The organism is Nocardioides panzhihuensis (assembly GCF_013408335.1).
Classification (GTDB): Bacteria; Actinomycetota; Actinomycetes; order Propionibacteriales; family Nocardioidaceae; genus Nocardioides; species Nocardioides panzhihuensis.
In genome coordinates this window covers 5271588-5329057 of record NZ_JACBZR010000001.1, presented here as the reverse complement: position 1 = coordinate 5329057, position 57470 = coordinate 5271588, and the positions used below count along the sequence as shown (strand labels likewise).

The window sequence follows — 57470 nt, the reverse complement described above, 5'->3', positions numbered from 1 at the left end:
ACATGGCGCTCAGCCTGCTCACCGCCGTCGGCGTCGCGGTCGCCGCCACCTCCGGGATCCCCGGGGTCCTGCAGGTGTGGGGCGTCTGGGCGATCACCGCAGGTCTGGTCCAGCTGATCGTCGCGGTTCGGCGCTACCGGCTCGGCGGCCAGTGGGCGATGATCCTGAGCGGTGGGATCTCGACCTTCGCCGGGACCGGCTTCATCCTGATGGCCGCCGGCCCGAACGCGTCGCTCACCAGCCTCGCCGGCTACGCGACGCTCGGCGGCATCTTCTTCCTCGTTTCCGCCCTCCGACTGCGCCAGCGCGCGAGTAAGGTCGACTGACATGAGCAGCAGCAGCCAAGACCGCACCGTGGACGTCATCATCATCGGCGCCGGACCGACCGGGGAGAACGTCGCCGACCGCGCGGTGCAGGGCGGTCTGACCGCGGCCATCGTCGAACGCGAGCTGGTGGGTGGTGAGTGCTCCTACTGGGCATGCATGCCGACGAAGGCGCTGCTCCGGGACGCGGCGGCGCTACGTGCCGCCAAGGCGCTGCCGGCCGCCGGAAAGGCGATCACGGGCACCCTCGACGCCGAGGCCGTCTTCGCCCGACGTGACCAGTTCACCTCGGGCTGGAAGGACGCCGGCCAGGTCGAGTGGTTGACCGGTGCCGGGATCACGCTGGTCCGCGGACACGGCCGCATCACCGGCACCCGCACGGTCACCGTCACCGACTCGGACGGCACGACCACGAACCTTCAGGCGCGTCAGGCCGTGGTGATCGCCACCGGCACCTCCGCCCTCACCCCGCCGGTCCCCGGCTTGGACGAGGCCGACCCCTGGACGAACCGTGAGGCTGCCGCTGCCACGTCCGTCCCGGATCGCCTGGCGATCATCGGCGGCGGGGTGGTCGGTGTCGAGATGGCGACCGCCTTCAGCGCCCTCGGGTCGCAGGTGACCCTGATCTCGCGCAGCCGGCTCCTTGCAGGGGTCGAGGAGTTCGCGGGTGAGCATGTGGCCGATGCGCTCCGGACGTACGGGGTCTCGGTGCTCTTGGACCGCGACGCGAGCGAGGTCCGTCGCGACGACACCGGCGAGGTGCACCTGACGCTCTCCGACGGCGCCGAGGTGACCGCGGACGAGGTCCTCGTCGCCACCGGCCGGGTGCCCAACACCAAGGACCTCGGCCTGGAGCACGTCGGCCTGACGCCCGGTAAGTGGCTGGCGGTCGACGACGCCCTGGCCGTGGTCGACGACAGCGGCCGGCTCGAGGACGGCTGGCTCTACGCCGCCGGTGACATCAACCACCGAGCGCTGCTGACCCATCACGGGAAGTACCAGGCCCGCGCCCTGGGCGACCTGATCGCGGCCCGGGCGCGCGGCGAGGAGCCCGACCTGAGCACGTGGGGCCGTCACGCCGCCACCGCCGACGAGCGCGCCGTCACCCAGGTGATCTTCACCGACCCCGAGGTCGTCGCCGTCGGCCACACCGCCGCGTCGGCCGAGGCCGCCGGCATCGAGGTCGGCGTCGTCGACTACGACCTCGGCTCGATCGCCGGCGCATCGCTGCACGCCGACGGCTACCGCGGCCAGGCGCGGATGGTCATCGACGAGCAGCGCAAGGTCCTGGTCGGCTTCACCGCGGTCGGCCCCGACATCTCCGAACTCCTGCACGCGGCCACGATCGCGATCGTCGGCGAGGTCCCCCTCGACCGCCTCTGGCACGCCGTCCCCGCCTACCCGACCATCAGCGAGATCTGGCTCCGCCTCCTCGAGACCGCCGGTCGCGATCGCTAGATCGTCGTTAACGGCTGCCGAAAGACGATCGGCGTACGTATCGCCGAGATCGCTCGCCAGGATCGGCCGGAGGGCGACTGGTCCTGGATGTAGGAGTCAAGGGTCTTGGTCTGCTCGAGGTGCCAGTGTTTGAGCGCTCAGGCGTGCGCTAGCAGCAGGTTGTAGGCAACCAGGTGCTGCTGTGCGTTCCTTGGCATCCCTCTAGACAAGGGTCCATCCTCCGTCGACGTAAATCGTCTGGCCCGTGACGAAGGAGGCCGCCTCGGACGCGAGGAAGAGCACCGCATGGGCGATGTCGGCTGGCTGTCCCATACGCCCCACGACGTTCTGCTTCGCCAAGGACTCGTTGAACTGTTCCTCACTCATACCAAGTCGTCGCGCCACGGCTGCGGTCATCTCTGTGTCGATGAAGCCCGGAGCCACCGCGTTACTCGTAACGCCGAAGCCGCCCAGCTCGATCGCAACAGTGCGGGTGAAGGCCTGGATTCCTGCCTTGGCCGCGGCGTAGTTGGCCTGGCCGCGGTTGCCGAGCGCGATGACGGAGGAGGTGTTGACGATGCGTCCGTAGCGCTGGGCGACCATCGTTGCCTGCACGGCGCGGGTTATCAGGAAGGTCCCCTTGAGGTGCACGTCGAGAACAGCGTCCCAATCGTCCTCGCTCATCTTGTGCAGCAGGTTGTCGCGGGTGATCCCCGCGTTGTTGACTGCGATGTGAAGGTCACCGAAGGCGTCGAGCACCCGATCCACCGCTGCGGTGACAGACGAAGCCTGTGCGACGTCCACGCCTACACCGACATGGCCCTCGCCCGGCAGTTGCTGCGCGGCTGTGGCCGCTGCGCGCTCGTCGAGATCGAGCACCGCTACGCGTGCCCCCTTCTCGGCAAGCCGCTTGGCGGTCTCGAGCCCGAGTCCTCGGGCGGCACCGGTGATCAGGGCCGAACGCCCTGCGAAGTCGTTCATGCTCGCTCCATTTAGATTCGCTCGAGAATGAGAGCCATGCCTTGGCCACCGCCGACGCACAGCGTGATCAGCCCCGTGGTCTTGTCATGGAAGTCGAGCGAGTTGAGCATCGTGCCCTGAAGACGCGCCCCGGTCATCCCGTAGGGGTGACCAAGAGCGATCGCGCCACCGTTGACGTTGAGCCGGTCGAGGTCGATGCCGAGCTCCTCGTACGACGCGATCACCTGAGCAGCAAACGCCTCATTGATCTCCACGAGATCGATGTCTGCGATCGTCATTCCCGCGCGATCAAGGGCGCGGTTCGTCGCCTCCACGGGTCCCAGTCCCATGAGTTCCGGCGACAGTGCGGATACTCCCGTCGAGACGATGCGTGCCAGTGGTCTCACCCCAAGCTGCTCGGCTTTGGTGTCAGACATGATCACGACCGCTGCAGCACCGTCGTTCAGGGGACAACAGTTCGCTGCGGTGACCACACCACCTTCACGGAAGGCGGGTTTGAGCTGAGAGACCGTCTCGTATGTGGTGCCTGGCCTGGGACAGTCGTCGGCAACGACGACCGTTCCGTCCGGGCTCGTGATCGGTGTGATCTCACGCGCCCAGAAACCTTCGCGGATCGACTTCTCCGTGAGGTTCTGAGACCTGACGGAGAAGTGGTCGAGATCCTCCCGTCTCAGGCCACGCAACGTCGCGACGTTCTCTGCGGTCTGCCCCATCTGGATGTAGATGTCGGGCGCCAGCCCGTCCTCCCGCGGGTCGTGCCAGGTCTCGTTGGTCTCGGCGGTGCGGGTCGTGCGGGCCATCGCTTCATCGAACCGGGGATTCTTGGTGTCTGGAAGCTCGTCCGAGCTGCCTTTGAAGTGGCGCGAGACCGCCTCCACGCCGGCGGAGACGAAGACATCGCCTTCGCCGGATTTGATCGCATGGAAGGCCATCCGGGTGGTCTGGATGGACGAGGCGCAGTAGCGCGTGACAGTGGTACCCGGCACTTCGTCCCAGCCGTTCATGACTGCTACAACCCTCCCTAGGTTGTAGCCTGCTTCGCCACCAGGCATCGCGCAGCCGAGCATCAGGTCGTCGATCTCGCTTGGCTGGAGCCCCGGCACCTTCTCAACGGTCGCTCTGACCGCGGCCGCGGCCAGCTCGTCGGGTCGCATCTCCCTGAGCGACCCTTTGACCGCCCTGCCGATGGGCGTCCGCGCGGCCGCGACAATCACTGCTTCTGGCATGTTCTCTTCCTTCCGAACCGGATCCAATCCGGAGACGCACATGGGCCAGGCGATGCCTGGCCCATGTGACTGCGGGGGTGTGTCAGACGGCCATGTAGCGGTCGAGGTCCAGGATGTGATCGACGTGCGCTGCCGGCACGACCCCGGAATAGATCGCCGTGTAGCAGCTCGGGCAGCTGAGCTGACGGAAGACGACCTCATCGTCGACGTACTGCTCGGGATGTGCCGTGACCTGCGGGCCGGCCAGGGAGGTGGGTCCTTCGAAGAAGGCGACGTTAAGTGCCTTGTCCCGACGCGGGTCGCCGAGCTCGTGACCACAGTGGGCACAGGCCACCGCCACGACCCCTTCAGTTTCGATCGCGACGAGGTTGTCGTCGATCCGCTTGCCGACATTCGGGTCGTGACTCTTGCCCGAGTTCGTGGCAGGTGCCGTGGAACGTACTTTCCGCTCCTCCCTGTGCCGTGAGCGCAGAGCCTCGGTGCCATCGAGGTTGACCTCGCCGTCGACCAGTACGACGCCGTAGGACTGCTCCGCTCCTTCCGCGGTGATCTTGCCCTCGGCCAGGTCGTGGACCACCAGGTGCGGCTCGCGCAGCAGCGGGTCGCCGTAGCCGCCGCCACTCTGCCAGTTCAGGTAGAGCAGGTCGCCGGGAGCGATGGACGTCTCGCCGTAGCAGGGCTGGAGCTCATGGTCCCCTTGGAGGGTCTGGAGGTCGAACGGCACCTCGCCTGTGGCCATCTTGTCCTTGACACCGGTGTTCCGAGCCACCATGCCAACGGCCGTGTTGCCCGGGTAGCCGCCCGCGAGGCCACCGTTCTGCGAAACACTCTTGCCAGCCGATGCGATGACCAGGCCCACCGGCACCTCGGTGCCGTATGGGATGAAGGCCGCGGAGCCGCTCAGCCCTCCGCGGTGACGGCCGGGGCCACCCGAGTCCGGCTCCTCGCGACGCCACAGCGTCATCAGCGGGTAGAGGTACTCGGTCATCTCGACATCAGGAAGGCGCCCCATCGGGATGCAGAAGACGCCGCCGGTGTCCATGCCGTCGACCTGCGGGCGAGCACCATAGCCCGCCGCCACGACGTCCATCACCACATTGAGGAACGGGACCGGCGTCTCGCCGCGCTGGTCGAGGCCGGCCATGACGGCAGTGTCGTGGGTGCCACAGCACGATGCCTGGACACGGTCACGGAACTCGACGGTCCGGTCCATCATCTGGCTCAGGCACTCGGCCACCAAGGCCCCGAGCGCCCATGCCGGCCCAATCGGGGCGCGGCTCACCGCTGCAGGGAAGGTGGCGTTGACGATGCTCCCCTCCTCCGCGATGAGGTCGAAGCAGCGCATCAGGCCGCCTGCAGACCAGGGGATGTCGTCGGCAAGCATCGGCATGATCGCAAGCATCGCGCCACCACGCATGCCGGCATAGGTGCAGTTGATGACGCCTCTCTGCTCGTCCGTTCCGGTGAAGTCCAGGGTGAGGTGGTCGTCCTTCTTGGTCATGGTGAGCGAGATCTTGTGGACGCCCCGATCACCCGCGTGGGACTGATCTTGGTAGCCGGAGGTGCTCCAGCTGCCATCGGGCAGGCTCTTGAGCTTGCCCCGGAGACGCCCCTCCGCGTCGTTCATCATCCGCTTCATGACGGCCTTCACCGTGTCGGCACCATACTGCTCGATCACCTCGAGCAGCCGCGCACGACCGACCGTGTTCGCGCCGACCTTCGCGCGCAGGTCGAGGCTGACCAGCAGGGGTACGCGGGACCGACGCACCCATGCATCGGCAACGTCCTCCTGGACCTCGAAGTCGCGGACCACCTTGATCGGCGGGGTCGGCAGCGCCTCGGAGAAGACGTCCGTGGCCGACGGGCTGAACGACCCCAGTCCCACGCCGCCGAGGTCCGGCTCGTGACAGATCGCCGAGGTCCATCCGAAGAGCTTCCCGTCATGGAAGATCGGCTGGTAGACGATCACGTCGTTCTGGTGGAGGCCCCCGCCGACCCACGGGTCGTTGGCGAGGAACATGTCCCCCTCCTTGACCCCTGGGTTCTTCACTCGGTGCTGAAGGGTCCAATAGATGGCAAGATCGATCGCGCCGGCGAGCATGCAGTTGTAGAGGCCCACCTGGACCTCCTGGCCAACCTCGTCGCAGATCGCGAAGTCGAAGTCGTTGGCATCGGTCACGATGGGGGACCCCGACATCCGCTTGAGCGTCTCACCCATCTCGTTGGTCACCGACCAGAGGCGATGCCGTACCACCTCGTAGGTCAACGGATCGAGCTCATCGATCTGCTCTTGAGTGACCGTGTGCATGGGCAGCACGCCCTCAAGGCTCTGGGTCAAGACCTCAGGATCGATGGGTCGGCTGGAAAAGCGGTCGGCCCCGGGAATCGTCATGGTGGACATATGTTTCCTCGGTTTCTGATTCAGTCTCGGGTGATGATGTTGAGATTGCCCAGGTGATCGACGGTGCCTGTCATCTTCGGGGGCACGACAACCGTCGTGGTCTCGACTTCGATGACGGCCGGCCCGGCGACGACATGCCCGGCCCGCAACTTGCGGTAGTCGTAGATGGGCGTGTCGACGTAGCCAATCTGGGCGTCGAGGCACACCTGCCGGGTCGTCGACTGCGCGTTCGACGGGTCGGGGCTCGACGCCGACTCCAGGCCGGGCATCTGCGGGTCGAAGGGAAGCACGCCAGTGGCCTGCACGCGCAGCGTGATCGATTGGATTCCGGCCGCCGAGAACCCAGTCCCCTCGCCGAAGAGGTGAGCGTACTTCGCCTCGAAGTCATTCATTGCTGCGATCATTTCGCCCTCGGCTAGATCGCCTGAGGGCACTGTGACGCTCACCTCGGCCAGTTGCGCCGTATAGCGCAGATCCATCTCGCGGACAAACTGGATCTCCTTGAAGGAGAGGTTCTGGCGCGCCAAGGCCTCCCCTAGGCGAGCCTCGAGCTCCTCGAAGTGCCGCTGAGTCGCCGTAGCGGACACCGGCATCTGGCCCGGGTCGGAGAGTTCCTGGGCGAGGACGACATCGGAGGCCGCAAGCCCGAAGGCAGAGAAGCCCGAGGCCACCGGCCCGAGTGGGACGACCACCTCGCGGACGCCCACCTCGGCGGAGTAAGCCGCACAGTAGGAGGGGCCGGCACCCCCGAACGCATAGAGCACGAAGTTACGCGGATCGTGGCCGGCCTCGACCACTGTCTTCCTGAGCAAGTCACCGGTCTGAGCGTTTTGGATCGCGTAGATCGCCGCAGCCGCATTCTCGACGGAGATGCCGAGCGGCTCGGCGATGTGGGTCCGGATAGCCTCTCGGGCCGCCTGGACGTCGAGCTTCTTGCGGCCACCGACCAGGCCGGTCTCGGGCAGAATGCCCAGGACCAGGTTCGCGTCGGTGTTCGTCGGCTCGACACCCCCGGCGCCGTAGCACGCGGGGCCGGGCACTGACTGCGCCGAACGGGGACCCACCTGGAGATTCCCACCACGGTCGATCCAGGCGACGGCGCCACCGCCAGAACCGATCGCGTGCACCTCCAACGTGGGCACGTTGATCGGGTGGTGATTGATGATCGTCTGGCTGGTGCGGACCGGCTCGCCGTCGACGACGAGGCCGACCAGGAAGGTCGTTCCTCCGACATCAGTCGAGATGATGTTCTTGTGGCCGAGTTGCTGGCCGAGGTTCACCGCACCAACGACTCCACCGGTGAGGACCGACCCGATGGTGCTGATGGCAGTGGCCGGTGCCTCGGAGGCAGCAATAGCTCCACCGTTGCTCTGCATGACCAACAGCGGGCCCTTCAGCCCAGAGGCCGTCAGACGGGACTCCAGTTCACCGAGGTAGTCCCGGAGACCAGGGCCGATCTGGGCGCTCATGATCGTCGTCGACGAACGTGAGAACTCGCGGATGCGTGGGCTGACCTCGTGCGAGAGCGCCACAAAGACCTCTGGGTCGATCTCCTGGATGATCTCGCGAACGCGCTGCTCATGCGCCGGGTTGCGGAACGACCAAAGCAGGGAGACGGCGATGGATCGGATGCCCTTGGCCAGGAGCGCGGCGACGGACTCACGGACGGAGTCCTCGTTGAGCTTGACCACAACGTTGCCGGCGTGGTCGACCCGCTCGATGACCTCATAGGCCTGGCTCTTCGGGATCAGGTGGGTCTTGCGCTGACCCATGACGCTCTGTAGCTCGTGGGGTGCGCTGCCGAGATAGCGGCCCTCGACGTTCATGATGTAGATCGAGTCACGGTGGCCCGCGGTGGTCAGGAAACCCACGGCTGGCACTGTGCCCATCACCAGCGCGTTGAGCGACGACGTGGTGCCGTGTGCGATGTGGTGGGTCTTGTCGAGCATTACCTCGACGGGCTCGCCCAGATTCTCGGCGAGCTGATGGATGACATCCATGACGCCTTGCGAGTAGTTCGGCGGCGTCGTGGGTGACTTCGCCGCGACGACCGTGCCGTTGCCGTCATCCAGAATCGCATCAGTGAACGTCCCGCCGACGTCCACACCAATGACATAGGCCATGTTGAAGGCTCCCTAAAGTTAGCGTGAGGCGTGTCACAACTTAAGGGAGTCTTACGGATTCGTCAATAGGTAGACACTGTCGTCAATCTTCACCCTGGAGAAGATTCTCAAGCCGATCGATCTCCCGGCGCATGCTTCGGAGAATGCCGACAGGCCCAGCGGACGTAGGCCGCCCCAGCTCAGCAGCGAGACCATGGACCGCGAAGTCAGCCAACTCCTCACTGACAGCGTCGAGGTCGAACGACGAGCCCGGGTGATACCACCAGGCAACCCAGTTCGTGATCCCAAGGATCCCCAGCGCGGCAACCTGGGGCATCTGCGCGCGGAAGACGCCAGCGTCAATGCCCTGCTCGATCACCCGACTCAGGGAATGCAGCACAGACTTCCGGTTGGCCTCATAGGCCTCACGCACCCCTTCCGGCAGATCCGCCTCCGAGCGGATCAGGAGCCGGAAGCGCTCGGCGTGGAGACCATTGCTGCGCACCGTATGCCGGACGATCTCACGAACCTTCTCCTCAGCGCTCAGAGCCTTGCGTCGGGCGATCTTGCTGATGTCCGTCGCAGCTTCGACCGTGACCTCCGCAACCAGCTTGGCGAGCAGCTCCTCCTTGTTCCGGAAATAGTGATACAGCGCCGGCCTGGTGAGACCCACAGCATCAGCGATGTCCTGCAGGGACGTCCCCGCGTAGCCGCGCTGCGCGAACAGGCTCGTGGCCTGATCGAAGATCTCTTGCTGCACCAAACCCCGCCGGCCGCGCGGCCGAGCCTCAGCAGTATCAACGACTTCATTCTCCGGAGTAGCCATATGCGGAGACTAGCGAAACGCCATACCCTTGACACTTGTGTTGACTTTTTGTCGTCTATGTCGAAGCATGGAAGGGTTGTCAGTCACAGCAGGAGAGGCATCCGCATGACCCACATACGAGTCGGACTCGTAGTCCCGAGCTCCAACGTCACCGTCGAGACGGAGCTGCCAAAGATCCTGTCCCGGCACCCGGAGGCAACGTTCTCCTTCCACGGCAGCCGCATGCGCATGCACCAGGTCTCCCCCGAGGGGCTTGCCCGAATGAACGCTCAGCGGGAGCGCTGCGTGATCGAGATCGCCGACGCGGCGCCTGATGTGATCCTCTACGCGTGCTTGGTGGCGATCATGGTCGGCGGCCCTGACGAGCACCGACGGGTGGAGGGCCTGGTCGCCGAGCAGTTGGCGACCGGCAAATCCCAGGCTGGGGTTCGCTCCAGCGCGGGGGCCCTTGTCGAGGGGCTGCACGCTCTCGGCGCCAAGCGAGTCGGACTGGTCATGCCGTACATGAGGCCGCTCGCTCAGCAGGTCGTCGAGTACATCGAGTCAGAAGGCTTCGATGTTCTCGCTTGGCGCGCCCTTGAGGTCGAGGACAACCACGCGGTGGGTTGCATCCCGAACGAGCAGGTTATGGAGGCGGCGCGCTCCATCGACACCGCAGAGCTCGATGCCCTGGTCATCTCCTGCTGCGTTCAGATGCCCTCGCTCGACCTCGTCGACCTCGCAGAAAAGGAGCTCGGCATTCCCGTGATCTCGGCCGCCACCGCCGGCGCCTACAGCATCCTGGCGGCCCGGGGACTGCCTCTGACCATCCCCGGAGCGGGATCGCTCCTCAGCCGGGACCTGGCCGTCGCGTCGGCGTGACGCGCACCGAACAAAGGAGATCCACCATGACCGACGACCTCACCGGCCAGCACTTGGTGCGTGGCGTGGACCACGCCGCCTGGCCGACGTTCGACCCCGCGGAGACGGTTCACTTCTATCGGGATGTCCTCGGCTTCCCGGTCGTCCACTCGATCTGCGCCGCCGGATGGGGTGGCGAGGAGCACCCAGACTTCATCCACTTCTTCTTCGACATCGGCGGTGACGACAGGATCGCCTTCTTCTATTACTTCGGACTGCCCAAGCCGGACCTGTCCGAGGGCCTCGGAGACGTCTACGCCCGTTTCCCGAAGGAGACTCCCACCTGGTTCATCCGTTCTCGCCACGTCGCACTGCATGTCGAGTCCTACGAGGCGATGATGGAGTACCGCCGCCGGCTCGACGCCAGCGAGTGGCCCGTGGAGATGCAGATCCAGCACGAGACCATCGAGTCGATCTACACCCACGACCCGAACGGTTACATGGTCGAGATCACCCGAGCGATGCGCCCGGTGACGCCTCAGGAGGATCTGGACGCGAACATCACGATCGACGCCCTGGTCGACATCGCCAAGGTCCCCGGACACACGATGGACGACCTCTTGGTCCGCAAGGCCGAGCTCATCGTCGAGCGGGCCGAAAACTGGCAGAAGCAGCAGGTGCGCTGACATGACCCAGCGACTCTTCATACTCGATGTCCCCGAGCATCAGGACATCGTGCAGACCGCCCGCGGCCTGACCAACGTCACGGTGTCCACCGTTGGGCCATACTTCGTCCTCGAGGCCGCCGAACGTCTCTCGATCGATCGCCGCAGCACTGGTGTGCGCCATGCCGTTTGGTACAGCTGCATCGCAGGGCTCGAGGGCTATGGGATCGTCCAATGGGACAAGGACGCTCTCGTCCTGGAGGCACGTTGAGCGAGACGACGCGAGGACTCGGAACGGGTCGCTACACCGAGCTGACAGCCGAGCCGCCGGGTGTGGCGACCACGGTCCATCAGCTCCGGACCTCGGACAAAGCACAGGTAGCAGGCGTGCTACGTCGCCCTGCTGGAGCCAACACCGTGGTCACGATCATGCACCCGCGTCAGGACGTGACCTTTCACGCCTTGGTTCCCTACCTTCTTCACGCGGGCCTGGCGGTGTGGACCCAGGGATCGCGGATGCCGAACAACGATCTGAACCTGCTCCACGAGCAGGCGATCATCGACTTCGCGGCAGGTCACGTCTTTCTGCGCGAGCAGGGCTTCGACCACGTGGTCGTGCTTGGCCACTCCGGTGGCGGAACCCTGGGTGCGTTCTATGTCCAGCAAGCCTCCCTCTCGGCTGGGAAGCGGCTGACGCACACACCCTCGGGACGCCCCGTGCCGCTCGCGGACACAGAGATGCCAGTGCCGGACGGGTTCATCCCGTTGGCTCCCCATCCTGGTCAGGGAGCACTGCTGGCGCGGGTGATCGATCCGTCGGTCATCAACGAATCCGATCCGCTGTCGATCGACGCCGACCTCAGCGCCTTCAACCCGGCCAACGGATTCCGCGAGGCACCCGAGCCCTCGGAGTTCGACGATGAATTCGTCGCGGCCTACCGAGTGGCACAGCGCGCCCGGATCACACGGATCGACACCATCGCCGCGGAGCTCGCGGAACAGCGCAGCTCCGCCAACTCCCTCAGCCGGGCGAGCGGCGATGTCGATGCACGCCGTTCCGGCCTCGCCCCGGCGCTGCTCCCGGTCTACCGGACCGACGCAGACCTGCGGAACATCGATCTTCGCCTCGACCCGAACGCGCGGCCCTACGGATCGCTCTTCGGGCGACGTCCCGATCTGACCAATCACGGCCTGGTCGGCTTCGGTCGGCTCTCGACGGCCGAAGCCTGGATGTCGACCTGGAGCACCACCACCACTAACGCCGACTTCGAGGCGTGCATCGCGGGTTGTCCTGTGCCGACGCTGCTAGTCGAGTTCACGGGCGACCAGGCATCGTTCCCTGCCGACATCGAACGCTTCCGGCGGGCGTGCCCGGCCGAGGACCTCACCGTTACAGCGGTCGACGGCACGCACTTCGGCGACCGACTCGCTCCTGGTCTGCCAACCGGAAACGAGCTCGCGGCAGAAGTCATCACCGCGTGGGTCGCGGAGCGCTTCTAACATCCCGCAGGTCACGTCCTGCGATACATGTAGAACTCATGGACAGCGGTGAGGATCAACACCTCACCGCTGACCAGTCTCTTGGACACAGTGACCAACGCCTTCTGCGCGTCACGCATCTCCACAGCGTCAACGACGAACGATCCGTGCAGTGTCATACCGGCGCGCGTCGGAGCCAGGAAGCGAACGTCGGCGATGCGCCGACCCGCGATGATCGCCCACCCGCTGTAGGCGCCCAGGACGGAGAGGCGCTGCAGGATCGCCATTGAGTGAAGTCCACTGGCGATCGTCCCGCCGAAGTATCCCGTGGCCGATTGTTCGACATGGAACCCCTGCGGGTCCCACTGCCGCGAGAATTCAAGGATCTCCTCAAGGCTGACCGTGTAGTCCCCGAGGTCGACCTCCGTGCCAGGCAGTACGTCCTCGGCGAAGAGAAGCTCACTCATCGATCTCGATCAGGTCCACCCGTCCGCTGGCCAGGGCAGCCGCGGCCAGCGCTCGATGGTCGGAGCTGATCCGGGCACCCACCAGGTCGCCCTCCCACCGCTTCTTCTCGGAGGCCTCGAACGCGGAGAGCGCCTCTTCCCATGAGCGCGTTGCGTCGACCACAGCGAGGCCAGCCCCGGCCAGCGCACCGGCTTGGACGGTCCGAGTGGGCCATGAGCGTGCGCCGGAGAACAGGGGGCGACTCAGCACCCAGTCCGTCAAGTTCGCGCTGGGCACCTCGCTCTCGGCCACGCCGGCATACTGGGCCAAGCCGCGACGAAGTACCGCGGGGGCGGTGTCGGCGAAACCGTCCAGCGAGACCTTCCCTGCGCGCGTCATGTATCCGAGCAGCAGCTGTTCAAGGGGCAGGTGCAGGCGATTCGGGAAGTCGTCCCACCAGAGCATGCTGCGTGTCGCGACCGCCTGGAGATGCTCCACCGCGGGCCGGCGGGCGGCATCGAAGGAGCTGAGCGCGGTCGCGAGGTCATCAGCGTCATCTAGGGCTGCGACAAGCGCGATGGCCGTCTCCATGGCGAGCTTCGTGCCCGACCCGATCGAGTAGTGCGCCGTAGCAGCGGCATCGCCGAGCAGGACGACGTTGCCAGCATGCCACCGCTCGCAGCGCACGGTTCGGAAACGAAGCCACCGGGTCTGGTTACCGATCAGCCGCCTGCCGCGGAGAGTCCCGGCGAATGTCTGGGACAGATAGTCCAACGCCACCTCGTCGTTTCCACCGGAGACAACCTGCTCTCCGCTTCGGTCGAAACCGGCACGGCTCCAAGTTTCGGCGTCAGTCTCGATCAGGAAGGTACTGCGATCCGGGGCATAGGGGTACGCGTGTGCAACAAATGCGCCGTGCTCCGTCGTCTCGGGTCGGAACAGGGCCCTGTGGAGCGCAAAGTCCGCACCGCACCACAGGTAGAGGCTGTTGTGCCAGTCGATGGTCGCTCCGAACTGGTCAGCCCTGCTCTCCCGAGTGGCACTGTTGACGCCATCGGCGGCGATCACCAAGTCAGCCAGCACGTCACCGGCGGAGACCTGCTGGCCATAACGCAGCTCGACACCAGCTCTGACGGCTTGGTCCCGCAGGACCTCCAGCAAGGTGCCGCGACCGATAGCGATCAGGTCCCGGATCGGCATCGCGACAGTCTCGTCTCCGATCGACATCGACATCTCATGTGGCAGCGCTCGGGCGAGAATGGCGTCGAGCAGCTCCGGGTCCGCACGCCGCAGGTTGTGCTGGGTCGCGGTCTGGAGCCCGACCCCGAAGCCGAAGGTCCGCTCCGGCTCGGAGCGCTCGTATACGACGACACGACAGCCAGGCTGGTGCAGCTTCAGAAGCCGCGCCGCGAAGAGACCACCTGGACCACCGCCGAGAACCGCGACCTGCTTGAGCTCCATTGAGTCCCCTTTCGTGGAGCCCAACGACCCCATGTGACGTTCATGTCGAATCTTTGACTACAACGTATATCTACCCTATCGTGACTGCAGTCACAACATCTGTGCTGCGAGACACATCGAGGGAGTTGCCGTGATCGATTGGGCAGGCCGCCTGACCCCCTACCCCACTGAGCTGATCGAGCGCTTCCGAGCCCTCGGCCTGTGGGGCGACCGCCCCCTGGCCAGCGAATTCCACGAGGTCGCCCTGAGGCAGCCCGACCACGTTGCCCTCGCAACAGCAGAGCGATCGGTCACGTACGCCGAGCTCGACGAGGTCACCGACCGGCTCGCCCTAGGGCTTCATGGCCTTGGACTCGAGCCGGGCGACCGGGTGATTGTGCAGTTGAGCAACCAGTGCATGACCGTCATTGCTTGGTACGGCATGCTCAAGGCCGGACTCATTCCGGTCTGCACGCTGGCGGCCCATCGTGGCCACGAGATTGGGTCGATCAGCCGGAAGGTAGAGGCCGTCGCACACCTGGTTGAGCACACTCCGAGCGGCTTCGACCTCGTTCGCTTCGCTGCTGAACAGGCCGCGGGACATCCCACGATGCACCAGATCCTCACCATCGACGCCGACGAGGGCGCGCCCGGCGCCCGCCTCGAAGACCTGATCGCCGCGGCAGATCCCGCTGCAGCACGCGCGCTCGTCGACGACCTGCAGAAGGCGATCGAGCCCGAGGAGATCGCAGTCTTCCAGCTCTCCGGCGGCACCACCGGCGTTCCGAAGATCATCCCCCGCCTGCACGCGGAGTACTGGTACAACGCCAAGGTCTACGCCGAGGCCCGAGGATGGGACGAGACCTCGCGCGTCGCCCACCTGATTCCGATCATCCACAACGCCGGAATCGTGTGCGGCGTCCACGCGGCTCATGCCGTGGGCGGCACTCTGGTCCTTTCCAGCGCAAACCTCGACCAGGCACTCCCGGTCCTGATCCAGGAGCGGGCTACCGCGATCTTGATCGGCCATGCCCACTACGGAATCGTCAACCACCCTCTCTTCGACGAGGTCAGCACGACGATGAAGCAGGTCCTGCTCTCCGGCGCCAAGGTTCCGGAGAAGCTCTTCGAGGCTTTCGAACGGCGCGGTGTGGCCGTCGGGCAGAAGTTCGGCATGGGAGAGGGTCTCTTCACCTCGACGGGATTCGACTCGCCGCGGACTCTGCGTCTGACCTCGGTCGGACTGCCGATCTCGCCCGAGGACGAGTTCAAGGTGATTGATCCAGACACGGCGCAAGAGCTTCCGGACGGCGAGCCGGGTGAGCTCATCTGCCGCGGTCCGTACACGATTCGCGGCTACTTCGACGCACCCGAGATCAACCAGTCTGCCTTCATCGAGGACGGCTTCTACCGGAGCGGCGATCTGGTGAAGGTGATCAACATCGACGGGATGCGCTCCATCTCTATGGAAGGGCGGATCAAGGATCTGATCAACCGCGGAGGCGAGAAGATCAGCGCCGAAGAGGTCGAGGGACTCTTGGTGAAGCACCCCCGGATCACCGCGGCGGCCGTGGTGGCCATGCCCGATGAGCGACTCGGCGAGAAGGCCTGCGCCTACCTCGTCTCCAACGGCGAGCCGTTGACCATGGCCGAGGTCCAGGCCCACCTCCAGAGCCTTGGCGTGGCGAAGTTCAAGTGGCCGGAGCGACTTGAGCGGATTGACCAGATGCCCAAGACGCCCGTCGGGAAGCTCAACAAGAAGGAGCTTCATCAGGACCTCCTGGCGCGCCTCGCTCGCGCTATGTCCTGAGACAGAGCAAGTCGCTCAAGGCCGAGCGCCGCGCATGACCGCGTCGATCAGGCGCTCCGTTCTTCCAGCCGAGAGCGGCTCGCCTGTGACCAGGAGCCGGAAGTAGAGCGAGCCCGTCAGCATGTCGATGAGCGTGTCCGGGTCGACGTCGGGGCGCACGTCTCCCTCCTCCACAGCCTGAGCCAGCAGTCTCCGCGTGAGGTCGAAGAGCGGCCCCAGGAAGCGCTGGCGGAAGGCCGCTGCAATCTGCGGGTCGTGCTGCGCGTCCCCTACCAGGCCGGCAACCATGCGGCCTGTCGGTCCGCCCAGGAACTCGGTCGCCACGAGCAGTTGTGTCCGAAGATTCTCCAGGGCGGGACCTTCCTGGACGAACCATCCGATGGGCGCTCGCTCCTCGAGGAGCGCATCCATCGCGACGTCGGCACGATTACTCCACCAGCGATAGACGGTGGCCTTGCCCACGCCGCTGCGCTCGGCGATGGCGTCGACCGTCAGGCGAGCGAACCCGACTTCCTTCAGCAGCTCCTTTGTGGCGCCCATGACGGCTTGGCGCACGCGCTCACGCGGACCCTTGCCAACCCCGTCTCTAGCGGCTGCCCCGGCCGAACTCTCCATGAGAGAAGAATAGAGCAAAGTTAACTAGACGAAACGTTTCGTTCTGTTTAAAGTGGTGGGTGTCTTGAAAACAGGATTGGAGTCCTCTATGACAACCGCAGCCACATGCCCGTTCGATCACCATGCGATCACCGACGCCACCTCGGCGCCCGGGATCTACGCCGATCTCCGAGACAACGGGGTCGTCTACTCAACGGAGCACGGCGGGTTCTACGTGCTCACGCGTCATGCCGATGTGTTGGCTGCACTCCGCGACCCCGACACGTTCGCCTCGGGCTTCGGAACTCGGATTCCAACGGTCGGCGAGGGCCGTGTCATCCCGCTGGACACCGACCCGCCCTCTCATACGGCGTATCGATCCCTCGTCACTGACTGGATCACTCCGCAGACGGTGCGGGGCATGACCGAGGATCTGCGCGCTCTGATCGATCGGCTCATCGACGACTATCTCGCGAAGGGTGGCGGCGACTGGGTCAACGAGGTCGGGCTGCCACTCCCGCTGAACGTCCTCACCCACGTAGTGGGCTTCTCCCCTGAGACCGTCGTCCAGTTCCGCGATCTCACCGAGGAGTCGTGGCGGGTCATCTCCGAAACGGATCTGCTCGATGCACGCGCCGGCCTACGCGAGCTCGTCCGCGCCGAGGTCGCCCGCTACCGTGCCAGCGGCGAGCCCGGCTACATCAACACCCTGCTCGCGCGCGAGATCGACGAACGTCCCATCACCGACGACGAGGCAGAGCGCATCCTCCTCGCCTTCGCTGTGGCAGGGCACGAGACCACCATGCACGCCTCCAGCGCCATGGTCAGCTACCTGGCCGACGACCCGACCCGGCAGGAACTTCTTCGTGAGCGGCCGGATCTGATTCCTGCCTTCGTCGAGGAGACTCTTCGCTTCAGCTCCCCGGTCCAGACGATGGCCCGCTATGTCACCCGCGACGCCGAGATCGCCGGCGTCCGTATCCCAGCCGGATCACGCGTCCTGCTGGTCCATGGCGGCGCCAACCGCGATCCCGAAAAGTTCGACCACGCCGAGGAGTTCGACCCCCTGCGGAATGCCGCTGGGCACCTCGCCTTCGGCTTCGGCCGGCATCAGTGCGCCGGCGCGCTCCTTGCCCGCACGGAACTCCGGCTCGTCCTGGAGAAGCTGATCACGCTGCCGCAACTCGAGTACGCCGGACCGGTCGAGTACGGGCCTCTCAGCGGCGGAGCCATGGCCGGGCCCGCATCCGTTCCCCTGCGTTTCACCGATGCCTTTCGCACGACCCACCAGACCCCCGAGACCACCAACGAAAGTGGAGTTGCCTGAGATGACGAATCCAATCACCGTGTCATCCGCGACCGAGGTTCTGGAACTCGACCTGGACAAGTGCAACGGCTATGGCAATTGCGTCTTCGCCGCGCCCGAGCTCTTCGAGCTCGATCTCGCGTCGAACCTCCCCCTATTCCTCAAGCAGGAGTGGACGGAGGCCGAGCACGCCACCGTCGCTGGCGCGGTCGCGGACTGCCCAGCCAACGCTCTTCGCATGTACAAGCGCGGGGACTGAGATGACCACCTCCCGCCAAGCGGTCCTCATCGTCGGCGCCTCGGTCGGCGGCGTACGGTGCGCTCTCGGCTTGAGGGATGCCGGGTTCAGCGGGCCGATCACGCTCTTGGATGTGGAGAGCTCTGCTCCGTACGACAAGCCCCAGCTCTCCAAGCACCTCGGCAAGGACGACGCATTGGAACTCTTGGCGACACCCGAACTCCTGCACGAGCGAGACATTGAGTTCCAGCCCGGCACGACTGCTGTCGGGCTAGACCTGGCAGGAAGGGTTGAGACGACATCCGGCCTGCGAAGCTACGACCACCTGGTGATCGCCAGCGGCTGCCGGCCTCGCGAGCTCCTCACTCCTCTCCCTCTGCATGCCAGCTACGTCCGCACACAGAGCAACTGGGAACGACTGAAGAGCGCTGCCGAGCGCGGCGGTCGGCTTCTCGTGGTCGGCGCCGGCTTCCTGGGGCTCGAGGCCGCCGCAGCCGGCACAGGAGCCGGCATGAGCGCAACCGTCATCGACGTCGCACCGAAGGTGCTGCAGCGTGGCATTCCCGGGGTCGCCGCCGATCTGATCGCGGCACGCCACAGCGCCGAGGGTGTCGACCTCCGAATGGGCGTCGGAGACGCGACGCTGGGGGGCGATCGCGACCATGTGTGGGTCGACGGCGTGAAGGGTGACTTCGCCGTCGTTTCGATCGGTGCTGTGCCGAACGTCGAATGGCTAGAGGGATCTGGGCTCATACTGGAGAATGGCGTCGTCTGCGATGAGACCCTCTCCGCGGCGCAGGGCGTCTGGGCGGTGGGCGACTGTGCCCGTTGGCACAACTCTCGCTACGACCGTATGGAGCGGGTCGAACACTGGACGACTGCGGTAAAGCAGGCCCAACACGTGGCATCGAGCATCGCCACCGGAGAAGCCCGCGCGTTTGGCGATGTTCCCTACGTGTGGTCCGATCAGTTCAACTGGAAGATCCAGACCGTTGGCAAAACTGCTGTTGGGGCCATGCACTACGTCTCCGACAACGGCGCGCACGTGGTGCTCTCGACCGACGGTGACCGGGTCACCGGCGTGACCACGATCAATGCGCAGGCTATCTGCCTGAGGGCACGACAGTTGCTACAGGGCGGAGACCCGTCACTCGATGATGTCGCGGCCGGGCTTCACCTGGACAAGCTGACCTTGGTCGCCTGAATGCTCTAACGGGTCGACGCCTGCCCTTGGGGCGGGCGTCGACCCGTTTCTCCTACTTGCTTGCAACGGTTCCTTTGTCGTAACCCGCGACCCGCTGGTAGCCCTTGCTGATGGTCTCGATCTCCTCAGCCGAGATGACATCTTCGACGTTCTCGAAGCGCTTCCCACCGGTTCGCTCTTCGACCAGGTCGATCAACGTGTCAGGCGGCATTGACCGGTTGGCGAGCACGACCCGGTTTGTGATCGGCAGACGCTCACCTTCGTAGGCCGTCAAGGCCACCGCTGCGTCGTCCGTCACGGTGAGGTGCTTCGCAAGTGCCTCTGCGTCCAGGATCGCCTGCGCCGCTCCGTTCCCACCTCGGGGGTACATCGGGTGAGCGGCGTCGCCGAGCAGCGTCGTACGACCGAATGTCCAGCGATCCACCGGATCACGGTCGGCCATGGGATAGGAAAGGATCGAGTCAGAGTTCCGGATCAGAGCCTCACAGTCGAGCCACTCGAACCTCCACCCCTCGAAGTGATGGATGAAGTCCTCCAACTGCCCCGGCGCGCTCCAGTCCGTCGGCGAAGCCTCGTCGGTGAGGACCTCCGCTACCCAGTTGATGAGCTGGGTGCCCTCTCCATCGATGTCGTCGCACATCGGGTAGACCACCAGCTTGCCGGTGCGATTGAGCGCGCCGATCCGGGTCGCACTCGCACCGGACAGGAAGGGCTTGCCCCTCGTCACCCCGCGCCACATATTGATGCCGTGGAAGACGGGGTCGCCCTGGTTCGGATAGAGCTGCTTCCGCACGGCGGAGTGGAGTCCGTCGGCGCCGACCAAGACATCGCCGGTCACGCGGGCGACCTCTACACCCTCAGGACCAACGAAAGTTGCGGTGACCGTCGTGTCGTCCTGCGCGAACTCCGTCAGACGGTGTCCCACGTGGATTCGGTCGGCGCCGATCCGCTCGAGGAACGCGGCGTACAGAATGCTGTGGAATTCGCCGCGATGAATCGAGAAGTGCGGATACGCATGGCCGGCGCGAAGCCCCGTCGGCTCGCTGTAGATGTGCTGGCCGTTCGAGGTGAAGAAGGCGAACTCCTTCGCCTCGACAGCTACCTCGGCGAGCCCCTCGCTGAGGCCGAGCTCTGCGAGGACTCGGATCGCATGGGGCATCAGGTTGATGCCCAGGCCGAGCGGCTTGAACTCCGCAGCCGCCTCGTAGACATGGATGTCGAAATCAGGCGAGCGCGCCTGCAACGAGAGGGCCAAGGTAAGCCCTCCGATGCCACCACCGTTGATGAGAGTCTTCATGACAGATTCTCCGTCGCCCTCTCAGGCCGGAGCCGTGCTCGGCCGGATCACGATGCTCTTGGTCTCGACGTAGTCCTTGATCGCGTCTTGCCCGTTCTCTCGGCCGATGCCGGAGTCCTTGAACCCCCCGAAGGGCGCCATTACGGACACCGTGCGGTAAGTGTTGACCCAGACCGTGCCGGCCTCGAGACGGCGTGGGATGTCGAGAGCCCGCTGCAGGCTGGATGTCCACAGACCTGCGGCAAGCCCAAAGCTGGAGTCGTTGGCGATCGCCACTGCCTCGTCATCAGTGTCGAACGGGATGGCGACGAGAACCGGCCCGAAGACCTCTTCGCGAGCGATCCGCATGTCATTGGTGACGTTCATGAAGATGGTCGGCTCCACGAAGAGACCGTTCTCGCCTCCCGCCGGTAGACCTCGGCCGCCTCCGAGAACTGCCTTCGCCCCGTCCTTCTTTGCGGCCGCGAGGTGCTCAAGAACAGTGTTGAACTGAGGCCGCATGGCGATAGGACCGATGTCGGTCGCCAGATCCGTCGGATCGCCGAGCTTGGCGTCGCGCATGAGATCCGCCAACCGGGCGACGAACTCATCGGCAATCGAGCGCTGGACGAGCAGGCGTGAACCCGCGAGGCAGGCTTGGCCCGAGGTGTTGAAGATCGCCATGCTGACTCCTTCAAGAGCCGCATCTAGGTCCGCGTCATCGAAGACGATGTTCGGAGACTTGCCACCAAGCTCCAGCGTGAGGTGTTTGAAGCCGTGAGCAGCCGACTGTGCCACAGCCCGCCCTCCGACGTGACCTCCGGTGAAGGCCACCTTCCGCACCAGAGGGTGAGCCGTCAGCGTGTTGCCGATCTCATTCCCGTATCCGGTGACGACATTGAAGACTCCCGGGGGAAAGCCGGCTTCCTCGGCCAATTCAGCCAGGTGGATGATCGAGGCAGAGGCATACTCCGATGGCTTGACCACCACGGTGCATCCGGCTGCCAGGGCCGGGGCGATCTTCATGCTCGCCAGCAAGAGCGGGCCGTTCCACGGCACGATGCAGACCACGACGCCCATGGGCTCATGGACCGTGTAGTGCAGGAAACCAGGCTTGTCGAAGGGCGTCACCGCTCCCTCGAGTTTGTCCGCGAGTCCCGCGTAATACTCGTAGTAGCCAGCCAGATGGTCGACTACTCCGAGGGCTTCCTTCCGTCGCCGTCCAACATCGGTGACCTCTAGGTCCGCCAGGCGCTGTCCCTTCTCCCGGATCAGCTGAGCGAACTTGTACATCAAGCGGCCACGCTGGGTCGCGGTCAGCGAGCGCCATTCACCCTGACCTGCAGCATGCGCTGCCTCGACCGCAGCAATCGCGTCGGCCTCGCCTCCGCGCGGGATGCGGGCCCACTTTTCGCCCGTGTAAGGGTTCTCCGTTGCGATCCACTCGCCCAAGGCCGCTTCGCGCCATTCGGCGCCGATCCTCATCTTGAAAGTCTCCATGACCTTTTCCACTCTGCTTTCTCTACGGTTGATCAAGGCAGGTAAAGCCCGCCGTTGACGTGGAGGGTCTGGCCTGTGATGTAGCGCGCTCCGGGCCCGAGGAGGAAGAGCGTCGGCGCGACTATGTCGTCGGGGTTGGCCAGCCGACGCTGAAGGATCATCGCCAGCCGGCGCTGGTAGGCCTCCTCGCCGAACCAGCTCTCGCCGGAGATCTCCTGTGGTCCCTGACCCTGGCCGGAACCCCCGGCCAGGAAGGCCGTCTCGGTGATGCCAGGTGAGACGACGTTGACCCGGACGTCGGGAGCGAGCTCCTTGGCGACCGACTTAGCGAAGGCGACCACGCCCGCCTTCGAGGCGCTGTAGGCGCTCAGGCCCGGTGGCGGCTGGACCGCCACGGTGGAGCCGATGAAGATCAGCGACCCGGTGCCCTTCTTACTCACCAGCGGCACGAATGCCTGCGTCGCGAGGAACGCTCCGCGCAGGTTGACGGCGTGCACCTTGTCCCAGCGCTCGACGGGGTAGTCGAGCGTCGGGGTGTCCGGGTCACCGACCCCGCTGACGTAGACCATGGCGTCGATCTCGCCCCATCGCTCTCTGACCGTCGCTGCGGCCGCGGCGATCGAAGCCTCGTCGAGGACGTCGATCTCTGCGTTGACCACGCCAGCGATCTCGCCGTTCTCCTCGATCGCGCGCCGGGTATCGAGTGCGACGACCTCCGCGCCCGCCTCGGCGGCGCGGCTGCTCAGCGCAGCGCCGATTCCGCCGTGTCCCCCAATGACGACGACCTTGGTGCCCTTGGCCGGCCCGAGGCGGGCGAAGTCGATCTCTTCCATCCGAACTGTCCTCCATGCGTTGTGGGCCACTTGTGAGTCACACGACACGCTATGACCCGTCTAGCGGGATGCACAACCCGCTCAGCGGAATGAACAATGGACGAGGAGGCCCTCACCACATAGGCACGAGTGCATATCTGGTGAGGGTGCTGTCGTTGCAGCTAGGTCAGTACGGGCGCGGAATTGCCGCCGAGCGCCGTCGTGATCTCACGGGCGTGACGCCTCATCGACTCACAGGAACTTTCCATGGACTCGCGAGTGAATCGCGCGGAGGGACCCGCAACGACCAGCGCGGCGGCAACCCTCCCATCCTCGCCGAAGATCGGGGCGCTGATGGTGGCCACGTCGGACTGCCGCATCCCCCCGTGACGGCCATCCAGCATGACGATGCCGGACCGTCGGACCTCCGCGACGTCCTTCAGGATGTCGGCTTCAAGCTCCGGCTCGGGGCCTCCCAGCACACGGCGCGCCCACATCAGCAGTGCATGAGGGTCCTCGTCGGCCATCAGGACTCGGCCACCCGCGGTCAGTTCTAGGGTGGCCAGACTGCCGACCCTCACCGACTGGCGGATCTCATGAGACCCCTCACGCACCGCGACGCAGACCATCGCCTCTTCGGAGCGGGTCCACACAGTCACCGTCTCGCCCGTCTCGGCCTTCAACTCGTCCAGATGAGGCTGCACGATGCTGGGAAGGTCCAGTTGAGTCGCCCTGCTCTGCGCCAGACGCGCGATGCCCACCCCCAAGCTGTAGCGCTTGGTCACCGGATTGAACTCAAGCAGGTCGCTGCGCGCCAGAGTGACCACGATTCGGTGCGCGGTACTCGGGGAACAGTGCAGCGCGTCGGCGAGGCTCTGCATCGTCTGCGGGGTGTCGGCGGCCGCGAGGACCTCCAGAAGTCGAATCGCGCGCTCTACCGCCTGCACGCCCGACTTGTCGATCCTCGTCGAATAGTCCTCGCCTTCCACAACAGCCAATCTATCGTCGGCTATTCAGGCCCTATGGCCTAGAGGCCCAGAATGTCGCCCTCGCGGCACTCGGTGCGTGCCACGCATTCGTTGTCCAGGACACCGCGGACAGCTATCCCTGCTGGCGCAGGTAGCGCCCGAAGTGAGGGACGGTGAACGCGATCGGGCCGCGTTCGCCGGAGTAGATGAGGCCCTTCTTCATCAGCGCGTCACGCGCCGGGGAGAGCGACCGCGGCTTCTTGTTGAGGAACGCTGCGACGTCCGCGGTGGCGACGGTCCTGCTCGAGACCGCGGGACGCGATCGCTAGCGACGCGATCAGCAGTTGATACGTCACCCAGTCAGGATCGGATACGAGGTCCGCTGAGAGCCTGCGCTGTCTCCCGGTACCGGTCCATTTGCGACGGCTCCATCCCCGATTCCATCAACGGCTGCCGTCTAGCGCCACGAACCCGAGCGCACCGAGCGCAAAGCTCCACACGAGTTGAAGAGCAAGAATCGGGCCCGCAAAAGCGTGCCCGACCAGGACACTGGCGATGAGCGCGAAGATGCAGACGGCACCGCTGACAAAAGCAGCCACCAAGGAAAGGGCCGCCAGTGGAACTACTCGGCGGCCCCGGAAGCCCACCGAGTACGAAACACCATCAGCATCAGCCACCCTTTGCCCCGCATGACTTTGTCATCCCAAGGCGCGCCACACCGGCCACCTCCTAGAACAGCTGACGGAGGTTGGCTCGGCTGAGGTCGATCAGCTCGTCACCTCGACCGGACATGACCGACCGGATGGCGTAAAGGGTGAAGCCCTTGAGCTGCTCGGCGGTGATGTTGGGCGGGATGGAGAGCTCCTGGCGCTCCGTGACAACGTCGAGGAGGGCGGGGCCGTCGTGACCGAGGACGTCGGCGACCGCCTCCGGAAGATCCTCGGAGCGTTCGACGCGACGAGCGTAGATGCCCATCGCGTTGGCGACGTCGGCGAAGCTCGGGTTCACCAGGTCGGTGCCGTACGTGACGAAGCCGGCTGCCTTCATCTCCAGCTCGACGAAGTTCAACGAGGAGTTGTTGAACACGACGAGTTTCACCGGGAGCCGGTTCTGGACGAGGGTGAGCAGCTCGCCGAGGAGCATGGTGAGCCCACCGTCACCGGCGAGCGCGACGACCTGACGGTCCGGGTGGGCGATCTGGGCGCCGACCGCCTGCGGCAGCGCGTTGGCCATCGAGCCGTGGGCGAAGGAGCCGATCAGCCGGCGGCGACCGTTCATGGTCAGATAGCGCGCCGCCCACACCACCGGCGATCCGACGTCGGGGATGAAGACGGCATCGTCGGAGGCGGCCTGGTCGACCAACCGAGCAAGATACTGCGGGTGGATCGGCGTCTTCGACCGGGACGGGGTGGCCAGCTCGTCGAGCTTGGTCCGGGTGCGGCGGTAGTGGTCCAGGGAGTCGTCCAGGTGCTGCCTGTCTCCACTGCGGTCGAGCAGTGGCAGCAACGCCGCGGCCGTGTCCTTGACCGTTCCCACCATGCCGAGGTCGATCGGGTGGCGACGACCGAGCTGCTCGCCGCGTACGTCGACCTGGATGGTCTTGGCGCTCTTGGGGAAGAACTGCCGGTAGGGGAAGTCGGTGCCGAGCATGAGCAGCGTGTCGGCCCGCTCCATCGCGCGATAGCCGGAGGCGAAGCCCAGCAGGCCGGTCATCCCCACGTCGTAGGGGTTGTCGTACTCCAAGAACTCCTTTCCGCGTAGCGCGTGCACCACCGGGGCGCCGAGAGCCTCGGCCAGGGCCACCACCTCGTCGTGCGCACCTGCACAGCCCGCGCCGGCGAGGATCGTGACCCGCTCACCGGCGTTCAGCAGGTCGGCCGCCTGCCTGATCTCGTCCTCGTCGGGAATGACCCGGGAGCGCGTCGGGCGGATCGCCACGGCCCGGTCGACCATCGCCTCGGCGAGCGCGACGTCCCCGGGGATCACCAGCACCGCGACGCCCTGCTTCTCGACCGCCGCACGCATCGCGATCTCCAGAACATGCGGCATCTGGCTCGGCTGCGCGACGTACTCGGTGTAGACCGAACACTCTCGGAACAGGTCCCGCGGGTGCGTCTCCTGGAAGTAGTTGGTGCCGATCTCGGCGGTCGGGATCTGGGCGGCGATCGCGAGCACCGGAACCCGTGAACGGTTGGCGTCGAAGAGCCCGTTGATCAGGTGGAGGTTGCCCGGTCCACAGCTCCCGGCGACCACCGCGAGCTCACCCGTAACCGCCGCGTCGGCGGCCGCCGCGAACGCGGCAGACTCCTCGTGACGTACTTGGATCCAGCTCATGTCTCCGTCCTTGCGGAGCGCGTCGGTGAACCCGTTGAGGGAGTCACCCGGGATCCCGTAGACGCGGCGGACGCCGCTGGCGGACAAGGTGGACACGATCTGTTCGGCGATGGTCGACATGCGGTCTCCTTCTCGGCGCGTACGTCATCCACCGTAGAACAACGCCGGTACGGGCGAGCGTCCTCCTGCAGCAGCTGGCCGTTGCCGGCTCCGCGATGACTGCTCAGCCCTGCTGACGCAGATATCGACCGAAGTGAGGGACGGTGAACGCGATCCGGCCGCGTTCGCCGGAGTAGATGAGGCCCTTCTTCATCAGCGCGTCACGGGCAGGCGAGAGCGACTGCGGCTTCTTGTTGAGGAATGCTGCGACGTCCGCGGTGGCGACGGTGCCGATGTCGTCGGCGCCGAGCTCGACGGCGGCATCGGCCATCGCCCGGAGGTAGTCCCGCTCGGCGGGGGTGGCGCGCTCGTAGCGTGAGCCGAAGAAGCCGACCGCCAGCTCGCGCTCGGCCTCGGGAGCGGCGACCTTCACGTCCGCCACGGTGATCGGCGAGCGGGGCGCCTGGTCCCACACGGTCTTGCCGTAGGCCTGGATGAAGTAGGGGTAGCCGCCGGTGGCGGCGTACATCTCCTCCAGCGCGGCGGTCTCGAACTCGGCCTCTTCTTCTCCCGCGGGAGCGGCGAGGGCACGGTCGGCGGCGTCGCGCTCGAGGCGGTCGATGCGCTGGTAGGAGAAGAGCCGCTCCGAGTAGGACTTGCTCGCCGAGAGCACGGCCGGGAGATGTGGCAGTCCTGCGCCGACGACGATCACCGGGAGCCCCGACTGGCTGATCTCGTGGCAGGCCGCGCACATCGCGGAGACGTCGTCGGGGCCGAGGTCCTGCATCTCGTCGATGAAGACCCCGACGCCCTTGCCGACATCCGCCGCGAGCCCGCCGACATCGGTGAGCAGCTCGACCAGGTCGATCTCTATGTCACCGGAGTCAGCGCGCCCCCGGACCGCCGGAGCCTCGATGCCCGGCGACCACTGCTCGCGCAGCTTGGCGTTGGGGCCGGCCTCCCGCTGAGCGAACGAGCGGATCACACCGAGCACATGGTCGACGTCGTCGGCGCTCGGATGTCCCAGCTCGCGCACCGCCTGGTGCAACGCACTCGACAGCGGCCGGCGCAACGACTGATCGGGGCGCGCCTCCATCTTCCCTGTGCCCCAGCCCTTGCGGACCGCCGCGGAGCGCAGGGTGTTGAGCAGGACCGTCTTGCCGACGCCGCGGAGCCCGGTGAGCACCAGCGACCGCTCCGGACGACCCCTCGCCACCCGCTCCAACACCACGTCGAACTGCCCGAGCTGCTCGTTCCGACCGGCGAGCTCAGGGGGCCGCTGGCCCGCGCCCGGAGCGTACGGATTGCGGATGGGGTCCATGATCAGACGATATCCAGATCTATAGGACGCGTCTTAGATTTCGCTAGCGAGCCACATCTTTCACGAGCGTAGGTCTCTATCCGGCTTTCTAGAATAAACGCTAGAAAGCCGCAGACTCCCACATCGACCGCTAGGGTCGAACATGTGTTCGATGCTAGCCGGATCCTCCCCCGCTACGCAAGCCTGAGGATCTAGACTCGCGGGCATGCCGGAACTACCCGAGGTGGAAGCGCTCGCCGAGGACCTGCGCGGCCGCCTCGACGGCCGGGCGATCACGAAGGTGCACGTCGCGCAGTTCAGCGCCCTGAAGACGTACGACCCGTCGCTGACCGCAGTCGAGGGCACGCTGGTCGACAACGTGACCCGCCACGGCAAGTTCATCGACATCGAGGCCAGCGGGGTCCATCTGGTGCTGCACCTGGCCCGCGGCGGCTGGATCCGGTGGCGCAACGAGCTCCCGGCGACACCGCCTCGCCCGGGATCCAAGAGCGGTCTCGCGATCCGGATCGTGCTCGACGACGACACCGGGCTGGACATCACCGAGGGCGGCACCAAGAAGCGCCTGGCTCTCTACGTCGTTCACGATCCGCAGGACGTCCCGGGTGTCGCCTCACTGGGACCCGACCCACTCGCCGACGACTTCACCCTGGACCGCTTCCGCGAGATCCTCGCCGGTCAGGGCCGTAAGCAGATCAAGGGTGTGCTGCGGATGCAGTCGATCATCGCGGGCATCGGCAACGCCTACTCCGACGAGATCCTGTGGGCGGCGAAGATGTCGCCGTTCAAGCCCGCCGAGATGACCGACGAGGAGTCGGAGAGCCTCTACACAGCCCTTCGCGCCACCCTGAAGGACGCAGTCGAGCGCGACTCCGGCTTGGCGATGAGCGAGCTCAAGGGCGAGAAGAAGTCCAACCTCGCCGTGCACGGCAAGGCGGGCAAGAAGTGCCCGGTCTGCGCCGACACGGTCCTCGAGGTCAGTTTCGCCGATTCCAGCCTGCAGTACTGCCCCACGTGTCAGACCGGCGGGAAGCCGCTCGCCGATCGCCGGATGTCTCGGCTGCTCAAGTAGGCTTTACGGGTGAGCATCCCCACCGTCGAGATCACCGGAGTTCCCGATCCCCTGCCCGTGGCAGTCCTCGATGTCCGCGAGGACGACGAGTGGGCCGCGGGTCACATCGAGGGTGCGACCCACATCCCGCTCCAAGAGCTCCCGGCGCGCCTCGGTGACCTTCCCGACGGCCAGACGCTGGTGGTCTGCAAGGTCGGCGGACGCAGTGCCCAGGCGGTCAACTACCTCGCCCAGCAGGGCTTCGAGGTCGTCAACCTCGCCGGCGGGATGCTCGACTGGGCCGCCGCCGGGCGGCCGATGGTCAGCGAGACCGGCTCCGAGGCGTACGTTCTCTAGGACTCGGCCTCTAGGACGTCTGCGTCGAAGGACCGCCGAAGACCTCCGGGAGCGGCAGTCTGAGCGCCTTCTCCAGGCGGTCGAGGTAGTCGTTGCGATCCACCTCCATCACGCCGAGCGAGGCGAGATGGTCGGTGCGCCACTGCACGTCCAGGATCCGCTGGTCGGTCGACCCCGCCTCGCGCAGCGCGGAGACCAGCCCGACGAGAGCGACCTTGGACGCGTCGCGGACACGATGGAACATCGACTCCCCGGCGAAGAGCCCGCCGATGGCCACCCCATAGAGCCCGCCGACCAGGCGGTCGTCCTGCCAGGCCTCGACCGAGTGGGCCCAGCCCAGCCGGTGCAGGTCGCCGTACGCCCGACGGATCCGCTTGTCGATCCAGCCGTGCGGCCGGCGCGGATCGGCACACGAGGCCATCACCTCGTCGAAGCTGGTGTCGACCCTGATCTCGAAGTCCCGCACCGACCGGCGCAAGGACCGCGAGACCACGAGCCCGTCCAGAGGAAGCACGCCACGCCTGACCGGTGAGAACCACATCATCGGATCCCGTGGAGACTCGCCGGGCATGGGGAAGATCCCGTGACGGTACGCGGCCAGCAGCGTCCCGGGCGCGACGTCCGCACCCATCCCCACCAGATCGTCCAGCTCCGCCCCTCCATGAGCGTCCGTTCCTGGGTCCCGAAGGTCCGCGAAAGCCCACGGCGACGGCTCCGGTTCGACAGGACCCCGAAGATTCGCCACGACGAAACGTTATCGCCCTGCACCAGGCTCAACCACCACACGCTTAAGATTTGCTCATGATCGGTCCCAAGTCGGTGCTCACCAGTGCGGCTGGCCGGCTCGCACCCAAAGTCATCCAGTCCGCCCCCGGCGTGACCACCACCGTGGTCAGGCAGGCGCTGCACCACGCCATCGTCGGCGTCGGCCCACTCCCGGGCGCAGCCAAGGCCGCCGAGAAGCACCTCAAGGACCACGACGGCGACGTCGAGCTCGCGGTGAAGCACATCATCGACAACCACGTGCGGCTCGCCGGCGTGGGCGGCTTCGCGACCAACATCGGCGGTGTGGTCACCACGGCCATCACCCTCCCCGCCAACATCACCGGGATGGCGATCATCCAGTGCCGGATGGTGGCCGCGATCGCGCATCTGCGTGGCTACGACCTGACCGACCCGCGCGTACGCAACGGCATCCTGCTCACCCTCCTGAGCGAGGAGAAGGTCGGCAAGCAGATCCAGGAGAAGCGGATTCCCGCGCCGCCGATGGCGATCGCGACCGCGCCCAGCTACGACCGCGCGGTTGATGCCATCGTCGCCGCGGAGGTGGCCCAGGAGCTGCTCAGCCGGGTCACCGGCCGGGGCATGATCTCGATGGCGGCCAAGCGGATCCCGCTGGTCGGCGGTGTCGTCGGCGCCGGGGCTGACGGGTGGATGACCTACCAGATCGGCCGCTACGCCTCGCGCGAGCTGCTACCGCGTCGCGCCGAAGAAGCCTGAGGCCTCACAGGAACCACACAGGTTCCTCACACGTTCCTCCGAATACCGGATTCCACACTGATGTAGTCCGCTCAGGAGGAGCAGCAGATGACCCCCGACGCGAGCCTCACCCCGGTCAGCCCCGCCTGCCCCCCAGCAGAGATCGGGGAAAGGCCCCACCTGCTCCTCCTGGGCGGCGTACCCGGCGCCGGCAAGAGCACGCTGATCCGACAGGTGGCTGAGCGGAACCCCGCCGTACGGACCCTCGATCCCGAGACCTCGGCACGCTGGCTCGCGGCTCGGGTGCCACGGATTCCCTACCGTCTCTACCGGCCGGCGGTGCACCTGTGGCATGCGTTCGTGACCTTGGTGCTCGTGCTCGGCCCGACCCGCGATCGGCGGACGGTCCTCGTCCACGACCCCGCCACCCGGCCCCGGCGCCGCGCACTGCTCGGGCGGATCGCCCGGGCCCGCGGCTGGCGTACGTCGCTGGTCATGATCGACGTGCCTCGCGCGGTGGCGATCGACGGCCAGCAGGCACGCGGGCGGATGGTGCGCTCGACGTCGTTCGAGCGCCATTGGCACCGTTGGACCGACGATCAGCCGCGACTGCTGTGCGCGGCGACCTTCGGAGGCGCCGACGGCTCCTGGGATCGGGTCCACGTCGTCGATCGCGCCCGCGCCGGCGGACGGCTCGAGACGCTCCTGGTGGCCTAGGAGGCTAGCGCCGAACCAGGCGGTAGAGCCTGAGCACCGCTCGGCCCCACCAGCGCCGCTCGAGCCCCTCGCGGGCACGCTGCTTCGGCACCAGCGACCGGGTGTGGTCGAGCTCGGCGTGAAGCTCGGCGACCTCGTCCTCCAGCCGGGCCTCCGACTTACGCAGCCTGATGGCCTCTTGGAGCAGCGCGTCGATGGTGGCGACGCCGGCGTCGAGCACCTCGCGCGAGGAGATCGCGTCCGGGTCGATGAACGGCTTGCCTGCGAGGTCAGCGGGGACCAGCAGCTCCTCCAGCCCCCCGACCACGTCGTAGCCACGTCCCGCCAGCGCATCGACCCAGCTCTGGGACAGCGCCTCGACCCACGGCAGGATCGAGGGAGAGAGCGCCAGGCGCGCCGAGTCGCGGCGCTTGGCCAGGGTGCGGTGGGCCAGGAACTCACGTACGAACGGCCGGTAGTCGGCCGGCTCGATGACGGGCACGACCGCCAGGTTGATCTCGCGCAGCAGAGCTGCCTCGGGCACGCCGAGGGACGGGTTGCCGCGGTCGATCCCCTCGAAGTCGATGGTCAGGTCGTCGAGACCGAAGGCAGCCGAGAACCGCTCCCACAGCAGCGAGGAGGACGAGCCCGGCGGCGGGACGGTGATCAGGTGGACGCGCTCGGGCGCGATGCCCTGGGTCCACCGGTCGAGGATGTCGGGCAGCTCCTGGACACCCCAGAACCACGACCCGATCCGCCCCTCGCGATCTGGGTCGCGGATCTCCTCGAGGAACTCGGAGTAGGTGACCACGGAGCGGTGCTTGACGTTCTCCTGCCACTCCGCCGGGATCTGCCGGGCCAGGTCGCGCGCGGAGAGCATGATGTGGATCTCGGAGTCACCCATCGAGTCCAGCGCGTGCTTGGCCTGCTGCCAGGACGCGCTCGCCAGGATCTCGTGGGAGATGATCACGGTGCCGTTCTCGACGGCGCGCACCTTCTCGGCGAGCGCGTCCCAGGCACCGGTCGCCTCCTCCTCGATGCCGCCCCAGGGCAGGTCCATCAGGTCGAGGGCCGCCAGGAAATGAGCGTCGAAGCGGTCGGCGAAGTAGTGGACTCCCTGCTCAGCGAGGGATTCCCGGTTGTGGAACAGAACATCCTGAAGATAGGACGTGCCCGTCTTCGGGGTGCCGACGTGAAGCAGCACGCGCCGCCCAGTCTCCAACGTTCTACTCCTCTAAGGACGCCCCGCCAGCAATGACAACGCGAGCGCCAGCGCCCGGCGCTCGTCGGGACCCTGCGTCGCCGTCCCGGAGGGGAGCAGCCGGTCAGGGTCTCCGTGGAGAGCGTATCCGGCTTGCACCAGCGCATCACGTTGGGCCCGCGCCTGTGTTTCGACCCAATCAAAACTTTCTGCCGGGACCCCGACCTCCCGGGCTCCCGGGATGTGCGGTTCGAGCTTCTCCAACCGCGGTCGCAGCTCGTCGATGAGCAGCTTCCGCTGGGCCTCGAGATCGGTTCGTACGCAGAGGACCTGCCCGATCACCCGAGCGACCTCGTTCGCCTCGGCCGAGATCTCCCAAGGCCCCGGAACGCTGTCGACGCCGAGGAGGCCAGGGAGCAGAGCAGGGTCGGTGACGATCTCGACGCGGTCCTTCCCGACCCGATCGGCCCACCAACGGGCGATCCGGGGCAGGTCGGCACGGGGACCGAACCAGCCACGCCACTGGGCGTCGCGGATCCAGATGCTCCAGGGGTTGACCCGATTGGTGAAGGTGCGGAACTTCCACGCACCGGCGGCGACCTCGTCCAGCGGGCCACCGAGGACGTAGACGGTGTAGCCGTCGCCGTTGGGCAGCCTGCCCTGCCGCTCCAGCTCCTCGCGGATGGGCAGCGTGAGCCACGGCGAACCGACCAGACGGTAGGGAAACCTCTGCCGGTCGTCCGCTGACTCCTTGGGACGACGCGACCACCACCGCCGGCGCCGCACCGGGACGGCCTCCACGGTGTCGAGCAGGTCCTCGGCGAGCAGCACGCTCGCTGCCCGCAGCAGCTCCCGCGACGACAGCGTCGCCGGATCGACCGGCGGCGGGCCGTACGTCCTGGTCTCGGTGTCCCCGAGCAGAGGGAGGTCTCTGCGGCCACGGCCGGGAGGGCTCGTACGCAGCAGGGCATCGGCCCGCGAGGGCTCCACCGGGCCGGTCGCGTTGAGCCGACGCAGCAGCTCGAGCACCTCGGCACCCGGAAGGTGGGCGGCCATGAAGGGTGCGGCGGGCTCGGACCAGGATGTCCACGGCGTCGTACCGCCCTCGCGCAGGTGCGCGGCCCATCCCCAACCGCGGGACGCTGGCATCAGGTGCGTCGCCCCTTGACCCGCCTCATGACACCGGCAGCGCGGGACGCGACCGTACGCGGGGGCGGGGCGGTGCGGGCAGCCTCGACGACGACCGCGACCAGGGCGTCGATCGCCGCGTCGGCGACATCCTTGGTGCGCGGCGTGTCCGGGTCGACCCACGCGGCGTCGGCCGCGGGCCGGCGCGGGCGGAGGTCTTCGAGGTCGCCGGAGATGTCGACCTTGGCCAGCTCGGCCCACTCGATCCAGGACTCGGCGACCTGGTCGGCCCAGTCGAGGGCGGAGGGCGGGATGGTGACCCGCTCGCGACCGTCGCGGTGGGCGAGGGTGCGCTTGGCGATCACCTCGGTGACCATGTGGCGGTAGTCCTCACGCGGAAGCTCCTGCGACTCGAGCCGCGCGTTGAGCCGGCGCAGCAAAGTTGCCTCTGCGCGGCCGAGCGATTGGTTGTGTCGGTCGCTGTCGATCGGGGTCCAGGACTCCTCGATCCCGACGACCTCGCAGAACCGGCGCCAGAGCACCTCGCTCGGCGCCCCGTCGGGCGGCACGGTCACCAGGTGCACTCGCTCCGGCGGCAGGTTGCGACCCCACCGGCTGAGGACGTCGGGCAGGCCGTGCGTACGCCAGAACCAGGCTGCCGAGCGCGACTGCTTCGCCATCTGCATCCGCTCGAGGTAGCGCGCGAAGGTGACCTTGCGCTCGCGCTGCACCTGGTCCTGCCACTCCGCCGCCAGCACCCGGGCGATGTCGCGGGCGGTGTAGACGATGTGCACCTCGGTGCGTCCGCCCTCACCGAGGTCGGTCATCGCCTTCTCGACCCGGTCGGGCCGCGCCCCTGCGAAGAGGTGGTGACTGATGAGGATCGTCTCGGACTCGCTGCGGCGCACGCGCCTGACCAGCGTGTCCCACTCGCCGTGGACGGTCTTCCGCATCCCGCCCCACGGACGGTCGATCAGATCGAGCGCCGGCCGGAAGAAGTCGGGCTGACCGCCGACGGGGTAGAAGACGCCATGCTTCTCCAGGGACACCCGGTTGTGGAACAACCTGTCCTGGAGGTACGTCGTGCCCGTCTTCGGAGCGCCGACGTGGAGGAAGACTTTGCGCGCCATGATCCCGCTATTCTGCACCAAGTTAGTAGAGATTGTCGCGGCGGTCCGTCGATTGTCACCGGGCCGTCACTCTTGGGTGCAGTCTAGGGCTTGTGATCACCTTCTACGGCAGGGCACGTACGACGGCCGAAGGGCTCGGCCTGCCGAGGTGCTCAGCGAGCCAGCGGCTCGTGTCGACGACCTTGTCGAGATCGACGCCGTGCTCGATCCCGAGGCCGTCGAGCATCCAGAGCAGGTCCTCGGTCGCCAGGTTGCCGGTCGCGCTCTTGGCGTAGGGACAACCGCCCAGGCCGCCGGCACTGGCGTCGTAGGTGGTCACGCCGGACTGCAGTCCGGCCAGGGTGTTGGCCAGCGCCTGACCGTACGTGTCGTGGAAGTGCAGCGCGAGGCGGTCGGTCGTGACGCCGGCGTCTCCGAACGCCTGGATCAGTGCCTTCACGTGGCCTGCGGTCGCGACGCCGATCGTGTCCCCGAGGCTGAGCTCGTCGGCACCGAGATCGAAGAGCCGCTTGCCCGCCTCGACCACCTTCGCAATCTCGACCTGACCCTCCCAGGGGTCACCGAAGCACATCGACAGGTAGCCGCGGACGGTCATGCCTGCTGTCTTCGCGCGGTTCATCGTCGGCTCGAACATCGCCCACTGGCCGTCGAAGGTCTGGTTGAGGTTCTTGTTGGCGAACGTCTCGGTCGCGCTGCCGAAGATCGCGATGTGACGAAGCTCCAGTTCGAGGGCACGATCGAGCCCTTTCTCGTTAGGCACCAGCACCGGGAGCTCTCGCGCCCGGTCCCCCAGCCTGTCGACCAGCTCGGTCATCAGCTCCTTGGCGTCGGCCAGCTGCGGCACCCACTTCGGGTGCACGAAGCTAGTCGCCTCCACCGGACTCAGTCCGGCATCGAGCAGCCGGGTGATCAGGTCTGCCTTGACGCCGGTGTCGATCGCCGTCTTCTCGTTCTGGAGGCCGTCACGTGCACCGACCTCGTAGATCGTCACCTTCTGCGGCAGATCGGGCTGGGGCACGACGGCGGGGAGAGCACTCACCACTCAACCCTAGTCGAGCCGTAGCGGGTTGGGCAGGCCTCGACCCGGCGCCGACACGGCCGAGCACGACACGAGGCAAATGCGCTCGATCCGGGGGCTGCGGCAACAGACTGGCCAGACGGCAGAGCATGGACATCGACCGTTTTCAACGGTAGAACGTCGTGACAAGCATCACAGATCGGGGAGCGTGTTTTGAAGTACGCGAAGCGAGGGCGTGGCTCTACGAACCCGCCAGATCCAAGACGCCGACCTCCGGGCCGACGAATGATTGCGCAGGTCGCGGTGGCCGCATTGGCCGCCGGCGGACTCGCCGCATGCGGTGGGTCCAGCGATGCCGTCCTCAACTGGTACGTCAACCCCGACGGAGTCGCTGTCTTCGAGAAGTACGCCGACCAGTGCAGCACGGGCGACTACGACATCGAGGTCCAGCTGCTGCCGACGGGTGCCACCGATCAGCGCACCCAGCTCGCCCGACGGCTGGCCGCCGAGGACTCATCCACGGATCTGATGAACCTCGACCCGGTCTTCGTGCCCGAGTTCGCCAACGCCGGCTGGCTGAAGGAGGTCGAGGGCGACCTCGGCGACCGGATCATCGGCAGCACCGAGGGCGAGGGCGACTACCTCTCCGGCGCCGCCGAGACGGTGGTCTGGGAGGACAAGGCGTACGCGATCCCGTTGTGGGCGAACACGCAGATCCTCTGGTACCGAGAGTCGCTCGCGAAGGCCGCCGGACTGGACATGACCCAGCCGGTCACCTGGGAGCAGGTGATCAAGGCGGCCGCCGACAATGGCGGGTCGGTCGGCGTCCAGGCCGACAAGTACGAGGCGTACGTCGTCTGGATCAACGCTCTCGTCCAGGGCGCCGGGGGCGCGATCGTCTCCGACACCGAGGCGGGCCGGGACGCCAAGGTCGAGATCGACTCCGACGCAGGTCGCGAGGCCGCGACCGTCATCGAGATGCTCGCCGACTCGAGCGCGGCCCAACCCGATCTCAGCGTCTCGCGCGAAGGGACCAGCCTGGGCCAGATGTTCCCGAAGAACGGCCCGGGTGAGTTCATGACCAACTGGACCTTCGTCTACAAGAACTACGAGGGCGTGATCGACCAGCCGGGTGGCCCGACCAAGGAGCAGTTCGACGACCTGCGCTGGGCGCGCTATCCCGCGACGGTGGAGGGCGAGGTGTCCAAGCCGCCGGTCGGCGGCATCGACATCGGCGTCGGCGCGTTCTCGAAGCACCCGGAATGGGCCGCCGAGGCAGCCGAGTGCATCACCTCCGAGCAGGCGCAGGTCGACCTGGCGCTCGAGGCGGGGCTGATGCCCTCGACCAACGCTGCGTACGACGAGGTCGCCGCCAGCGGTGACTACCCCAAGGAGCTGATCGAGCTCTACCGGACCAGCGTCGACGAGGGTGGCCCTCGACCCAAGAGCGCCTACTACTCGATGATCTCCGGCGCGATCCAGTCGACCTGGCACTCGCCGGAGTCGGTCGATCCCGACACGACGCCCGAGGAGTCCGCGGCCTATCTGGAGGACGTGCTGGAAGGGAAGTCCCTCCTATGAGCGCCGTTGCCGCCCCCAAGAGCAAGCCGGTGATGAGCGACCGGGCCCGCGCCGAGAACCGGCTCGGCCAGAAGCTGGTCGCCCCGGCCATCGTGCTGATGCTGCTCGTGACGGCCTTCCCGATGCTGCGAGCCATCTACCTGTCGACCTTCGACTACGCGCTGACCGCGCCCGAAGAGCGTGCGTTCATCGGGCTGAGCAACTACCTCACCGCGCTCACCGACCCACTGTTCTGGCAGACCACCGGTGTCACCGTGCTCTACATGGTGGTCACGGTGGCGGTCGAGCTGGTCATCGGGTTCATCTTCGCCATGGTGATGCATCGGGTGATCTTCGCCCGGGGCGTGATCCGGACCTCGATCCTGGTGCCCTACGGCATCATCACCGTCGTATCGGGCTTCGCCTGGCAGTTCGCGTTCTCATTCCAGAACGGGTTCATCAACGGGTGGCTGCCGTTCGTGGGTGACGACTTCAACTGGTTCGGCCAGACCGGGTCGGCAGTCGTCGCGATCATGGTCTCCGAGATCTGGAAGACCACTCCCTTCATGTCGCTGCTGCTGCTCGCCGGCCTGGCTCAGGTCAGCGACGACATGATCGAGGCGGCGAAGGTCGACGGAGCGACGTGGACCCAACGGCTCACCAAGGTGATCCTGCCGAACATGCGTGCAGCGATCATGGTCGCCGTCCTGTTCCGTGCGCTCGATGCGTACCGGATCTTCGACAACATCTTCGTGATGACCTCAGGAGCGGTGCGGACCGAGTCGATCAGCTTCCTCACCTATCGCCAGACCATCGAGCAGTTCCAGCTCGGCATGGGTTCGGCGTTGTCGGTGCTCCTTTTCCTATCCGTTCTGGTGGTCGCCTTCTTGATCGTCAGACTCTTCCGCGTCGACCTGGCGCAGGCTCGACAAGGGTGATCGGGATGAAGAACCGTATCGGCATCGTCATCGGCTGCCTCCTGATCCTCGTCTGGTGCCTCCTCCCGGTGGCCTGGATCATCTCGCTGTCCTTCAAGTCCGAGGCCGCGATCACCAACGGCAGCCCCGGCTTCTTCCCGGCCGCCGGCGGTGGCGCGGGCTGGGACAACTACGTGGCCGTGTGGGACAACGAGCAGTTCCGGCGGGCGATCTTCAACTCGATCGGGATCAGCCTGATCGCGACGACGTTGTCGGTCATCGTGGCCACCTTGGCGGCGTACGCGATCGCTCGGCTGGAGTTCCGTGGCAAGAAGGCGGTGCTGACCATCGCGTTGGCGATCGCGATGTTCCCGGTGGTCTCGCTCGTGGGCCCGCTGTTCGACATGTGGCGGGCCATCGGTCTCTACGACACCTGGCCGGGACTGATCATCCCCTACATGTCCTTCACGCTGCCGCTGGCGATCTGGACCCTGTCTGCCTTCTTCCGCGAGATCCCGTGGGAGCTGGAGCAGGCCGCCCAGGTCGATGGCGCCACCTCGTGGCAGGCCTTCCGCAAGGTGATCGTGCCGCTGGCAGCGCCAGGCGTCTTCACCGCGGCGATCCTGACGTTCTTCTTCGCGTGGAACGACTTCGTCTTCGGCATCTCGCTCACCTCGACCGAGAACGCCCGACCGATCCCGGCATCGCTGTCCTTCTTCGTCGGCGCCGACCCGTTCAACCGGCCGGCCTCCCTGCTGGCCGCGGGAGCGGTCATCGCCACGATCCCGATCATCGTCATCGTCCTGATTTTCCAGCGCAAGATCGTCGCCGGTCTCACCTCCGGCGCAGTGAAGGGATAGGTGCTGCTGCCATGGCCGCTATCACCATGAACCACATCGTCAAGAAGTACGGCGACGGCTTCCCGGCCGTGAACGACATCTCCATCGACGTGGCCGACGGGGAGTTCATGATCCTCGTCGGACCTTCGGGCTGCGGTAAGTCCACCCTGCTGCGCATGATCGTCGGCCTCGAGGACATCACCTCGGGCGACATGATGATCGGCGACCGCCGGGTCAACGACCTCGCCCCGCGGGATCGCAACCTCGCGATGGTCTTCCAGAACTATGCCCTCTATCCCCACCTCACCGTCTACGAGAACATCGCCTTCCCGCTGCGGCTGGCCAAGGTGCCGGACGACGAGCTCGACAAGCTGGTCCGCGACGCGGCATCCACGCTCGAGCTCGACGAGCACCTCGATCGCAAGCCCGGCAATCTGTCCGGCGGCCAGCGGCAGCGGGTCGCCATGGGGCGGGCTATCGTCCGGCAGTCCGACGCCTTCCTCTTCGACGAGCCGCTGTCGAACCTCGACGCCAAGCTGCGTGGCCAGATGCGCACCGAGATCGCCCGGCTGCAGAAGCGGCTCGGCATCACCACCGTCTACGTCACCCACGACCAGACCGAGGCCATGACGCTGGGCGACCGGGTCGCCGTGCTCAAGCGCGGCGTCCTTCAGCAGCTGGCGACCCCGCGCGAGCTCTACGAGAACCCGGGCAACCTGTTCGTGGCCGGCTTCATCGGCTCCCCGCCGATGAACTTCCTGCCGGCCACGGTCAAGGGCTCCACGGTCGAGCTCCCGTTCGGCAGCGTGGAGATCCCTGCCGAGAAGGCCGAGGCCGCCGCCGGGCACGGTCTGCTCATCGCCGGTATCCGCCCCGAGCACTTCGAGGACGCCTCCGTGGCCTCGAGCTCCGGGCGCACCGGCTCGACCTTCTCGACCAAGGTCGACGCCGTGGAGTGGCTGGGCAACGAGACCTACGCCTACATCCCCTTCGAGGCTCCGGACGAGGTCAGGGCCCAGCTCCAGCAGCTCGAGAAGGACCTGGACGGAGAGGGTCTGCGCACCCAGCTCGTCGTCTCGCTCGACGGCTCCAGCCGGATCGCGGAGGGTCAGGACGCCGAGATCTGGGTTGACGGCCGACGCATCCACCTCTTCGACCCTTCGACCGGCGAGAACCTCACCGTCGACCACGAGCACGCCGGGCGCATCCTGGGTGCCGAGGTCGACTCGGGCAAGGCCTGACTCGGAGCGGTTCAACCTCGAGCGCCCCTGACTCACTGAGTCAGGGGCGCTTGTGGTGAGCCCTCAGTCAATCGGCAACCCGGCAGCCACGAGGAGCGTCTGGAAACGTCAGGCTGGCAACGATCCAATCCGTATACATATCGATCCGCAGCCGGACGCGGACATTGTCATTCGCTTTGGTCAACGTCGTAATCACCGGACCGGTCACACCATCCTCCGACTCACCGCGGACGCCAGTCTCATCAGTCCACCCGCGGGCAACCATCGACTGCACGATCTCGGAATATCCAGAACGAATCTCCGGAAGCACGGTGTTCAGATCCACCGCGACTCCATCCCGAGTGGCCTTCGCAGTCCAGTGCTTCCCGGCATCGAGTTGAAACAGATCTCCGTACTCATCGATCGCACACGGAGAGACTCGGGCAGGCTCGTCCGACGGGACTCTTGGTGGATCCTGAATCGAGTTGAGGTCATCCAACGCGGGGCCAACGTCATCTTCCATACGGAAAGTGCATCTGCATCGGTGACCGTCGTCTGACGGTCACGCGCATTGCCTGAGTGGTTGGTCAGCGCAACCAGCAAGATCGGCTCGGCAACCAGCACCGCGACAACCAGCACGGCGACAACCGATACTGCCGCCACAGCGACTTTGTGAATGGTTCTCATCTACCGCGACCCATTGCTCTCTCAATTCGCACGATCCAGGCCTTCACCGCGGTCGGCGACGGCATCAGTTGCCTTTCCGCCATGACTTTCAGCGCAACGGATTGATGCCCGGGGCGCCGGGGCACCCCGGGCATCATGATGGGAACTACCGCAGCCGGTCGCTGACGTCGACCGGAACGGTCGCGGTCTTGTAGCCGTCCGCGACGACGGTCACCACCAATCGCAAGGCGTAGTTCTTGTGGCGGTCACGCACCTCGAAACTGGCATCGGTGCCGACCTCCTTGAACGTGTCAGCGCTCGGCTCTGCGGCGGGGGAGCGAACCTGCCACGAGTAGGTCACGGTCGCACCCGCCGGCGCATCCGTCGACGCGGTGAGCGTGCTCCCGATACGTACGTCGCCAGCGACCTTCGGCTCGAGGACGAGGTCACCGAGCTCGACCGAGACCGTCGGCTTCGAGACCGCCGTACCCGGCTCCCACGTCTCCTTGGTGGCCGAGACCTTCACGGAGAAGGTATGACCGTGATCGTTCGGGTTGAGCAGATAGCTCGCCCCGGTGGCGCCGGCGATGGCCTCACCGTCGCGCAGCCACTGGTAGCCGTACGTCACCCCGTCGGTGCTCCAGGTGCCGGGGTCGACGCCGAGCGTCTCGCCCACCTTCGGCACACCGGTCACCACCGGCGGCTGGGAGCTGACGAGCGGGCCGTGTGACACGGAGATGGTCTGCGAGTCGGCATTCCCCGCGACGTACCCCTCCTTCGTCGCGGTCACCCGGACTCCGACCCGGTGACCCGCGTCGGCATCCGCAAGGACGTACGTCTCCGCCACCGCGCCGTCGATCGCCTGACCGTCGCGGAGCCACTCGTAGGTGTGGGTCACGCCATCGGTGTCCCACTCGCCGCTGGTCGCGGCGAGCTTCTCCCCGACGATCCCGGTGCCCTCGATGGTGGGAGCTGCGGTATTGGTCACGACCGGGCGCTGCATCTGGATGTCGCGCACGACCTGTTCGGCGTCGGTCACCGTGAACTCCTTGGAGAAGGTGGTGACGTGGATGCCGTCGTAGGCGTCGGCCCGGATGCGGTAGGTCCCGGGATCCAGAGCACCGGTCGCGTAGCGTCCGGACTCGTCGGTCCAGGCCTCCCCCGTGTATTCCCAGCCCGAGCCGCCGTCGCGCTCGATCATGACGTACTCCCAGGCGTGCGGGGTGCCGTCGTGGTGCGTCACGACACCCGTGGCGCGGGCCCCCAGCGCGAGCTCGGCGTTCGCGGTGGTGGTCTCGCGGAGGTTCACCGTCACGACGTCGGCCTCGTCGAAGGATGACTTGTCGCTGAACCACTCGGGGCGGTGTCCGGCGTTGCTGGTGAACTCCAAACGGTAGGTGCCGGACGGAAGTCCGCGGACTGTGTAGTTCCCGTCCACCTCGACGTATCCCTGGCCGGACCACTCGAAGCCGTCCGCCGTGTAGGCCGTGACATAGGCGTCTCGGATCGGCTGCCCGTCGGCGTCGCGGAGAGTTCCGGTGACTCGACCACCGACGTGCACCTGGAGATCCTCGACGGCAGCCGTGCCCGCCACGACATCGACGAGTCGATAGGGCTCCTCATCGGTGTAGAGGTAGTCGTCGTTGAGCGAGAAGCTCACCTGATGGGGGCCGGCTCGGAGTCCGTCGAGACGGTAGGTGCCATCAGCACCGGTGGTGACGGAGCCGGCCTCATCCCAGGTGTCGGTGCGGTAGGCCTCGACGGTGACTCCGGCGACCGGGTTTCCCGCATCATCGGTGACTGCCCCCGTGATGACCTCCGCGCCGGCGTCGCTGGCGAGAGCGACATCGATCGGACCCGACTCACCGGCGATCACGTCCGTGGCACGCTCGACGGTGGCAGCATCCCGGTAGTACTCCCGTGCGAAGTTCCCTTCGTTGTCGACGAACCCGATCCGGTACGTCGCGCCGGCGGCCAAGCCGTCGAAGCTGTAGCTCCCGGTCGTGGTGGTGGTGTCCCAGCCGACCGAATCCCACCAGACGGAGCCACTGCCGTCGTCCTGGGCCTGGTAGAGCGACACGTCGATGCCGCGCAGAGGCTCCCCGGACTCGTCGGTCACCGTACCGGCGATCGAGGTGCCGGCCGTCAGATCTGCGTCGGCCGTGAGCGTGTTGGCGCCCGATACGACCAGGTCGGTCGCCTCGCTGAGGGATGAGGCGTTGTCGTAGTACTCACCGATCGCGGCCGACTCCCCGGGCGCGAACCTCAGACGGTAGGCCCCATCGCGGAGACCGTCGAAGGCGTAGTGACCACTTTCGTCGACCGAGAGGTCCGAGGTGAACGTCCAGTCGCCGCCTTCGTTGGCGTAGAGGAAGACGTTGATGTCCCCGGTCGGGCTACCGGCCACGGTCACGGTGCCCTCGATCGAGCCGCCCTGGCTCAGGGCTGCGTCGATGCCCGAGACGACGGCGGAGCCGGCCACGACGACGTCCGTCGCCTGCTCGATGCTGGTCGCGTTGTCGTAGTACTCGGTGACGAGCCCTGTCTCGTGGTCCTTGAACTCGATGCGATAGCTGCCGTTCGGCACGTGCAGGCGGTAGCTGCCGTCCTCGCCGGTCCGGGCGGACGCCACCCCGTCCCACACCGTTCCGCTACCTTCATCGACCAGCTGACGAGCCGTGACGTAGGTACCCGAAACCGGACGGCCGGAATCGTCGGTCACCTGTCCGGCGATCTGTCCGTTCGCCGCGATGACGGCACCGACCCCGGAGCGGGTCTCGTCGAGAGCCACCGTCAGCGTCTCGGCAGCCTTGACTGTGGTTGCATCGTTGTAGAACTCCGCTTGCCACAGGATCGGGTCCTGATCGTTCCTGGAGTCCTGCCGGAACCCGACGCGGTAGTCCCCTGCGGGCAGGTAGAGGCGGTAGTTGCCGTCCGCATCAGTGCTCACCTGGCGGTAGCTCTCCCAGAATCCGTGGACCTGCCCGTCTCCCCAATCCTCCTCATAGAACTTGTAGGAGGTGACGACGAGGCCGGCGATCGCCTCACCCGTGGTGCTGGCGACATGCCCGGAGATGATGCCGTTGGGCGCTTCGGCAAGCTCCCGGTCGATCCCGGGGACGGTGGATCCTCGCGTGACGACGACATCGGTCGCCTCTTCTACGGTGGCGCCACCGTGATAGGCCCGCTCCCAACGGTCGTCGCTGTCGACGGGCGGAGTTCCCTCTCCGCTGCGGTCGCCGGAGTTGAACAAGACGCGGTAGGTCCCAGCGGGCACGTGCATCTGATACGTGCCGTCGGTGGCCGTCTTCGCGAACCCAACAGGGTTGTCCCAGCCGTAGGGCTCGTCGTAGGCGAGCGCCTCGAGACGGATCCCTGCAAGCGGACCGGCACCGGCACCTGTCACCGTGCCCGAGATGATGCTGTTGCGTACGAGCTGCAGATCTGCGGTCACCGGGCCGTCGGTGACGGCGATGTCGGCGCCGTCACCCACTGTCCCGGCGTTCGAGCCGTAGAACGCCTCGGGATAGTCCGATCCGACCGGTCGGACTCCGAGCCGATAGGTGTCGGCGCTCGTGGGGAGCTCGTAGGTGCCGTCGGCGGCGGTCGTGGTGGTGAGCCACTCCGACTCGTTCGCGTTGGTGTAGCACAAGGACCAGTAGCCGTACGGCCCCTCGCCCCAGTCCTCCTCGTAGTAGCAGTAGACGGTGACCTCAGCGCCTGCAATCGGGGCACCAGTGTCGGCATCGACGACGTGGCCGGTGATGCCCGGCCCGTCGAGGGCGGCTGCCGGGGCGGCGCCACCGATGACCGCCATCATGCCGGCGGCGAGCAGCACGGCCAGCGCACCGGCCAGTGCTCTCAATGTCTTCAATGTCTTGTCTCTCTTCACCAGTGACGCGTCGGGATCTTGACCCCGGCGCACGTCGAATCCGGGTCGTCGGCCATGCCGTCGACCAGCCATGTGCCGTCGTTCTCGACGATCCCGATGACGACAGGAGCGATCTCTCGATACTCGGTGGACGGGTCCTTCTCGGACACCTGCGACCAGCCGCCCTTCCAGATGCAGGCCTTCACCAGACGGATTCCTTCCTCGTCCGGCGCAGCGACCGACGTCACCGTCGCAGGCAGCGGCCCTGGGAACCAACGGCCACGGTCGCGGCGGGTGTAGTGGTCCATCCGGTCGAGTCCGCCCGGCGTCACCACGCTGCGGGCAGCGTCGACGTCGCCGGTGTTGACCACCTTCCCGAACGCCTTGGCCCACGCGTTCACCGCGGCCGTCTCAGGCCGAGATCGCGCCTGAGCCGCCGTCGAGGCGACCATCTTCGGGTGCTTGGTCGGAGCCTGCGTCGCCGAACCGGACTCCTCCGGCGTAGGCGAACCGGATGGGTCGCCAGTTCGGCTAGCAGCGCTCGAAGCGGCTCCGGTCCGCGTCGACTCATCGACGCCACCACACCCGTTGGTCAACAACAACAGCGGTAGAACGACGACGACAGCCGCAGGCCTGCCCCATCCGCGCAACGAATCTCCTTGATATGGGACCTACCTCGAACAACGCCCCGAGTGCAACGCAACTATGGGACGGGTCGGGACAAGCCAGAGCAAAGAGATTTACCCCTGCGGGTAACAAATCAGGCGGATTCCGCCTCCACCACGAACAGCTCTGCCCCGAGGGGCACCTGAGATCCCCGGGAGGCGCCGACGACGGTGACCGTGCCGGCGAAGGGGGCCTTGAGGGAGACCTCCATCTTCATCGCCTCCAGGACACCGAGGACCTGGCCCTCCTCGACCTGGTCGCCGACCTGGACGCGTACGTCGATGACGGTGCCGGGCATCTTGGCCTCGACGGCACCGTCGCTGTGGTGGGCGGCGGCACCGGCGACGCGGTCGGGCGGGGAGAGGTCGAAGCGCTGGCCCTGGTGGACGATCTCGGCGAGACCGGGCTGGACGTTGACGGCCGCCCAGTGGCGTACGCCGTCGACGACGGCCACGAGGACGTGGTCGGCCGCGCTGATCTGCCGGACGAGGTGACTGGCGCCATCGCTGGCGACGCGGCCGGAGGGGCGGTCGACGGTGACGCTGCGGTCGAGGTCGACGATGGTCGGCGCCGGGGAGCCGGCCAGCCGCCAGCCGTCGGCGCGGAACGGCGTCGTGGTGTCCGAGACCGCCGAGATCATCGCGCTGATCCAGGCGACGAGCGTGCGCGGCACGTCGGCGTCGGGGGCGGGCACCTCGTTGCGGTCGAGCCAGGCGGTGTCGATCTCCGCGTCGCGGAAGGCGTCGGAGGCTGCCAGGACACGTAGGAAGCCGGTGTTGGTGGTCAGGCCGAGGACGGCGGTCGTGTCGAGCGCCTTGACCATCGCCGCCCGGGCCTCCTCGCGGTCGGCACCGTGGACGATGATCTTGGCGAGCATCGGGTCGTAGGCGGTCGAGACGACCTGCTCGCTCTCCAGCGCGTGCTCGACGCGCGCACCGGACGGCCAGCGGACGATCGAGGTGCGGCCGGCCTGCGGCAGGAAGCCCTCGAAGGCGTCCTCTGCATAGACGCGGACCTCGATGGCGTGGCCGTCGACGCGTACGTCGTCCTGGGTGATGCCGAGCGATTCACCCGCCGCGACGCGAAGCTGGAGGGCCACGAGGTCGACGCCTGTGATCTCCTCCGTGACCGGGTGCTCCACCTGGAGACGGGTGTTCATCTCCAGGAAGTAGGCCTCGCCGGTGGCGTCGTCGAGCAGGAACTCGACGGTCCCGGCACCGGTGTAGCCGACCTGCTTCGCGAGCGCGACGGCGCTGGTCAGGACCAGGTCTCGCTGCGCGGCGGTCAGCGTGGGAGCGGGCGCCTCCTCGATCACCTTCTGGTGACGGCGCTGGACGGAGCAGTCGCGCTCGAAGAGGTGGATGACGTTGCCGTGGGTGTCGCCGAAGACCTGCACCTCGATGTGGCGGCCACGCTCGACGTACTTCTCGATCAGCAGGGTCTCGTCGCCGAACGCGCTCAGCGCCTCGCGGGCGGCCGCCGCGCGGGCCTCGTCGAGCTCCTCGGGCGAGCGGACGATGCGCATGCCCTTGCCGCCACCCCCGGCCGCGGCCTTGACCAGCAGCGGGTAGGGGCTGTCCTCGCCACGCGGCACCACAGGTACGCCGGCAGCGACCGCGATCTCCCGGGCCGCGTCCTTTCGGCCCATCTGCTCGATGACCTCGGGTGTCGGACCGACCCAGGTCAGCCCGGCCTTCGCCACCGCTCGCGCGAACTCGGCCCGCTCGGAGAGGAACCCGTAGCCCGGGTGGACCGCCTCGGCACCTGCCTCGGCGGCAGCGCTCACCACCGCGTCGGCGTCGAGGTAGGACGAGACCTCGACGGCCTCGTCGGCGTCGCGTACGTGGGGGGCGTCCGCGTCGAGCGCGGTGTAGATCGCGACCGTCCGGATCCCCAGCTCACGACAGGTGCGAAAGACCCGCCGCGCGATCTCGCCGCGGTTGGCGACCAGAACACTCTCAAACATCCCGGGCTCAAACATTCCAGTCACATCCTGAAGATTCCGTAGCGCGGCTCGGGCGTGGGCGCGTTCGCCGCCACCGCGAGCCCCATCGCCAGCACCCGGCGGGTGTCGGCGGGGTCGATGATGCCGTCGTCCCAGAGCCGCGCGGTGGCGTAGTAGGGCGAGCCCTGGGTCTCGTACTGGTCCCGGATCGGCGCCTTGAACTCCTCGTCGTCCGGCTTGCCGGCGACCGTCGCGAGCACCGATGCGGCCTGCTCGCCGCCCATGACCGAGATCCGCGCGTTGGGCCACATCCACAGGAATCGCGGGTCGTAGGCACGCCCGCACATGCCGTAGTTGCCGGCGCCGTAGGAGCCGCCGATGACGACGGTGAACTTCGGGACCACCGAGCAAGCGACGGCGGTGACGAGCTTGGCGCCGTCGCGGGCGATGCCCTTGTTCTCGTACTCCTTGCCGACCATGAACCCGGTGATGTTCTGCAGGAACACCAGCGGGATGCCGCGCTGGTTGCACAGCTCCACGAAGTGGGCACCCTTGAGCGCCGACTCGGAGAAGAGGATGCCGTTGTTGGCGACGATGCCGACCGGCTGCCCCTCGATGTGGGCGAACCCGCAGACCAGCGTCTCGCCGTAGAGCTGCTTGAACTCCTGCAGCTTGGACCCGTCGACGATGCGGCGGATCACCTCGCGTACGTCATAGGGGGTCTTGGTGTCGGCGGGCACCACGTCAGCGAGCGTCTCGGGGGACTCGACAGGCTCGTCGTAGGCCTCGACGGGCCTCGCCTCCTGGGCGGGGAGCGTCGAGACGATGCCGCGGACGATCTCGAGCGCGTGCTTGTCATCGTCGGCGAGGTGGTCGACGACACCAGACTTCGACGCGTGGACGAGACCACCGCCGAGCTCCTCAGCGGTGACCTCCTCGCCGGTGGCCGCCTTCACCAGCGGCGGGCCGCCGAGGAAGATCGTGCCCTGGTCGCGCACGATCACGGTCTCGTCGCTCATCGCCGGGACGTAGGCGCCGCCGGCGGTGCACGAGCCCATCACAGAGGCGATCTGCGGGATGCCGCGCGCCGACATGTTGGCCTGGTTGAAGAAGATCCGCCCGAAGTGCTCGCGGTCCGGGAAGACCTCGTCCTGCTTCGGCAGGAACGCGCCCCCGGAGTCGACGAGGTAGATGCACGGGAGATTGTTCTCTGCCGCGATCGTCTGTGCCCGCAGGTGCTTTTTGACGGTCAGCGGGTAGTAGGTGCCACCCTTCACGGTGGCGTCGTTCGCGACGACCATGCACTTGCGGCCGTTCACCAGCCCGATCCCGGCGACCACTCCCGCCGACGGCACCGCCCACTCGTCCGCGTCGTCGTACATCCCGTACGCCGCCAGCGGAGCCACCTCGAGGAACGGCGACCCGGGGTCGAGGAGCCCGTCCACCCGGTCGCGCGGGAGCAGCTTGCCCCGGTCGGTGTGCCGTTGCCGGGAGCGTTCGCTCCCGCCTTGCCGTACGCGCTCGAGCCGCTCACGCAGCTCGTCGGTGAGCTCCCGCAGGTTTGCTGCCATGAGGTCGAGGTTAACGGTTATTAACCTCCGGTGACAAGAGCCCGTCGCGTGGCAGTCCGACTGAGGCGTACGACGCTCCGACGGCGCTCTTCCGAGGCAGCTACAGCACCATTCCCACCGCCACCTGTCCGACGTCCCCGGCGGCGAGGGCCGGCAGCAGCCAGCGCGCGAGTGCGGGGGACTGGCTTCGATGCCGACCGAGGCCACCAGCCAGGAGGAGGGTGATGGCGCCGAATCAGGATCCTGCCGAGGTGAGGTCGCCGCTGTCGAGCCGAGTCTTCGAGAGGAGTGGAGCGCACGACGGGAGCCTGATCTCCGTCCGCTCGTCGGCAGCGGTCCGCAGAAGTCGACGAGGCGGTCAGACCAGGGCGGCGCGGGCCATCCGCACGAGTACGTCGCGAGTGGCCTCCTCGGGGAGGACCCGGTTGTGAGGAGTGGAGTTGATCAGCCCGAAGACGGCGTGGGCCATGGCACGGGCGGTGTCGGGGGTCAGCGACGGGTTGCGGTCGCGGAGCTGGTCGGCCCAGAGGTCGACGTACTTGCGCTGCAGGGTGCGCACCTGCTCCCGAGCCTCGTGCGGGAGCGACTGCCAGTCACGCTCCTGGACGACGATCAGGGCGCGGTCGCGCAAGGCGAAGTCGACGTGCCAGTCGATCAGCGCCTCGATGGCCGCAGCGGTGCCCGAGGCGGCCTTCACCCGGACGCGGCCTTCGCGAAGCAGCTCCTGGGAGATCGAGACGAGCATCTCGGCGAGCATCGCGTCTTTGCTCGGGAAGTGCTTGTAGAGCGCCGGACCGGAGATGCCACAGGCCGCGCCGAGCTCGGAGACGGAGACGCCGTGGAACCCGCGGGCTGCGAAGAGCTCGGCCGCGGTGTCCAGGATCTGCTCGCGCCTGGTCTTCGTCGGGGCCGAGGCGATGTCCTGAGCCTGCCGAAGGGTCATTGCATGAGGTTATCGCGTGGGCTCCACAGGCATCTCACTCCTCGAGCAGGTGACGTGCCCGGAGCACCGCGTCGAGCGCGATCTCGACGTCGTCGACCTGGTCCCGCGTCGACTCACCGGTCTCGGTGACATCGGCGGCTTCCGGTCGCGCCGACCGGTGCCGGCGCATCCCGTCACGCAGCTGATCGAGGAGATCGTCACGCTCTGCCCCACGCAGATGAAGCAGGACGGACGCGTCGCGGTCGACCGTCCAGCAGAGCTGGTGCAGCACCGCGAGCGAGTGGCCGCACACCGCGTGCCAGTGCCCGCAGGTGCAGGCCACCGTGAGCTCCTCGCCATACGGGACCAGCTCGACGCCCGCCTCCTCGGCGTGCTCGGCCACGTCCAGCGGTAGCTCGCCGGACAGGAGCGCTTCGGTCCGCTCGGCCGTGGCACCGACGACCTCCGACAGCGCGGTGACGGCGTCTCCGGGCAGCACCGGCACCGTGCCGGTCACGGTCCACAGCCCGCGCTCGTCCTCGACCGCCGCCGCGAACCGACCGACCTCGACGACCAGCCCGCCGATCCGCCCCGAGCGGGCGAGCGACCGGGCGCCGGTGAGCTGGTTGTCGTCGTACGCCAGCTCCTCGATCGCCCGCAGGAACGCCCGTCCCCACCACGACTCGACCCGCACCATGCTGCGCCGTTGCGGCTCGCGGGCGAAGGTCAGCACCGCGCTCATCGTGTGCTCACGAGGCGATCCGGCGGCGTTTCTGGCGCTTTTGAGGACCGAGCTTGACCAGCTCGCGGAGCTCGGCGTTGGACAGCTCGGTGAACGCGGCCTCGCCGCCTCCGAGGACCGCGTCGGCCAGGACCCGTTTGCGCTGCAACAGCTCCGCGACGCGCTCTTCGACGGTGCCCTGGGTGATGAGCCGATGCACCTGGACCGTACGCGTCTGGCCGATTCGGTGGGCCCGGTCGGTGGCCTGGTCCTCGACCGCCGGGTTCCACCAGCGGTCGACATGGATCACGTGGTCGGCACGGGTCAGGTTGAGCCCGACCCCGCCCGCCTTGAGCGAGAGCAGGAAGACCGGCACCTCGCCGTCCTGGAAGCGCTCGACCATACGTGAGCGCTCTTTCACCGGGGTGCCGCCGTGCAGGAACTGGTGGGCGACGCCCGCCGATGCCCAGTGGGCCTCGAGGAGACGGGCCATCGCGACGTACTGCGTGAAGACCAGCACCGCCCCCGACTCCGCGAGCACGGTCGAGACCAGCTCGTCGAGGAGGTCGATCTTCTGCGACCGTCCGGTGATCCGGCCGCCTTCCTGCTTCAGGAACTGCGCCGGATGGTTGCAGATCTGCTTGAGCCCGGTCAGCAGGCTCAGCACCAGCCCGCGCCGCTGCGGGTCGTCGGCGTCGAGCCGCTCGATCCGGGCCATCGCGTCTCGCACATAGGCCTCGTAGAGCACGGTCTGCTCCCGCGTCAGCGTCAGCAGGTGGTCGGTCTCGGTCTTGGGCGGCAGCTCGGGAGCCACCCCGGGGTCCGACTTACGCCGCCGCAGCAGGAACGGGCTGACCAGCGCGGCGAACTCCTTCGCCTTCCCGACGTCCGCGCCCGCCTCGATCTGGCTCGCCCAGGCGCGACGGAAGGCCAGCCGGCTGCCCAGCAGGCCGGGCACGCACCAGTCGAGCAGCGCCCACAGCTCGGTCAGGTTGTTCTCCACCGGGGTGCCGGTCAGCGCCACCCGGGCGTGCGAGGGGATCTCGCGGAGCGCCTTCGCGGTCGCCGAGGCGGCGTTCTTCACATGCTGCGCCTCGTCGGCGACGACGAGCCCCCACGGCACCGCCGAGAGCAGCTCGACGTCGCGCCGCATCGTCCCGTACGTCGTCAGCACCACGCCGCTAGCGCCCTCGGCGACGCGCTCGGCGCCGTGGTGGCGGCGCACCTCCACCTCGGGCGCGAACCGGGCGATCTCGGCCTCCCAGTTGCCCAGCAGGCTCGTCGGGCAGACCACCAGGGTCGGGCCGGCGTGCTCCTTCTGACGATGAAGATGGAGCGCAATGGTCATCAGCGTCTTCCCGAGCCCCATGTCGTCGGCCAGACAGCCTCCGAGCCCGAGCGAGGTGATGCCGGCCAGCCAGGTCAGCCCCTCGACCTGATAGCCCCGCAACGTGGCCTGGAGACCGGCGGGCACCTCGACAGCAGGCCCCGAGGTCGCCGCGATCACCTCGTCGCGGAGGCGCACGATCGAGGCGCCGATGATCACCTTCTCGCCGGGCGCCGCCTGGGTGACCTCGTCCGGCACCTGACCGGTCAGGGCGACGGCCAGCGCCTCCACGCCGCTGATCCGCTTGAGCAGCCGTTTGCGCGCACGTCGCAGAACCGATGGATGGACGACCGCCCATGCCCCTCTCAGCCGCAGAACCGGACCAGCGGCCGCCGCCAGGGCGTCCATCTCGGCGGCATCGAGCGGCTCGCCACCGAGCGCCATCTGCCACTGGAAGGCGAAGAGGCCCTTCTCACCCAGCGGCGACTCCCGCATCAGGTCCTCGCGCGCGGCGGTCGAGGAGGACGGCGCCCGGTCGACCGCGACCGACGTGGTCAGGTCCCGTGACAGGGACCGCGGCCAGAGGACGTCGACGCCGCGCTCCTTGAGCCACTCGACGCCGTCCTCGAGCAGCCCGATCACCTCGTCGCTCGCCAGCGTCAGGGAAGAGGGCACCGGCAGGTCGAGCAGCCGGTCGAGCACGGGCCAGGCCTCCGCCGCGCCGCGGAGAGCGACCTGCGCATGCGTACGCGCCCGCGGGCCGAATCCGTGATCGTCTTCTTCGTCCCACAACCGCGCGGCATCGGCCACGTGCAGCGGATCGGCCTCGTCGTGCACCTGCGGCACCAACGTCAGCGACCCCACGAGCAGATCCTCCTCGGGCGCCTCGACCCGGAACGAGAGCCGCACCAACGAGGGCAGCTTGGCCGTCACCGGCCCCTCATCGGCCCGATAGCGCGACAACCGGGTCTGCAGCGACTCCCGGAACGCCCCCGACCCGGAGGCCTTCGGCGCCGAGGTCGGCACCGCGTCCGCCACCGCGGCCACGATCTCCCGCACCAGCAGCTCGGCCGCTTCGCCGTTTAGATCGTCATAGGCGCGCGACGCGGCCAGCAGCCGCACCCGCTCCTCGTCCTCCGGCTTGTAGCGGACCGCCCACGAGCCACCGTCGGGCTCCAGCTGCCCGGCGGCCACGAATCGGAGTCCGAGATGGGCTGCCGACGCGACCAGGGCGACCGAGGGATGCAGGTCGGAGGCGGCGTACGCCTTCTTCAGGACCGGCAGCGCGGCCCGCATCGGCAACGACACCGACCGTCGGGAGTCCACGAACTCCACGGCTGAGTCCCGTGGCGGATGCGCGGGCCGGAAGACGGCGCGGCCCGTCACGGGTACGAAGGACATGGACACGACCGTAACCGCCCGCACCGACATCCGAGGCTTGCTCGGCGCCGGCGCCGCGATGTCCCAGGCCTTCGACGCTTTCTCATCCTGGAGGATGAGGCCCTCGCTCCCAGAGGTTGAGGCGCGGCCCACCGCGCGCTGGGACGGTGGGTGGCATGACCCACTCCCGGAGGTTGCGATGACCGAGACCGCCCGTCCACATGCCGCCCTCCCGCCCGGCCAGCGAGGGATCGACTTCTTCCCGCGCTTCGGGCGACACAACGGCCAGCCCCCGCCAACGGTCGACGACCATCCGACAGTGGTCTTCGGTGGAGTGCTCACCGCGCCGATCGAGATCGCCGTGGACGAGCTCGTCGGCGCCGACCGCCGCGACCTCGATGCCGACTTCCACTGCGTCGCGGGCTGGTCCGTTACCGGCCTTCACTGGGAGGGCGCCGCCTTCGCCGACGTCTATCGGCAGTACGTCGCACCGGCCCTCGTACCGGGCACGATCGTCACCCACGTCATGGTGCGCGGCCTCGACGGCGAGCACTTCGTGGCCGAGCTGGAAGATCTCCTGGCCGACGACGTCCTGCTCGCTGACCGGCTCGATGGCCGGCCGCTCGACGGCGATCACGGTGCACCGCTGCGACTGGTCAACCCGGCGCAGTACGGGTACGCCAACATCAAGCACGTCTGCCGCATCGATGTGCTCGCGGGCGCGCCGCCGGCAGGCTCCCCGCAGCTGATCGACCGGCTGCTGCAGTCCCATCCGCGAGCGCGGGTCTGGGAGGAGGAGCGGCACGGCACACTGCCCGGCTGGCTGATCCGTCCGTTCTACCGGGTGATCAAGACATTCATGCTCGCGGCGGCGAAGCGGGAGCAAGTCGATGCGGGCAAGGGCGCGTGACCCGAGTCACCGCTCGGATGCGAATAACAGCTAGGACCAATAACAACTCACACGTAGGCTGTCAACCCGTGACAGAAACCTCTGCCAAGCCTGAGAAGGCGCCGGACGACCACCTCGACAAGAGCGTGCTCGTCGTCGCGGGCGTCGTCGTGCTCGGATCGATCATGTCGATCCTCGACATCACCGTAGTCTCCGTCGCGCTGGAGACATTCCAGCGCGAGTTCGACGCCACCTCCGCCGAGGTCGCCTGGACGATGACCGGCTACACCCTCGCCCTGGCGACGGTGATCCCGCTGACCGGTTGGGCTGCCGACCGGTTCGGCACCAAACGCCTCTACATGACCGCGATCGTGCTCTTCGTGCTCGGCTCCGTGCTGTGTGCGCTGGCCACCACGCTGCCGATGCTGGTCGCCTTCCGAGTCATCCAGGGCCTTGGCGGCGGCATGCTGATGCCGCTCGGCATGACCATCCTGACCCGTGCCGCCGGCCCCGAACGAGTCGGTCGCGTGATGGCGATCCTGGGTGTGCCGATGCTCCTCGGTCCGATCCTCGGCCCCATCATCGGTGGCGCGCTGATCGACTCCGCCTCCTGGCACTGGATCTTCCTGATCAACGTCCCGATCGGCGCCATCGCTCTGGTGTACGCCTGGCGGGCGCTCCCCAAGGACCACGTCGAGCCGTCGCAGTCCTTCGACTTCCTCGGCATGATCCTGCTGTCCCCGGGTCTGGCGCTGTTCCTCTACGGCGTCTCCTCGATCCCAGAGGCCGGCACGCTGCTGGACACCAAGGTGCTCTCGTTCATGATCGTGGGCCTGCTGCTGATCGCGGCCTTCGTACCGTGGGCGCTGTCTGCCCGCAACGACCACCCGCTGATCGACGTACGCCTCTTCGGCAACAAGGAGCTCACCGTCGCGGTGATCACCCTGGCGATCTTCGCGATGGCGTTCTTCGGTGCCTCGCTGCTCTTCCCCCTCTACTACCAGCAGGTACGCGGCGAGGACGCCCTCCACGCCGGGCTGCTGCTGGCTCCCCAGGGTCTGGGCGCGATGGTCACGATGCCGATCGCCGGCATGCTCGCGGACCGGATGGGACCGGGCAAGATCGTCCTCAGCGGTCTCACCACGATCGCGGTGGGCATGTTCATGTTCTCGCAGCTCGACGACACCACGCCGTACTGGTATCTCCTCGGTTCGCTGTTCATCATGGGCCTCGGCATGGGCGCGACGATGATGCCGACCTTCGCTGCCGCCCAGGCGACGCTGCGCGAACACACCATCGCCCGCGGTACGACGCTGGTGAACATCGTCCAGCAGGTCGCCGCCTCCGCCGGCACCGCGCTCTTCTCGGTGCTGCTCACCAACGCCCTGGCCGGCAAGGAGTCGGTCTCCGCGGCAGGTGACCTCGCCGACAAGCTCGGAGTCCCGGCCGATGGCCTGGAGAAGTTCATGACCGACCCGGCCAACCAGCAGAAGGTCGGTGAGGCGGCCGCCGCGCTGGGCCTCGACCCGGCCAAGCTGCCCGAGATCTTCAAGGCGATCCCGGTCGAGATGGCCGAGGCCTTCTCCGCCACCTTCGTGATCGCCGCGATCCTGGTGCTGGCCACGCTCATCCCCGCCTGGTTCCTCCCCAAGACCAAGGCCGAGCACGGAGCTGCCGCTCCCACGGTTCTCCACTGATCCGCTCACGAGCACGTACGCAGGGCCGGGCTGCCAGTGGCAGCCCGGCCCTCGTGCTGTTCGTGGCTCTGTTCGCCCTCGTGGGTTGCCGCTCCCCTCCAGCTGCTGACCCTGCGGCGAATGTCGCACTCCCACCGACCAACGGTGTCTTCGACTACCAGCTCGGCGGCACCTCTGATCAGCTCTCCGACGGCACCCCGATCGACGTCGTCGTACGCGACGCCTCCGCCGCCCCGCTCGAGGGCGCCTACAACGTCTGCTACGTCAACGGCTTCCAGGCCCAGCCCGGGTCCGACTGGTCCGATCACCCCGAGGCACTTCTCCGCGATGGCTCCGGCAGTCCCGTACGCGACCCCGACTGGCCAGACGAGCTCATCCTCGATCCCTCCACCGCCTCGGCCCGCGCGTCGATCCTCGAGGTGATCACCCCGGTCATCGGCGGATGTGCCGAGGCGGGCTTCGACGCCATCGAGATCGACAATCTCGACACCTGGACCCGCTTCGACACGATCTCGAAGGACGGCGCCCTCGACCTGGCCTCGGCATATGTCACCGCCGCCCACGACCTAGGTCTGGCGGTCGCCCAGAAGAACGCCGCCGAAGCCGCCCGCCCTGCCCACGACGACCTCGGCTTCGACTTCGCCGTAGTGGAGGAATGTGGCGCCTACTCCGAGTGCGCCGCCTACACGGACGTCTACGGCGGCCACGTGCTCCAGATCGAATACCCCGACTCTCTAGCCGAAGCCGACCTCTCCTTCACCGACGTCTGCGCCGATCCCGCCCGCGCCCCGCTCACCATCCTCCGCGACCGCGACCTCGTAGGACAGAACGACCCGGCGTACGTCCACGAGGCCTGCTTAACAGCCAGGGATGCAACCCCGTCGCAAGCCAAAGCAGACGTGGTTTCATGGACGCATGGCGATCAACCGCGCCATCTCAGACAGATTCTCGGGCGGGCTGGTCTTCCTCACCGCTTGCTCAAATGTGGTTTGCTGTCCCTGTGACCGATCAGATCATGCCTCCAAACGCGTACGAACTGTTCGCGCGCGTCCAGCAGGCAGCGGCAAATACTCCGTACAAGGTGGTCCCTACCGAAAAGGGATTCGACGTGGAGTTAGACGTGGCTGATGCGACCTGGTTCGGCCTCTTCAACAAGGCGGGACTCAAGCACGCCTTTATCCATCACGTTTCGATCCCAGAGACCGGCACCTATTCGGTGACAGACGACGCGAGAACCGTTGAATGGATCGCAGGCACTCCCAGAATCTCTTACGAGGCGAGTAGAGAGATTGGGCGCATCAAGAAAGTCTCGTTCAATCGGACGTATGCGTTCAACGAAGAGGGCGAGTTCAGCAAGGTCGTGGACTTCAAGTTCAACTCCGAGGAGGGCCGCGCACTGATTGATTCCGCCGCAACGGATCTAGGCTACCGGCAAGTACGGGGCTCGATCGAGAAGGTTGGTCTCTTTATAGGCCTTGGGACCCTGGTCTTGCTTGTGCTGATGGGTGTCGTCATCGGCGCTGTAATACTGCTCCGCTAAGACCCTCGATCTGCTTCGCCACCGCCAGCCGCGGCAAGCACCTGGACGGTGC

General features: G+C 67.0%; 50 protein-coding genes (2 of these 50 cut by a window edge). 22 read left to right on the top strand and 28 right to left on the bottom strand.

Translation table 11 applies throughout. The features are described 5' to 3' along the window. On the top strand, positions 1-326 hold the 3' portion of the coding sequence (locus BJ988_RS25255; protein WP_179660603.1) for a hypothetical protein. Its footprint begins 247 nt before the window's first position; 326 of the gene's 573 nt are visible here — the last part of the coding sequence; its start codon lies off the left edge, out of view; the stop codon is at positions 324-326. Position 327: 1 nt separating this feature from the next. Continuing rightward, positions 328-1782 (top strand): dihydrolipoyl dehydrogenase family protein, encoded by a 1455-nt coding sequence (locus BJ988_RS25250; RefSeq protein WP_179660602.1) that lies wholly within the window; start codon positions 328-330, stop codon positions 1780-1782. A gap of 201 nt (positions 1783-1983) precedes the next feature. Here BJ988_RS25250 and fabG read toward each other — a convergent pair whose 3' ends face one another. From fabG to BJ988_RS25225, 5 genes are all read right to left on the bottom strand, one after another. Beyond that, positions 1984-2742: a 3-oxoacyl-ACP reductase FabG gene (gene fabG, locus BJ988_RS25245; protein WP_179660601.1), complete on the bottom strand. Its 759-nt coding sequence runs from the start codon at positions 2740-2742 to the stop codon at positions 1984-1986. A gap of 11 nt (positions 2743-2753) precedes the next feature. Further along, positions 2754-3968, bottom strand: coding sequence for an acetyl-CoA C-acetyltransferase (locus tag BJ988_RS25240; protein WP_179660600.1), 1215 nt, complete (start codon positions 3966-3968; stop codon positions 2754-2756). A gap of 82 nt (positions 3969-4050) precedes the next feature. Next, positions 4051-6306: a hydantoinase B/oxoprolinase family protein gene (locus tag BJ988_RS25235; protein WP_246321567.1), complete on the bottom strand. Its 2256-nt coding sequence runs from the start codon at positions 6304-6306 to the stop codon at positions 4051-4053. A gap of 83 nt (positions 6307-6389) precedes the next feature. Further along, the gene (locus BJ988_RS25230) at positions 6390-8492 is read right to left on the bottom strand and encodes a hydantoinase/oxoprolinase family protein (RefSeq protein ID WP_179660598.1); all 2103 of its coding nucleotides are present in this window, start codon (positions 8490-8492) and stop codon (positions 6390-6392) included. A gap of 82 nt (positions 8493-8574) precedes the next feature. After that, positions 8575-9297, bottom strand: coding sequence for a TetR/AcrR family transcriptional regulator (locus BJ988_RS25225; protein WP_179660597.1), 723 nt, complete (start codon positions 9295-9297; stop codon positions 8575-8577). 105 nt (positions 9298-9402) lie between these two features. Here BJ988_RS25225 and BJ988_RS25220 point away from each other — a divergent pair, with 105 nt between their 5' ends. Genes BJ988_RS25220 through BJ988_RS25205 form a run of 4 tightly spaced genes read left to right on the top strand, consistent with a single transcriptional unit; the run spans position 9403 to position 12302 of the window. Further along, positions 9403-10158, top strand: coding sequence for a maleate cis-trans isomerase family protein (locus tag BJ988_RS25220; RefSeq protein WP_179660596.1), 756 nt, complete (start codon positions 9403-9405; stop codon positions 10156-10158). 26 nt (positions 10159-10184) lie between these two features. Next, positions 10185-10823 (top strand): VOC family protein, encoded by a 639-nt coding sequence (locus BJ988_RS25215; protein WP_179660595.1) that lies wholly within the window; start codon positions 10185-10187, stop codon positions 10821-10823. Position 10824: 1 nt separating this feature from the next. After that, positions 10825-11073, top strand: coding sequence for a hypothetical protein (locus BJ988_RS25210; protein WP_179660594.1), 249 nt, complete (start codon positions 10825-10827; stop codon positions 11071-11073). Beyond that, positions 11070-12302 carry an alpha/beta fold hydrolase gene (locus BJ988_RS25205; protein WP_179660593.1) on the top strand — a complete coding sequence of 411 codons (1233 nt, stop codon included), beginning with the start codon at positions 11070-11072 and terminating at the stop codon, positions 12300-12302. Before BJ988_RS25210 ends, BJ988_RS25205 begins: the two co-directional genes overlap by 4 nt. 11 nt (positions 12303-12313) lie before the next feature. Here the strand turns inward: BJ988_RS25205 and BJ988_RS25200 are convergent, their stop codons facing one another. Together BJ988_RS25200 and BJ988_RS25195 are read right to left on the bottom strand one after the other, a co-directional pair. After that, entirely contained in the window at positions 12314-12748 is a 435-nt protein-coding gene (locus tag BJ988_RS25200) for a MaoC/PaaZ C-terminal domain-containing protein (protein WP_179660592.1), read from the bottom strand. Continuing rightward, positions 12741-14189 (bottom strand): FAD-dependent monooxygenase, encoded by a 1449-nt coding sequence (locus BJ988_RS25195; protein ID WP_179660591.1) that lies wholly within the window; start codon positions 14187-14189, stop codon positions 12741-12743. The genes BJ988_RS25200 and BJ988_RS25195 overlap by 8 nt, the downstream gene beginning before the upstream one ends. A 130-nt stretch (positions 14190-14319) precedes the next feature. Between BJ988_RS25195 and BJ988_RS25190 the strand changes: the two genes are divergently transcribed. Next, positions 14320-15978 carry an AMP-binding protein gene (locus BJ988_RS25190; RefSeq protein WP_179660590.1) on the top strand — a complete coding sequence of 553 codons (1659 nt, stop codon included), beginning with the start codon at positions 14320-14322 and terminating at the stop codon, positions 15976-15978. A 15-nt stretch (positions 15979-15993) separates the two neighbouring features. Here the strand turns inward: BJ988_RS25190 and BJ988_RS25185 are convergent, their stop codons facing one another. Beyond that, on the bottom strand, positions 15994-16593 hold the full coding sequence (locus BJ988_RS25185; protein ID WP_179660589.1) for a TetR/AcrR family transcriptional regulator: 600 nt from the start codon (positions 16591-16593) through the stop codon (positions 15994-15996). Between the two features lie 88 nt (positions 16594-16681). Between BJ988_RS25185 and BJ988_RS25180 the strand changes: the two genes are divergently transcribed. From BJ988_RS25180 to BJ988_RS25170, 3 genes are read left to right on the top strand one after another with little or no spacing between them, the layout of a single operon-like run. Continuing rightward, positions 16682-17899 (top strand): cytochrome P450, encoded by a 1218-nt coding sequence (locus BJ988_RS25180; protein WP_179660588.1) that lies wholly within the window; start codon positions 16682-16684, stop codon positions 17897-17899. 1 nt (position 17900) lies between these two features. Then, entirely contained in the window at positions 17901-18137 is a 237-nt protein-coding gene (locus BJ988_RS25175) for a ferredoxin (protein WP_179660587.1), read from the top strand. Between the two features lies 1 nt (position 18138). Continuing rightward, entirely contained in the window at positions 18139-19320 is a 1182-nt protein-coding gene (locus BJ988_RS25170; RefSeq protein ID WP_179660586.1) for an NAD(P)/FAD-dependent oxidoreductase, read from the top strand. A 52-nt stretch (positions 19321-19372) separates the two neighbouring features. On the opposite strand, the gene BJ988_RS25165 is transcribed toward BJ988_RS25170, so the two are convergent. From BJ988_RS25165 to BJ988_RS25135, 6 genes are all read right to left on the bottom strand, one after another. Beyond that, a complete protein-coding gene (locus BJ988_RS25165; protein ID WP_179660585.1) occupies positions 19373-20617 on the bottom strand; it encodes a flavin-dependent oxidoreductase in 1245 nt (414 codons plus the stop codon). A 21-nt stretch (positions 20618-20638) separates the two neighbouring features. Continuing rightward, on the bottom strand, positions 20639-22096 hold the full coding sequence (locus BJ988_RS25160) for an aldehyde dehydrogenase (protein WP_179660584.1): 1458 nt from the start codon (positions 22094-22096) through the stop codon (positions 20639-20641). 32 nt (positions 22097-22128) lie between these two features. Next, positions 22129-22929 carry an SDR family NAD(P)-dependent oxidoreductase gene (locus BJ988_RS25155; RefSeq protein ID WP_179660583.1) on the bottom strand — a complete coding sequence of 267 codons (801 nt, stop codon included), beginning with the start codon at positions 22927-22929 and terminating at the stop codon, positions 22129-22131. A 161-nt stretch (positions 22930-23090) separates the two neighbouring features. Next, positions 23091-23897, bottom strand: a complete 807-nt coding sequence (locus BJ988_RS25150) for an IclR family transcriptional regulator domain-containing protein (protein ID WP_179660582.1) — start codon at positions 23895-23897, stop codon at positions 23091-23093. 708 nt (positions 23898-24605) lie between these two features. Continuing rightward, positions 24606-26330 (bottom strand): ubiquinone-dependent pyruvate dehydrogenase, encoded by a 1725-nt coding sequence (poxB, locus tag BJ988_RS25140; RefSeq protein ID WP_179660581.1) that lies wholly within the window; start codon positions 26328-26330, stop codon positions 24606-24608. Between the two features lie 103 nt (positions 26331-26433). Then, on the bottom strand, positions 26434-27630 hold the full coding sequence (locus BJ988_RS25135) for an ATP-binding protein (protein WP_179660580.1): 1197 nt from the start codon (positions 27628-27630) through the stop codon (positions 26434-26436). A 205-nt stretch (positions 27631-27835) separates the two neighbouring features. Here BJ988_RS25135 and BJ988_RS25130 point away from each other — a divergent pair, with 205 nt between their 5' ends. After that, complete coding sequence (locus BJ988_RS25130; protein ID WP_179660579.1) at positions 27836-28699, top strand: Fpg/Nei family DNA glycosylase; 864 nt, start codon at positions 27836-27838, stop codon at positions 28697-28699. A 9-nt stretch (positions 28700-28708) separates the two neighbouring features. Beyond that, positions 28709-29035 (top strand): rhodanese-like domain-containing protein, encoded by a 327-nt coding sequence (locus BJ988_RS25125; RefSeq protein WP_179660578.1) that lies wholly within the window; start codon positions 28709-28711, stop codon positions 29033-29035. Between the two features lie 10 nt (positions 29036-29045). Here the strand turns inward: BJ988_RS25125 and aat are convergent, their stop codons facing one another. Next, positions 29046-29666 (bottom strand): leucyl/phenylalanyl-tRNA--protein transferase, encoded by a 621-nt coding sequence (gene aat / locus BJ988_RS25120; protein WP_218861105.1) that lies wholly within the window; start codon positions 29664-29666, stop codon positions 29046-29048. Between the two features lie 170 nt (positions 29667-29836). Here aat and BJ988_RS25115 point away from each other — a divergent pair, with 170 nt between their 5' ends. Both BJ988_RS25115 and BJ988_RS25110 read left to right on the top strand, forming a co-directional pair. Further along, positions 29837-30535 carry an EcsC family protein gene (locus BJ988_RS25115; RefSeq protein ID WP_218861103.1) on the top strand — a complete coding sequence of 233 codons (699 nt, stop codon included), beginning with the start codon at positions 29837-29839 and terminating at the stop codon, positions 30533-30535. 87 nt (positions 30536-30622) lie between these two features. Further along, positions 30623-31231, top strand: a complete 609-nt coding sequence (locus BJ988_RS25110; protein WP_179660576.1) for an AAA family ATPase — start codon at positions 30623-30625, stop codon at positions 31229-31231. A 4-nt stretch (positions 31232-31235) separates the two neighbouring features. Here BJ988_RS25110 and BJ988_RS25105 read toward each other — a convergent pair whose 3' ends face one another. The 4 genes from BJ988_RS25105 to BJ988_RS25090 all read right to left on the bottom strand — a co-directional run bounded on the left by BJ988_RS25105 (position 31236) and on the right by BJ988_RS25090 (position 35708). After that, positions 31236-32432 carry a hypothetical protein gene (locus BJ988_RS25105; protein WP_218861101.1) on the bottom strand — a complete coding sequence of 399 codons (1197 nt, stop codon included), beginning with the start codon at positions 32430-32432 and terminating at the stop codon, positions 31236-31238. A gap of 12 nt (positions 32433-32444) precedes the next feature. Then, complete coding sequence (locus BJ988_RS25100) at positions 32445-33560, bottom strand: hypothetical protein (RefSeq protein ID WP_179660574.1); 1116 nt, start codon at positions 33558-33560, stop codon at positions 32445-32447. Continuing rightward, positions 33560-34669: a hypothetical protein gene (locus BJ988_RS25095; protein WP_179660573.1), complete on the bottom strand. Its 1110-nt coding sequence runs from the start codon at positions 34667-34669 to the stop codon at positions 33560-33562. Before BJ988_RS25095 ends, BJ988_RS25100 begins: the two co-directional genes overlap by 1 nt. A 103-nt stretch (positions 34670-34772) precedes the next feature. Next, complete coding sequence (locus BJ988_RS25090; protein WP_179660572.1) at positions 34773-35708, bottom strand: hydroxymethylglutaryl-CoA lyase; 936 nt, start codon at positions 35706-35708, stop codon at positions 34773-34775. Positions 35709-35972: 264 nt separating this feature from the next. Between BJ988_RS25090 and BJ988_RS25085 the strand changes: the two genes are divergently transcribed. The 4 genes from BJ988_RS25085 to BJ988_RS25070 are packed head-to-tail and all read left to right on the top strand — an operon-like array spanning position 35973 to position 40244. After that, on the top strand, positions 35973-37268 hold the full coding sequence (locus BJ988_RS25085) for an extracellular solute-binding protein (RefSeq protein ID WP_179660571.1): 1296 nt from the start codon (positions 35973-35975) through the stop codon (positions 37266-37268). Continuing rightward, entirely contained in the window at positions 37265-38185 is a 921-nt protein-coding gene (locus BJ988_RS25080) for a carbohydrate ABC transporter permease (RefSeq protein ID WP_179660570.1), read from the top strand. The genes BJ988_RS25085 and BJ988_RS25080 overlap by 4 nt, the downstream gene beginning before the upstream one ends. Positions 38186-38190: 5 nt before the next feature. Next, the gene (locus BJ988_RS25075; protein ID WP_179660569.1) at positions 38191-39024 is read left to right on the top strand and encodes a carbohydrate ABC transporter permease; all 834 of its coding nucleotides are present in this window, start codon (positions 38191-38193) and stop codon (positions 39022-39024) included. Between the two features lie 11 nt (positions 39025-39035). Beyond that, entirely contained in the window at positions 39036-40244 is a 1209-nt protein-coding gene (locus BJ988_RS25070) for an ABC transporter ATP-binding protein (RefSeq protein WP_179660568.1), read from the top strand. A 67-nt stretch (positions 40245-40311) separates the two neighbouring features. On the opposite strand, the gene BJ988_RS25065 is transcribed toward BJ988_RS25070, so the two are convergent. From BJ988_RS25065 to BJ988_RS25030, 8 genes are all read right to left on the bottom strand, one after another. Continuing rightward, positions 40312-40569, bottom strand: a complete 258-nt coding sequence (locus BJ988_RS25065; protein ID WP_179660567.1) for a hypothetical protein — start codon at positions 40567-40569, stop codon at positions 40312-40314. Positions 40570-41055: 486 nt separating this feature from the next. Continuing rightward, positions 41056-44781, bottom strand: coding sequence for a carboxypeptidase regulatory-like domain-containing protein (locus BJ988_RS25060; RefSeq protein ID WP_179660566.1), 3726 nt, complete (start codon positions 44779-44781; stop codon positions 41056-41058). Next, positions 44778-45161: a hypothetical protein gene (locus tag BJ988_RS25055; RefSeq protein ID WP_179660565.1), complete on the bottom strand. Its 384-nt coding sequence runs from the start codon at positions 45159-45161 to the stop codon at positions 44778-44780. The genes BJ988_RS25060 and BJ988_RS25055 overlap by 4 nt, the downstream gene beginning before the upstream one ends. A gap of 359 nt (positions 45162-45520) precedes the next feature. After that, positions 45521-47392 carry an acetyl/propionyl/methylcrotonyl-CoA carboxylase subunit alpha gene (locus BJ988_RS25050; protein ID WP_179660564.1) on the bottom strand — a complete coding sequence of 624 codons (1872 nt, stop codon included), beginning with the start codon at positions 47390-47392 and terminating at the stop codon, positions 45521-45523. A 20-nt stretch (positions 47393-47412) separates the two neighbouring features. Next, on the bottom strand, positions 47413-48942 hold the full coding sequence (locus tag BJ988_RS25045; RefSeq protein WP_179660563.1) for a carboxyl transferase domain-containing protein: 1530 nt from the start codon (positions 48940-48942) through the stop codon (positions 47413-47415). A 358-nt stretch (positions 48943-49300) separates the two neighbouring features. Then, entirely contained in the window at positions 49301-49885 is a 585-nt protein-coding gene (locus BJ988_RS25040) for an SACE_7040 family transcriptional regulator (protein ID WP_179660562.1), read from the bottom strand. A 34-nt stretch (positions 49886-49919) separates the two neighbouring features. Then, on the bottom strand, positions 49920-50606 hold the full coding sequence (locus tag BJ988_RS25035) for an SWIM zinc finger family protein (RefSeq protein ID WP_179660561.1): 687 nt from the start codon (positions 50604-50606) through the stop codon (positions 49920-49922). 7 nt (positions 50607-50613) lie between these two features. Further along, positions 50614-53313: a DEAD/DEAH box helicase gene (locus BJ988_RS25030; protein ID WP_179660560.1), complete on the bottom strand. Its 2700-nt coding sequence runs from the start codon at positions 53311-53313 to the stop codon at positions 50614-50616. Positions 53314-53491: 178 nt separating this feature from the next. On the opposite strand from BJ988_RS25030, the gene BJ988_RS25025 reads away from it, so the two are divergent. From BJ988_RS25025 to BJ988_RS25010, 4 genes are all read left to right on the top strand, one after another. Next, the gene (locus BJ988_RS25025) at positions 53492-54202 is read left to right on the top strand and encodes a molybdopterin-dependent oxidoreductase (RefSeq protein ID WP_179660559.1); all 711 of its coding nucleotides are present in this window, start codon (positions 53492-53494) and stop codon (positions 54200-54202) included. 68 nt (positions 54203-54270) lie between these two features. Next, positions 54271-55878, top strand: a complete 1608-nt coding sequence (locus tag BJ988_RS25020) for a DHA2 family efflux MFS transporter permease subunit (protein ID WP_179660558.1) — start codon at positions 54271-54273, stop codon at positions 55876-55878. A 53-nt stretch (positions 55879-55931) separates the two neighbouring features. Next, a complete protein-coding gene (locus BJ988_RS25015; protein ID WP_179660557.1) occupies positions 55932-56882 on the top strand; it encodes an endo alpha-1,4 polygalactosaminidase in 951 nt (316 codons plus the stop codon). Further along, positions 56879-57418, top strand: a complete 540-nt coding sequence (locus tag BJ988_RS25010) for a hypothetical protein (protein WP_179660556.1) — start codon at positions 56879-56881, stop codon at positions 57416-57418. Before BJ988_RS25015 ends, BJ988_RS25010 begins: the two co-directional genes overlap by 4 nt. On the opposite strand, the gene BJ988_RS25005 is transcribed toward BJ988_RS25010, so the two are convergent. Then, positions 57415-57470 carry the final stretch of a hypothetical protein gene (locus BJ988_RS25005; protein ID WP_179660555.1) on the bottom strand. 430 nt of this gene lie beyond the right edge of the window, so 56 of the gene's 486 nt are visible here — the last part of the coding sequence; its start codon lies off the right edge, out of view — the gene reads right to left on this strand; it ends in the stop codon at positions 57415-57417. The genes BJ988_RS25010 and BJ988_RS25005 overlap by 4 nt on opposite strands.

Excerpts from the sequence above, each read along its gene's own strand:
- BJ988_RS25250 (WP_179660602.1), top strand. The coding sequence starts at position 328 with ATGAGCAGCAGCAGCCAAGACCGCACCGTGGACGTCATCATCATCGGC.
- fabG (WP_179660601.1), bottom strand. The coding sequence starts at position 2,742 with ATGAACGACTTCGCAGGGCGTTCGGCCCTGATCACCGGTGCCGCCCGA.
- BJ988_RS25240 (WP_179660600.1), bottom strand. The coding sequence starts at position 3,968 with ATGCCAGAAGCAGTGATTGTCGCGGCCGCGCGGACGCCCATCGGCAGG.
- BJ988_RS25230 (WP_179660598.1), bottom strand. The coding sequence starts at position 8,492 with ATGGCCTATGTCATTGGTGTGGACGTCGGCGGGACGTTCACTGATGCG.
- BJ988_RS25225 (WP_179660597.1), bottom strand. The coding sequence starts at position 9,297 with ATGGCTACTCCGGAGAATGAAGTCGTTGATACTGCTGAGGCTCGGCCG.
- BJ988_RS25220 (WP_179660596.1), top strand. The coding sequence starts at position 9,403 with ATGACCCACATACGAGTCGGACTCGTAGTCCCGAGCTCCAACGTCACC.
- BJ988_RS25215 (WP_179660595.1), top strand. The coding sequence starts at position 10,185 with ATGACCGACGACCTCACCGGCCAGCACTTGGTGCGTGGCGTGGACCAC.
- BJ988_RS25210 (WP_179660594.1), top strand. The coding sequence starts at position 10,825 with ATGACCCAGCGACTCTTCATACTCGATGTCCCCGAGCATCAGGACATC.
- BJ988_RS25200 (WP_179660592.1), bottom strand. The coding sequence starts at position 12,748 with ATGAGTGAGCTTCTCTTCGCCGAGGACGTACTGCCTGGCACGGAGGTC.
- BJ988_RS25195 (WP_179660591.1), bottom strand. The coding sequence starts at position 14,189 with ATGGAGCTCAAGCAGGTCGCGGTTCTCGGCGGTGGTCCAGGTGGTCTC.
- BJ988_RS25185 (WP_179660589.1), bottom strand. The coding sequence starts at position 16,593 with ATGGAGAGTTCGGCCGGGGCAGCCGCTAGAGACGGGGTTGGCAAGGGT.
- BJ988_RS25180 (WP_179660588.1), top strand. The coding sequence starts at position 16,682 with ATGACAACCGCAGCCACATGCCCGTTCGATCACCATGCGATCACCGAC.
- BJ988_RS25175 (WP_179660587.1), top strand. The coding sequence starts at position 17,901 with ATGACGAATCCAATCACCGTGTCATCCGCGACCGAGGTTCTGGAACTC.
- BJ988_RS25170 (WP_179660586.1), top strand. The coding sequence starts at position 18,139 with ATGACCACCTCCCGCCAAGCGGTCCTCATCGTCGGCGCCTCGGTCGGC.
- BJ988_RS25165 (WP_179660585.1), bottom strand. The coding sequence starts at position 20,617 with ATGAAGACTCTCATCAACGGTGGTGGCATCGGAGGGCTTACCTTGGCC.
- BJ988_RS25160 (WP_179660584.1), bottom strand. The coding sequence starts at position 22,096 with ATGGAGACTTTCAAGATGAGGATCGGCGCCGAATGGCGCGAAGCGGCC.
- BJ988_RS25155 (WP_179660583.1), bottom strand. The coding sequence starts at position 22,929 with ATGGAAGAGATCGACTTCGCCCGCCTCGGGCCGGCCAAGGGCACCAAG.
- poxB (WP_179660581.1), bottom strand. The coding sequence starts at position 26,330 with ATGTCGACCATCGCCGAACAGATCGTGTCCACCTTGTCCGCCAGCGGC.
- BJ988_RS25135 (WP_179660580.1), bottom strand. The coding sequence starts at position 27,630 with ATGGACCCCATCCGCAATCCGTACGCTCCGGGCGCGGGCCAGCGGCCC.
- BJ988_RS25130 (WP_179660579.1), top strand. The coding sequence starts at position 27,836 with ATGCCGGAACTACCCGAGGTGGAAGCGCTCGCCGAGGACCTGCGCGGC.
- aat (WP_218861105.1), bottom strand. The coding sequence starts at position 29,666 with ATGGGTGCGGACGTCGCGCCCGGGACGCTGCTGGCCGCGTACCGTCAC.
- BJ988_RS25115 (WP_218861103.1), top strand. The coding sequence starts at position 29,837 with ATGATCGGTCCCAAGTCGGTGCTCACCAGTGCGGCTGGCCGGCTCGCA.
- BJ988_RS25110 (WP_179660576.1), top strand. The coding sequence starts at position 30,623 with ATGACCCCCGACGCGAGCCTCACCCCGGTCAGCCCCGCCTGCCCCCCA.
- BJ988_RS25100 (WP_179660574.1), bottom strand. The coding sequence starts at position 33,560 with ATGCCAGCGTCCCGCGGTTGGGGATGGGCCGCGCACCTGCGCGAGGGC.
- BJ988_RS25095 (WP_179660573.1), bottom strand. The coding sequence starts at position 34,669 with ATGGCGCGCAAAGTCTTCCTCCACGTCGGCGCTCCGAAGACGGGCACG.
- BJ988_RS25085 (WP_179660571.1), top strand. The coding sequence starts at position 35,973 with ATGATTGCGCAGGTCGCGGTGGCCGCATTGGCCGCCGGCGGACTCGCC.
- BJ988_RS25080 (WP_179660570.1), top strand. The coding sequence starts at position 37,265 with ATGAGCGCCGTTGCCGCCCCCAAGAGCAAGCCGGTGATGAGCGACCGG.
- BJ988_RS25075 (WP_179660569.1), top strand. The coding sequence starts at position 38,191 with ATGAAGAACCGTATCGGCATCGTCATCGGCTGCCTCCTGATCCTCGTC.
- BJ988_RS25070 (WP_179660568.1), top strand. The coding sequence starts at position 39,036 with ATGGCCGCTATCACCATGAACCACATCGTCAAGAAGTACGGCGACGGC.
- BJ988_RS25050 (WP_179660564.1), bottom strand. The coding sequence starts at position 47,392 with ATGTTTGAGAGTGTTCTGGTCGCCAACCGCGGCGAGATCGCGCGGCGG.
- BJ988_RS25045 (WP_179660563.1), bottom strand. The coding sequence starts at position 48,942 with ATGGCAGCAAACCTGCGGGAGCTCACCGACGAGCTGCGTGAGCGGCTC.
- BJ988_RS25040 (WP_179660562.1), bottom strand. The coding sequence starts at position 49,885 with ATGACCCTTCGGCAGGCTCAGGACATCGCCTCGGCCCCGACGAAGACC.
- BJ988_RS25035 (WP_179660561.1), bottom strand. The coding sequence starts at position 50,606 with ATGAGCGCGGTGCTGACCTTCGCCCGCGAGCCGCAACGGCGCAGCATG.
- BJ988_RS25030 (WP_179660560.1), bottom strand. The coding sequence starts at position 53,313 with ATGTCCTTCGTACCCGTGACGGGCCGCGCCGTCTTCCGGCCCGCGCAT.
- BJ988_RS25025 (WP_179660559.1), top strand. The coding sequence starts at position 53,492 with ATGACCGAGACCGCCCGTCCACATGCCGCCCTCCCGCCCGGCCAGCGA.